The organism is Citrobacter sp. S-77, assembly GCF_963864895.1.
Classification (GTDB): Bacteria; Pseudomonadota; Gammaproteobacteria; order Enterobacterales; family Enterobacteriaceae; genus Citrobacter; species Citrobacter murliniae.
On sequence record NZ_CAWLWU010000002.1, the window covers coordinates 4,662,190 to 4,719,375 of the forward strand.

The window sequence follows — 57,186 nt, forward strand, 5'->3', positions numbered from 1 at the left end:
CAACAGGTAGCGAGCCGCTGCCAATCTGCGACAAGCAAGGCATCACGTTCAGTGCGAACGTGTCGCCGTAATGTTCTTCCAGCCGCGCCTGTAATCGTTGTGCCTGAGCGCGGATGACCTCTTCAGTACGGGTGAGCAAACGTAACGTCGGTAATTTCTCTGCCAGCACCTCCGGGTGCAGATAGAGCCGCAGCGTCGCTTCCAGTGCCGCCAGGGTCATTTTATCGGCCCGTAACGCGCGTTTCAGCGGATGGTGCTGTAATCGGGCAATCATCTCTTTCTTACCGACGATAATCCCCGCCTGTGGCCCGCCCAACAGCTTGTCGCCTGAGAAGCTGACCAGGCTTACGCCTGCGGCGATCAACTGCTGTGGCATTGGTTCCTTCGGCAAACCATACTGGCTGAGATCGACCAGCGAACCGCTGCCCAGATCCGCCACCACCGGAATATCCAGCTCCTGACCCATCACCGCCAGTTCCATCTCATCTACCGCTTTGGTAAAGCCTTCGATGCTGTAATTACTGGTATGCACTTTCATCAGCAGAGCTGTGTTTTCATTCACTGCCTGGCGATAATCACTGTCGTGGGTACGGTTGGTCGTGCCAACTTCACGCAACACACACCCAGCCTGGGACATGACATCCGGAATACGAAACGCACCGCCAATTTCCACCAGCTCACCGCGTGAAACCACCACCTCTTTGCCACTGGCGGTTGCGGCCAGCATTAACAGCACCGCTGCCGCGTTGTTATTTACGATACAAGCGTCTTCCGCCCCGGTAATGCGACATAGCAAATCCGCCAGGGCACGATCACGATGTCCGCGCCCTGCACCGTCCAGATCGTATTCCAGTGTGACCGGCGTACGCATAGCCTGCACAACAGCATCAATCGCTTCTTCCGCCTGCGATGCACGCCCAAGGTTGGTGTGCAGCACTGTCCCCGTCAAGTTGATAACCGGACGCAGCGCGCTTTGCGATTCCCGTTCCAGCCGGGTGCAGGCCTCTTGCGCCCAGTCGTTGCACCATGCCGGAAGCGCTTGTGCGTCGCGAATCGTTTCCCTGGCTTCGTCGAGCATATGGCGAAGCAGGTCAACCACCCGGGTGTGACCATGGGACTCACGCAAGGCTGAAAAGGCGCTATCGCGCAATAAACGATCGATAGCAGGAAGCTGGCTGTAAAGTGAACGCATGTCGGTTGTCATGAAAGGGCCTGGCTGTTGGTGGCCCTCTCCACCGTGGAGAGGGCTATCGATATAGGGAGGATTGTACCGTGACTTTACTCATGCGGACATACATACACAAAATCAATCAAGATGCGTCGAGGTGCCAAGAGAATGAATCCCCAGGGGCGAACGAACGTTGCCAACAAAGAGGCAGCTTGATGGATGAGATGTATATGCCTATCAAGCTTTCGGCGGCTCTGTGCGGGCAAAGCTTTCTCGCTGAAAGAGTGTTTCCACCAGTTTGACCAACCGCGGCCGGTCCACACACCAACCGGGGGCAATCCGACGAAAATTGAGATAGCCCACCGCGCAGGCAATGGCGATGGTTGCAAGGTTAACCGAGTCTGTTTTAAGCGTACCGTCTGCCAGATAACCTTCCAGCACATCCAGGCTGCGGGTAATTTTCTCGCGCTGGCGCAACAGTTCGGTTTCCGATTGCTGCGCACCAGGGCGGGCCTGTTCGCGAACAGAGACTAACCCAGCATCCATAACACCGTCAGCCAGTGCTTCAAGCTGACGAATCTTAAGTGCCGCCAGCGGTTCGCGCGGCAACATGGCGGGCGCAATATCCAGCAGCTCAATGTATTGCGCAATAATCGGGGAGTCGAACCAGAACTCTCCCTCATCGGTGACCAGCGCGGGTACTTTTCCTAACGGATTATATCGTGCTACGCCGTTTTCAGCGTTATAGGGGAGTTCGTTAACAAATTCGAAAGTGATGCCCTTTTCCAGCAACAGAATAGAAATTTTTCGCACAAAAGGGCTGGTGTAGCTGCCAATGAGTTTCATACCGTGTCCTTTTTGCCAACAAAAAAATAGACTGCGCCTCTGGTTGCCCATAAGCGAACAATTTGGGATACAGCCTAGTATGGCTCAGATGATTTCAAAAAGACGGCAAAGGAAGAGAAATCCCAATAACAGGCTACTTAATACGATTGAAAATGAGACATATAGCTTATTTTTACCGCGCTGATGTAACAGGATGATCGATGCGCAACTCATCAACAAAAAAGTCGCAATCGCATAAGGCCATTCACCAAAATGAAGCCATCCCCGCAGCGTTAATACGGCGGGTACCATCATTGAAAACGCGGTACGTCTCCAGGAAAGTGCCGTGCGTTCAGGCTGAAGTCCAGGATCGCGGTTGGCGCTTACCCCCACAGCATTATTCCCAGTAATACCGCCACAACAACAAGAAACAGAGACAACGCAAAGATAAAGCGGGTATAGCACAACTGGCTGTCCAGGCGCATAGCGTATTCATTATGCCGCCAGCGCCGCCACGCCAGACCACCAAGCAGGGCTCCGCCCATGACAAGAAATAATGCAAGGGAGTGGCGTAAACCAGGAGAGGAGAGCTGCGGAGAAAATTGATCAACGCCTACCGCACCCGCCATTAATGCCAGAGCGGTGCGGATCCAGGCAAGAAAAGTACGTTCATTGGCAAGTGTAAAACGATAATCGGGTTTTTTACCCGCCAGCCACCATTTACCAACAGGTTTTGGAGCAAAATCATTATCCTGAGGACTCACGTTTAATCCTTTCTTTTATCAACAACTCTTTAATCGACAATCCGGTCACTCCGCTATCCCGCAGGTTGTGACGCGTAATTTCGGTACATAAAAACTCGATAATAAACAACTGCGAAATACGCGTAGAAATTGAATCCCCTTGCATCGGCCCTGCTTCACCACTTGTCAGCCAGAATGTATTCGCCAGCTCGTTCAGCGGTGAGTGATGACTATGTGTTATCGCCAGGGTGTAAGCGCCCCTTTTTTGAGCCAGACGAAACGCATTGACTACTTCTGGCGTCTCTCCTGAATGGGAAAATGCGACCACCAGGTCGTCAGCCTTCAGATTGGCCAGCTTAAGGGTCATCGTGAAGCGATCGGTAAACGCTTCAGAGTCAATTCCCAGACGATTCATCTTGTCGCGCGCCTCCAGCGCTGCCAGTCCAGATGCGCCAAATCCAACGAACATCACGCGCCGGGCCGCTAAAAAGCGCTCAACAACGGGCTTCACCACTTTCATATCCAGCAGGTCAATCGTCTCCCGACTTGAAGTCTCAATCATCAAGGCGATTTTTTGTGCTACTTCGTTGCGCGAATCATCCAGAAAAATATCCGGTGAAGATGGCAATGACAGATCGCTTTCCGTCAGTAGTTCCCGCTTGAGATCAGCCTTCAGGTTCAGCAACCCGTCATAGCCCACTTTCTTACAAAAACGCACGATAGTCGCTTCACTGACGCCAATTTCCAGCGCCAGTTTCTTTACTGGTAGCTGCACGACCAGGCCCGGGTTTTGCAAAATATAACCGGCAATTTTTCCATCAGTATCCCCAAGGCTACCGAGGATATTCGCAAGATAAACGCGCACGTTTTTTTTATTCACACTCATTACGGGCTCTCCTGACCGCGAGATAAGTCAGGTAGTTTATCCCGCTTACCGTCCGCTGTCTGCCGGGAACCTGACCGAGAGCCAATGGCTATGCTGCTCTCCTGCATTCAGCCATTGAATGCCTCTCTTATGCGCTATTTGTCCGTCAAAACAGGGATCGTCCGTGGTGCCAGATAAGGGTTCCACGCACAATAAATTCGCGCCAGGTATGCCCCACAGGGCCAGCCATTGCTGGTTTCCAGCAAAGACTATCTGTTCAACGCCATCCGGCGAGCAAACCGCCCAATGGTTATCATCACTCTGCGAAAAATAGACGGCACCATGGTTAAAGCTCTCCGGCAGAAGCGGAAATGTCGCGATACCGGGGGCATTATCGCTAATCTGCAATGTCCTCTTCTGCGTAGCAAACGGCCCCGTGCACACTGAATTGAATCGCACCGTCCAACCTGGTTCACTCGCTACAGGCAGTGCAAATCCTGGATGCCAGCCAGAGGAATAGCCCCACGTTTCATCACTTGTATTGAATACCGACCATGTCACACGTATACCGTCGGATTCTAGATACCATCCAATACGAACCTGCCAGGAAAATGGCCACACCTCGCGTGTGCTGGCCGTATCATGAGCTTCAATCACCAGGTGAGTTGCATCCTGCTCCACGCAGTCAAATATCTGATAACGCAGAAAACCGTGTGCGGAGAGCGGAAAAAAGCGCTCTCCCTGCCATAGCCCGTTATGGATAAGCTGGCCTACAACGGGGAAAAGCTGCGTCGCCGAGTTATTCCACACGTCTGGCTGCGGTTGCCATATCCAGTTGCGTTGGCCTTTGTTATCCCACAGCAAGCTAAGCTCCGCGCCGGTTGCCTGCACGGTCATACGAAAGCGGGCATTTTCTAAATTCCATTCCACTTTCCCGTTCCTATGCCGTACGCAGTAATAAGCGCGTCTGGTAGACCATGGCGCGATGTTTATCACCGGTAAATAACTTATCGATTAATGCGAAAATATCAGCTTCATCAACACTGCACCCCACGGTCAGTTCCAATGCGTCTTCGCTGCTGTTGCGGATCAAAAACGCCAATGCCTCTGCAACGCCAGGATGCGCACAGGCATACCCTGCGATCTGTTCATGTTGTCGTTGGATAAATTGCGCATCGCGCTCAGGCGTGAGTGGATCGAGTTCGAAGCGCGTATACAGTTCTGGCGGCGCATCATGCTGTTGCATCATGGGGATCAACGCGGCGGCATAGCGTTGAGATAAGGTTCCATCATTAAGTGGCTGAAACTGTCCCGGATCGTTTTTAACATCGAACAGCTTATCGCCAAAGCGCCATGGATTAAGATAACCAAAGGTGGCGGGGATCTGCATCACCTGTACACCCTGGGTAAAATCGAAGCCCGGATGAATACGAATATCCTTTAGCTCATCAATTTTAAAAGGGCTATCAATACGCGTAGGCATCAACGTATATTCATACAGATTCGTTTTATTCTGCTCGCGCGGGCAGCGCATATAAACATATTCACCATCGGTGATATTGATATGGCCACCAAAATAACCAAACAGCGCATAATCACGGATCGACTCATCACGTTCAATGGCCGGGCGCAGCGGTTTTCCTGTCATGGTTGCCGGGCGGGGAATATCAAAATATTCCAGTAACGTCGCCGGAATATCTATTGTCTGCGCCAGTGCGCTACGTCTGACACCCTGCGTTTTACTGCGCGGATCGCGGATAAAGAACGGCGTATTAGCGATTTCGTTATACACCGGCATGATATTTTTACCCCACCATTGGTGCTCCCCCAGCAGGAACCCATGGTCGGTACAGACGATAAACAGAGTGTCATCCCACAGATCCAGCGCCTTAAGTTTATCCATCACCTGACCAAGATAATCATCACACATGGTGATTAGCGCCTGATAAAACTTACGGACTTTCTGATCTTCTGACCCGCCAGGCGCTCCACAGTAATAGGGTACCCAGCCGTCGAATTCACCGGGTTTACAGCCATACTGCGCCAGGTACTTTTCAGGAACGAAGAACGGTTCGTGCGGATCAAAACACTCGATTTGTAAAAACCAGTTATCCTGGTGTTGGTTAGTTTCGAGAAACTCTATACCCGCGCTAATCGTGCGGTGGGTAAAATGTTCCTGCTGGGTAGGCATAGCAGCACGATTGATTAAATCCTGGGTCATACGTCCGGCACGACGACGAAGCGTCTCTTCATCCTCGTTGCCCTGCCAGTGGATTAGTGGCTTTTCAACCTGTCCTTTCCAGCAATCCCCCTCTTGCCCGCGAATAAACTCAAATGTGGAATAACGCGTATGATACGTCGCGCCACCGTCGCGCCAGTAGTGCTTATGGTCAGTAACCATATGTGTATGCACACCATTCTGACGCAACGATTGCATCGCCGAGAAATCAAAAGGTTCCAGCGGTCCCCAGCTACGATGCAGAAAATTATAGCGCCCGGTATGTAGCTCACGTCGTGCGGGCATGCAAGGCATGCTCCCTACGTAAAAGTTATCGAACTGGGCGGACTCCTGCGCCAGACGCGTAAAATTCGGCGTTATCGCATCACCGCCATAGGGCGCAAGGTGATTACGGGTTAGGGTGTCGAACATCAACATAACTGCTTTCATAAGACCGCTCTCTTTATGAACCGATAAATTCTTCAATTTCGTTTTTAATCAGCGTGACATGAGGTCCATAAACAACCTGTACGCCCTGACCGCGAATGAATGCGCCTTTACTGCCAAGCTGTTTGAAGTCATCCAGCCTCACCTTTTCCGGCTCATTTACAGTGATACGCAAACGAGTTGCACAGCAGTCCACATCGACAATATTGCTCCGACCGCCTAACGCCTCAACGATCCCGGCAGCACGTGCATCCGTTGCCACGTTCACGACCGGCGTTTCTTCGCTTTCATCTTCACGACCCGGCGTTTTCAATTGCCGCCATTGAATGATGAAACGGAAGGTAAAGTAATAGACGCTGAACATCACAACACCCAGCGGCAGCATGTAAACCCAATTGGTTTTGGCGTTCCCCTGCAACACCCCAAAAAGCAGGAAGTCCACCAGCCCACCGGAGAATGTCTGACCGACCGTAATCTCCAGGATATGCGTCAGCATGAATGCCACACCGGTTAAGACGATATGCACGGCGTAAAGCAGCGGTGCGCAGAACATAAATGCGAACTCGAGTGGTTCGGTAATCCCGGTCACGAATGCGGTCAATGCGGCAGAAAGCATCAAGCTGGCGACTTTCTTTTTGTTTTCCGGTTTTGCGCAGTGATAGATCGCCAACGCAGCACCCGGCAGACCAAACATGAAATCGGCAAAGCGTCCGGCCATAAAGCGTGAAACACCAATGTAGTACTGCGTTACCGAAGGATCGGCCAGTTGAGCGAAAAAGATATTCTGTGTGCCTTCGACGACATGGCCATTAACAACGGCTTCACCACCGACGCTCGTTAACCAAAATGGCATGTAGAAAAGATGATGTAACCCCAGAGGGATCAGGCATTTGAGGATCATGCCGTAAATTAACGTACCAAGATAACCGGTCTTTTCAACAAGAATGCCAAGGTGAGAAATCCCTGCCTGCACGTGCGGCCAGACCCAGAAAAGCGCAACGCCAAGAAAGATGGCAAAGAACGACGTCATTATGGGGACAAAGCGCGAACCGCTAAAAAATGCCAGCATATTAGGTAGCTGAGTTTTTCCATACCGGCTATGTGTCCAGGAGGTTAGCAACCCACACATCACCCCACCAAGCACACCGGTTTGCAGCGTCGTGATCCCCAGAACACTCGCCTGCCCGGCAGCGGCGAGATTTTCTGTCGCCAATGTGCCCGTCAGCAACAACAGCGCATTGATTGCTTTATTCATCACCAGAAAGCAAAGGACTGCTGCCAGACCCGCAGTGCCTTTGTCACTGCGCGCCAGTCCCACGGCAATACCGACGGAAAATAGCAGTGATAAGTTATCAAACACGACACTACCGCAAAGTCGCATAACGGTAAAAATAGCCTGCACAATCTCATTGTTGAGGAAAGGGTAGGTCGAAATGGTCACTGGGTTGGTAAATACGCCGCCAAATCCCAGTAACAACCCCGCAGCGGGGAGAATGGCAATTGGCAACATAAACGACTTACCCAGATTCTGTGCTCCAGAAAATAATCTGCTCATACGAATCCCTGATACTGGCGAATGAAGTTTTAATTTCACGATTAACATGCTTTAATGAAATTATTGTTCCGATCATTCGTTCACTTTGTCAACATAAGACGTTGGAATAGTGACCTTGATCACCAAAAACTTTCTAACGCCTTGAGGGAGAACGCCATGAAACGTCCATTTCATTTAATGGCAAAACCTGTTAGTTATCAGTGCAATATTGCTTGCGACTACTGTTTTTATCTGGGGAAGGAACACGGGACATTGAAACCTGCTCACCAGCAGCGCCATATGGATGAGAAGACGCTGGAGCAGTACATCAAACAGTACATCAATGCTCATCCGGGTAACGAAATTGAGTTTACCTGGCAAGGAGGGGAGCCCACTCTGGCAGGGCTACCCTTTTATCAGCGTGTCGTTGAACTTCAGCAGAAACACGCCTGCGGCAAGACCATCCGCAATAGTATCCAGACAAACGGTGTACTCATTAATGAAGTATGGGCTAACTTTCTGGCCCAAAACCGTTTTCTTGTTGGGTTGTCTATCGATGGACCCGCGTACTTACATGATCGCTACCGCAAAACACGCAGCCAGGACTCAGTATTTGAGAAGGTGATTAACGCTATGCGTGTGCTGACTCAATATGGCGTGGAAGTGAATGTACTGTGCGTAGTCAACAACGTCACAGCTGAACATCCTGTTGAAATCTATAGTTTTTTGAGCCGCGATTTAGGGGCGACTTTTATTCAATTCATTCCGGCAGTAGAACAGTTACCCCTTGCACAACGCTACGGTGAACTACTGTATCCACAATCAATGGCTCAGCGTGCTGTCACTTCGTGGTCCGTTTCAGGCGAGCAATGGGGACGATTTATTATCCAGGTTTTCGATACCTGGGTACGAAGAGATGTCGGACGCGTCTTTATCCAGTTATTTGACAGCGCACTGGCCGCCTGGCTGGGTGAAAAACCTTCATTGTGCGTGATGCAATCGACCTGCGGATTCGGTCTGGTCGTGGAGCAAAATGGTGATGTCTACAGTTGCGATCACTACGTTTACCCTGAACACCGACTGGGCAATCTGCGACGCGATAATTTAGAAAAAATGGTGAACAGTAAGCAACAGCACAAATTTGGAATGGCAAAAGCACAAGTTGCTGCCCAATGTGAACGCTGTGAATGGCGTTTTGCCTGCCATGGGGGTTGCCCAAAACATCGGATTCATCCTTCAGGTAAACGCTGGCATAACCATTTGTGTGAGGGCTATCAAGCCATGTTCAGCCATATGGACCCGTATATGCAGTTTATGGCGGCGCAAATACGACGCCAGCAACCACCTGCAGCGGTAATGGATATAGCTGCAACTCTCAGCAACAAGACAACGTAATCACTCAATGATCCAAATAGAGGTAATGCATCCAGCTGGTCATGCGTAGCAAAACTTTACGCATCACGGAGACATGCGCGAAGTGGTCGGAATAGACCGCCACCTGGGCATAAATACCATCCGGTAAAGCGTCTACTTCAGCATTTGGCTCCAGCTCAATTGTCGCCAGTACGCCATCGGTGCCCGGCACAACCGTTAAAGACTGTAACGCGCCTTGTGCCTGATAAGAGCCACCAGGAACAACCGGCAAAATGCTGGTTAGCTTGCCAGAGAATACCTGGCCAGGCAGAGCATTAAACACCACCTCCGCCTCATCGCCCGGTTCAAGACGTAGCAGTGAGTTTTGGCGGAATTGCGCCACTATTTGCCGTTTTTGTTCGGGAATAAACACCATTACCGGTCGCAGCGGCAGCGCGGCAGCATAGGTGCCAGGTCGGATAAGCACCTGCGTCACGTAACCATTACTGGGCGCACGAATAACGGTCTGATCCAGATTGTATTTCGCTTCTGTCAGTTGAGCCCGCAGGCTAACAATCTGCGACTGCTCACCGTTGACCATACTGTCTAACTGACTTTGAATTTGTGCCTGTTCAGCGACAGAGCCTTTGACTAAGGCATCCTGAGCCAGAAAGTTTTGCCGGGCGTTGTCGATATCGCTTTCAGAGAACGGATTCACTCGCGCCTGGCTACCTTTCAGATAACGTTGGTAATCTTTGTACAGACGGTCACGTTCTGCAGAAACCTGGGTGGTATTGGCCTGCGCTTCGGCTAATTGCGCTTTCAAAGTCTCAATATTATGCGTTGCCGTCACCAGGTCAGCCTGTAATCTGTCGACGCGTGCCTGATAACGGACAGGATCGAGCTTAAAGAGCACCTCGCCTTTTTTAATCAACTGGTTATTTTTGTCTGTTACCTCGCTAACAATCCCAGTGACCTGCGGCGTAATGGGAATTGAGATAACGGCTTTCTGCGCGGTAAATGTGTACGGGTGGTTATAGTTCATTAATAAGATAAGTCCCGCGACAATAAACACCCCACCCAATGCTGCGGTAGCTAATGTCCACTGATTGACCGGAATTCGAAATATCTTAAATATCGCCCACGCGAACGCGACGTAGGTCAAAACAATCAACAGATCCATGATCAAATCTCCGGAAAGGTGGAGTCATCGGTTTTATTCGCCTCTGCCAGCTTTTTTTCCAGCAGAGTGATGCGCGCTGACAATGCGGCAATCTCAGGATCTGGCTCCTTTCCGGCCGGCGTGATGTGTGACTGCATTCCCCAACCCCGTTCAGGCTGGTAGAGCGTGGCCCATATCCACAGGAATGGCCAGATGACATGCAGCGTAAACAGACTCACCCACCCTGCGGTATGAATAGCGTCGGCATGTGGATGATTGCGCTTTTTCGCCATGTTATAGGGGATATCGTGGATAGCGATGATTCCGTAGAACAGAACCAGAAAAACGAAGATCAGCACGCCCAATGCAAAATAGTTTAGAAACATAGCTGCCTCGGATTCACGCTAATTAGAATTTTGTATGTGCTGGCAGCCGTACGCACCCTGGCTGATATTTTGAACATAACTGCAGATAGGCATTTCCGCCATATCACAAATAAAATATTTTTTCTGGTGAGAAATTGCTCTATTTTGCGGAAAAACAGGCCAGAGAAGAATCAGCTATAGATCACATTTGGATTTATTCAAATGAAAATATCTTGAGATCCAGATCACAAAAACTCAACAAACAGAGAAGTGAAAAACGTGAACTAATTCACATTTAACCGCCTTTTTTAGCGAATTCTTGCGCATCGATGTTTTTATGTACTGGTATTTTGTGATCATAGTCACATTAACTAATACCACACACCCTATATTTACGTGACGCGAATCACATAAAAGCCCGTCGACTGGACAGTTGAACGATTCAGTGCCAGATTTCGCAGTATCTACAGGGTCCGGCTACCTCCTGCCGCTACATTAACAAACCTCGGGCTTTCAGCCTGCGCGATAGCAAACATAAGAAGGGGTGTTTTTATGTCATCCGATTTTAAGATCAAAGTGCAAAGCTTTGGTCGATTCCTCAGCAACATGGTGATGCCAAATATCGGCGCGTTTATCGCGTGGGGTATTATCACCGCATTATTCATTCCGACAGGGTGGTTGCCGAACGAAACGCTGGCGAAGCTCGTCGGTCCAATGATCACCTATCTCCTGCCGCTGCTGATTGGTTACACCGGCGGTAAACTGGTTGGCGGCGATCGTGGCGGCGTGGTCGGTGCTATCACCACTATGGGTGTTATCGTCGGTGCGGATATGCCGATGTTCCTCGGTGCAATGATCGCGGGCCCGTTGGGCGGCTGGGCAATCAAACACTTCGACGGCTGGGTAGACGGTAAGATCAAGTCCGGTTTTGAGATGCTGGTGAATAACTTCTCCGCTGGCATCATCGGTATGATCCTCGCCATTCTGGCATTCCTCGGCATTGGTCCATTGGTTGAAGCACTGTCCAAAATTCTGGCGGCAGGCGTTAACTTCATGGTTGTCCATGACATGCTGCCACTGGCGTCTATTTTTGTTGAACCGGCGAAAATCCTGTTCCTGAACAACGCCATCAACCACGGTATTTTCTCACCGCTGGGTATTCAGCAGTCCCATGAGATGGGCAAATCCATCTTCTTCCTGATTGAAGCAAACCCGGGTCCGGGTATGGGCGTCCTGCTGGCGTACATGTTCTTTGGTCGTGGCAGCGCTAAACAGTCTGCTGGCGGTGCGGCTATCATCCACTTCCTGGGCGGTATCCACGAAATTTACTTCCCGTACGTACTGATGAACCCGCGTCTGATTCTGGCTGTTATCCTCGGCGGTATGACTGGCGTCTTTACCCTGACTATCCTGGGTGGCGGTCTGGTTTCTCCGGCATCTCCTGGTTCTATCCTGGCCGTGCTGGCAATGACGCCGAAGGGCGCATACTTTGCCAACATCGCTGCAATCTGTGCGGCAATGGCGGTCTCCTTTGTGGTCTCAGCTATTCTGCTGAAAACCAGCAAAGTGAAAGAAGATGACGACATTGATGCAGCAACTCGCCGCATGCAGGACATGAAAGCGGAATCTAAAGGCACATCTCCGCTGTCTGCTGGCGATGTCACCAACGACCTGAGCCACGTGCGTAAAATCATCGTAGCCTGTGATGCCGGTATGGGGTCCAGCGCGATGGGTGCCGGCGTACTGCGTAAGAAAGTACAGGATGCGGGTCTGTCGCAGATTTCCGTCACCAACAGTGCGATTAACAACCTGCCGCCGGATGTGGATCTGGTCATTACCCACCGTGACCTGACCGAACGCGCTATGCGCCAGGTTCCGCAGGCGCAGCATATTTCGCTGACCAACTTCCTCGACAGCGGTCTGTACAGCAGCCTGACCGAGCGTCTGGTGGCGGCACAGCGCCACAACGTCAACGAAGAGAAAGTACGTGGTCATCTGAAAGACAGCTTTGACGAGGGTGATAACAACCTGTTCAAACTGGGTGCGGAGAATATCTTCCTTGGCCGTAAAGCCACCAACAAAGAAGAAGCGATTCGCTTTGCCGGTGAGCAACTGGTAAAAGGCGGCTACGTTGAACCTGAGTATGTTGAAGCGATGCTGGACCGCGAAAAACTGACCCCAACCTACCTGGGTGAGTCCATCGCTGTACCGCACGGTACGGTTGAAGCTAAAGACCGCGTCCTGAAAACCGGGGTGGTGTTCTGCCAGTATCCGGAAGGCGTCCGCTTCGGTGAAGAAGAAGACGACATTGCCCGTCTGGTGATTGGTATCGCCGCACGTAACAACGAGCATATTCAGGTCATTACCAGCCTGACCAACGCGCTGGATGATGAATCCGTGATCGAACGTCTGGCGCATACCACCAGCGTGGATGAAGTTCTGGCACTGCTGGCTGGTCGTAAGTAAGTCCCATGGCCCGATGGCGCTAGCGCTTATCGGGCCTGCGTCCCACTCTCTCCGATGGCGGGAGAAGGTTGGGGTGAGGGGGAACGTATCGCTGTCCCTCACCCCAGCCCTCTTGGGTAAAAACATTAATGAAGGTTAATACTATGAAAGCATTACATTTTGGCGCAGGTAATATCGGTCGTGGCTTTATCGGCAAACTGCTGGCTGACGCGGGGATACAACTGACGTTTGCGGATGTAAATCAGGTGGTCCTCGATGCCCTGAATGCCCGTCATAGCTATCAGGTTCATGTCGTCGGTGAAAACGAGCAGGTCGATACTGTTTCCGGCGTCAACGCCGTTAGCAGCATCGGCGATGATGTCGTGGAACTGATTGCCCACGTTGATTTAGTGACTACCGCCGTGGGTCCGGTGGTACTTGAGCGTATCGCTCCGGCCATCGCCAAAGGCCTGGTCAAACGTAAAGCCCAGGGTATTACCACCCCGCTGAATATCATTGCCTGCGAAAACATGGTGCGCGGAACCACGCAGTTGAAAGGTCATGTGATGAATGCGCTGGCAGATGCCGATAAAGCCTGGGTTGAAGAGCACGTCGGCTTTGTCGATTCCGCCGTAGACCGTATTGTTCCGCCTTCCGCTTCCGCAACCAACGATCCGCTGGAAGTCACCGTGGAAACCTTCAGTGAGTGGATTGTCGACAAAACGCAGTTCAAAGGCGAACTGCCTAATATCCCGGGAATGGAATTAACTGATAACCTGATGGCATTTGTCGAACGTAAACTCTTCACGCTGAACACCGGGCATGCTATAACCGCGTACCTCGGAAAATTGACCGGCCATCAGACCATTCGTGACGCGATTCTCGACGAGAAAATCCGCGCAGTGGTAAAAGGTGCGATGGAAGAGAGCGGCGCGGTGCTGATCAAACGCTATGGCTTTGATGCAGCAAAACATGCGGCATACATTCAGAAAATCCTCGGTCGTTTTGAAAACCCGTATCTGAAAGATGACGTTGAACGTGTTGGCCGTCAGCCACTGCGTAAACTGAGCGCTGGCGATCGTCTGATTAAGCCGCTGCTGGGCACAATGGAGTACGCTCTGCCGCACGTTAATCTGGTCAAGGGTATTGCTGCGGCGATGCACTATCGCAGTGAAGAGGACCCACAGGCGCAGGAACTGGCGACATTAATTGACGAAAAAGGGCCACAGGCCGCACTGGCGCAAGTGTCCGGGCTGGATGCCAACAGTGATGTGGTGGCGGAGGCGGTTAACGCATACATCGCGACCAAATGATAGAGAATCTGGCGCAGCTCAGCCTGCGCCCGAATAACAGATTGTCAGATATGCAGGCAATAATGGAACAAACGCAGGCCTTTGAAAATCGTGTGCTTGAGCGTCTGAATGCTGGCAAAACCGTACGCAGCTTCCTCATCACCGCCGTAGAATTACTCACCGAGGCGGTGAATATTCTGGTGCTCCAGGTATTTCGCAAAGACGACTATGCGGTGAAATACGCAGTAGAACCGTTACTCGACGGCGACGGTCCGCTGGGCGATCTTTCCGTCAGGTTGAAGCTTATCTACGGCCTGGGCGTACTCAGCCGCCCGGAGTATGAGGATGCAGAACTGCTCATGGCTCTACGTGAAGAGTTGAATCACGACGGCAATGAATATGCATTCACCGATGACGAAATCCTCGGACCGTTTGGTGAACTTCACTGCGTAACAGCACTTCCTCCACCGCCACAGTTTGATACCTCAGACTCGGGTTTGTACGCAATGCAAATCCAGCGCTACCAGCAGATGGTACGCTCAACCATGGTACTTTCCCTGACCGAGCTGATTTCTAAAATCAGCTTAAAAAAAGCTTTTCAGAAATAAGCGATGTCGATTTACTTTTCATCCTGCTGTGGCCGGTACAGCTGGCGATAGTACTCCAGACGCTGCAAATACAGCTGCACATTTTCCTGCGGGACTTCAGAGGGAACAACATTGCGCGGCGGTGTTTTATTCAGATACTCGCGAAAAGCCTGGCTTGACGCCATAAAATCGATGGTCTTATCAATAAGAATTGAAACGTTCTCGCCTAGTTTCGCCATAATGACCAATCCTCCATGTATTATCCGCATCCAGCCTGTGTGGCCGATGATTTAAGTTTAGGATCAGAGAAAAGATTGTATTGAGGAAAACGTGCTTCGCGATAAACCCGCCAACAAAAGCGCCATCATTGATCTTATTACTTAAAATCCATTACCAATCAAACAACTAGTATTATTGTTAGCGCTAAAATACTTGCGGCATTTGATTATTTATCTTCGATTAGTTGAGAATAATCCCGCTCTGCGCGCATACTATAGGATATTCATCCTATTTTTATCAGAAGCTATCCTATGAAAGAAGTCGAAAAAAACGAAATTAAACGTCTGAGCGATCGCCTGGATGCCATCCGCCACCAGCAGGCTGATCTCTCGCTGGTTGAAGCCGCCGACAAATACGCCGAGCTGGAAAAAGAGAAAGAAACGCTGGAAGCCGAGATCGCACGTCTGCGTGAAGTGCACGGTCAGAAGCTGAGCAAAGAAGCGCAAAAGCTGACGAAATTCCCGTTTCGCCGTGCTATCACCAAAAAAGAACAGGCAGACATGGGCAAGCTGAAGAAAAGCGTGCGCGGTCTGATCGTCGTACACCCGATGACAGAACTGGGCCGTGAAATGGGCCTGAAAGAGATGACAGGCTTTTCAAAGACCGAGTTTTGATAACAAACCGGGCAACATCCGCTTGCCCGGCCTTCCTTTCCTGCAAATTGGCCCTACCAATTCCAGCCAGTTCCGAAAACCACCTCACATTTCATTAAAATTAGCCTACAATACCGTTGCCAATAAATAACATTTGATTAACCATTCATTGTCATTATCCCTACACAACAATATTGGCAGGGCCACTTTTACACATAATGTGACCAGCAGATGAGCACAGACTCATCCCATTATGTCGGAGGCCCTCAGGAGACCTGCAATGAATCTCTGGCAACAGAACTACGACCCAGCCGGTAACATCTGGCTCTCAAGCTTGATCGCATCACTCCCGATCCTTTTCTTTTTCTTCGCGCTGATTAAGCTCAAGCTGAAAGGTTATGTCGCTGCATCGTGGACGGTGGTGATTGCCCTGTCGGTTGCCCTGCTGTTCTACAAAATGCCAGTCGATCACGCCCTGGCTTCGGTGGTGTACGGCTTCTTTTATGGCCTGTGGCCGATAGCCTGGATAATCATCGCGGCGGTATTTGTCTATAAAATCTCGGTCAAGACCGGGCAGTTCGACATCATCCGCTCCTCAATACTGTCGATTACACCTGACCAGCGCCTGCAAATGCTGATTGTCGGTTTCTCATTTGGTGCATTCCTCGAAGGAGCCGCAGGATTTGGCGCTCCGGTCGCAATAACCGCCGCGCTACTGGTAGGTCTGGGCTTTAACCCTTTGTATGCAGCAGGTTTATGCCTGATTGTGAACACGGCACCAGTCGCTTTTGGTGCGATGGGCATTCCGATTCTGGTCGCGGGTCAGGTTACCGGACTGGACAGTTTTGAGATCGGCCAGATGGTAGGCCGTCAGCTGCCATTCCTGACAATTATCGTACTGTTCTGGATTATGGCGATTATGGATGGATGGCGCGGGGTGAAAGAAACCTGGCCTGCAGTCATGGTCGCGGGCGGTTCCTTTGCCATCGCTCAGTACCTCAGCTCTAACTTCATCGGGCCGGAACTGCCGGATATCATCTCCTCTCTGGTATCGCTGGTCTGTCTGACGCTGTTCCTGAAACGCTGGCAACCGGTGCGCATCTTCCGCTTTGGCGATATGGGTGCTTCACAGGTCGATCAGACGCTGGCCCGCACCAACTACACTGCCGGACAAGTTGTCCGCGCCTGGTCGCCGTTCCTGTTCCTGACGGCAACAGTAACCCTCTGGAGCGTACCGCCGTTTAAAGCATTATTTGCACCAGGCGGCGCAATGTACCACTGGGTAGTCAATATTCCGGTTCCGTTCCTCGACAAGCTGGTTGCCCGCATGCCGCCCGTGGTGCATGAAGCAACGGCCTATGCGGCGGTGTACAAGTTTGACTGGTTCTCGGCAACCGGCACCGCCATTCTGTTTGCCGCCTTGTTGTCTATCGTCTGGCTGAAAATGAAGCCGTCCGCCGCTCTCCAGACCTTTGGCAGTACGCTGAAAGATCTGGCGCTGCCAATCTACTCCATCGGTATGGTGCTGGCATTTGCGTTTATCTCTAACTACTCCGGGCTTTCTTCAACGCTGGCATTAGCGCTGGCGCACACAGGCAGCGCTTTCACCTTCTTCTCACCGTTCCTTGGCTGGCTGGGGGTATTCCTGACAGGTTCGGATACATCGTCAAACGCGCTGTTCGCGGCCCTGCAGGCAACAGCAGCCCAGCAAATTGGTGTCTCAGATGTTCTGATGGTGGCAGCAAATACCACCGGCGGCGTAACCGGAAAAATGATTTCTCCGCAATCTATCGCCATTGCCTGTGCGGCTGTGGGACTGGTGGGGAAAGAGTCTGACCTGTTCCGCTTTACCGTGAAACACAGCCTGATTTTCACCTGTATGGTGGGTGTTATTACCACCCTTCAGGCTTATGTCTTAACCTGGATGATTCCATGATTGTGATGCCCAGACGCTTGTCAGACGAGGTTGCTTCTCGTGTGCGGGCGCTGATTGAAGAGCAAAGACTGGAAGCGGGCATGAAATTGCCCGCCGAGCGCCAACTGGCCGTACAGCTGGGTGTGTCGCGCAACTCACTGCGCGAAGCACTGGCAAAACTGGTGAGCGAAGGCGTACTGCTCAGCCGTCGTGGCGGCGGGACGTTTGTCCGCTGGCAGCATGAAGCCTGGTCTGAGCAAAATATTGTTCAGCCACTGAAAAGTCTGATGGCGGACGATCCCGATTACAGTTTCGATATTCTGGAAGCCCGTCACGCCATCGAGGCCAGCACCGCCTGGCACGCCGCAATGCGTGCCACGGTCGCTGATAAAGAGAAAATCCGGCTCTGTTTTGAAGCAACGCAAAGTGAAGATCCGGATCTCGCTTCACAGGCAGACGTTCGCTTTCATCTCGCCATTGCTGAAGCCTCGCACAACGTGGTGCTGTTACAAACCATGCGCGGTTTCTTCGACGTCCTACAGTCTTCGGTGAAACAGAGTCGTCAGCGTATGTACCTCGTCCCCCCCGTATTTTCAAAACTTACGGAACAACATCTGGCGGTACTGGATGCCATTGTCGCCGGGGATGCCGACGGGGCACGCAAAGCGATGATGGCGCACCTCAGTTTTGTCCACACCACGATTAAACGATTTGATGAAGATCAGGCCCGCCAGGCGCGTATCACACGCCTGCCCGGTGACCATAATGAGATTAGCAGGGAGAACAACACATGATTATTTCAGCAGCCAGCGATTATCGCGCCGCAGCCCAACGCATTCTGCCCCCTTTCTTGTTCCACTACATTGACGGTGGTGCGTATGCGGAGCATACCCTGCGTCGTAACGTGGCAGATTTATCAGAGGTGGCGCTCCGCCAGCGCGTGCTGAAGAACATGGCAGACCTCAGTCTGGAAACTACCCTGTTCAACGAAAAACTGTCGATGCCGGTCGCTTTAGCGCCGGTTGGTTTGTGTGGCATGTATGCACGCCGGGGTGAAGTTCAGGCCGCCGCCGCTGCTGATGCCAAGGGTATTCCGTTTACCCTTTCGACGGTTTCCGTTTGCCCAATTGAAGAAGTCGCCCCGACCATTAAGCGTCCAATGTGGTTCCAGCTGTACGTCCTGCGCGACCGCGGTTTTATGCGTAACGCCCTGGAGCGCGCCAAAGCAGCGGGCTGCTCCACGTTGGTCTTTACCGTTGATATGCCTACGCCCGGTGCACGTTATCGTGATGCCCATTCTGGTATGAGCGGCCCGAATGCAGCAATGCGCCGCTACTGGCAGGCAGTAACTCATCCACAGTGGGCGTGGGATGTCGGCCTGAACGGCCGTCCGCACGATTTAGGCAATATCTCAGCCTATTTAGGTAAACCAACTGGCCTTGAAGATTATATCGGCTGGCTGGCGAATAACTTCGACCCTTCCATTTCCTGGAAAGACCTGGAGTGGATCCGTGAATTCTGGGATGGCCCGATGGTGATCAAAGGGATCCTCGATGCGGAGGACGCCCGCGACGCCGTGCGCTTTGGCGCGGATGGCATCGTCGTCTCTAACCACGGCGGCCGCCAGCTTGATGGCGTGCTGTCTTCTGCACGCGCGCTGCCCGCCATTGCCGACGCAGTAAAAGGCGATATCGCGATTCTGGCAGATAGCGGCATTCGTAACGGTCTGGACGTCGTGCGTATGATCGCACTGGGGGCCGACAGCGTTTTGCTGGGTCGCGCGTATCTGTACGCTCTGGCAACCCATGGCCAGGCGGGTGTGGCGAATCTGCTGAATCTGATTGAGAAAGAGATGAAGGTGGCGATGACGTTGACCGGCGCGAAGTCGATCGGTGAAATCAGCAAGGACTCACTGGTACAAGAGCTTAGTAAACTTCCGATGGCGCTGGCACCGCTTGCCCATGGGGACGCGGCGTAGTGAAAATGCTATGCTGCCCCCCGCAATTAAGGGGGCAGCATGCTTAACATCGTTTTATTCGAACCAGAAATTCCGCCGAATACCGGCAATATCATCCGCCTGTGCGCTAACACCGGGTTTCGTCTGCATATCATTGAGCCGATGGGTTTTACGTGGGACGATAAACGCCTGCGCCGCGCAGGGCTGGATTATCATGAGTTTACGGCGGTGGTTCGCCATCACGATTACGCCGCGTTTATCGAAGCCGAAAAACCGCAGCGCATGTTCGCCCTCACCACCAAAGGCACCCCAGCACATAGTGCTGTGAGCTATCAGGATGGTGATTATCTGATGTTTGGCCCGGAAACACGCGGCCTGCCAGCGACAATTCTGGACGCCCTGCCAGCCGAACAAAAAATCCGTATTCCAATGATGCCGGACAGTCGCAGTATGAACCTGTCAAATGCGGTATCGGTGGTGGTGTATGAGGCCTGGCGCCAGTTGGGCTATCCTGGAGCAATATTGCGAAGTTGATTTTGAAGGATGGCGGCTGGCGCCTTATCCGACACGAATTTGCCATTTATTTTTCGAGCGTTATCGGCGCAGTCAGGTTGGACACGGACTGCGCGCAGCCACCGGAGCGTACACGCAGTACGTGAGGATGGCGAGCACAGCCCGGGTTCAAGATGAGCTCGAAATCAGATGCCGTCGCCGTACTCGAACGTATGGTGTATGCCATTGAAATGCTGATCCATATCCATAGATGGCTTATCACTGTCGGGTTTGCCGACAATCCGTGCTGGAACGCCTGCGGCGGTGGTGTGTGGCGGTACAGGCTGTAAGACGACAGAGCCTGCGCCAATCTTCGCACCGCGTCCAACCTCTATGTTGCCGAGAATTTTCGCTCCCGCGCCAATCATAACGCCTTCACGAATTTTCGGATGGCGATCGCCCCCCGCTTTACCCGTCCCGCCAAGCGTCACGGATTGCAGGATGGAAACATCGTTTTCAATTACCGCAGTTTCACCGACTACAATACCGGTAGCGTGATCGAGCATAATCCCGCGGCCAATTTTTGCCGCCGGGTGAATATCGACCTGGAAAGTGACTGACACCTGATTTTGCAGGAAGATCGCCAGCGCCTGTCGCCCCTGATGCCACAACCAGTGACCGATGCGGTAGGCCTGCAACGCATGAAAGCCCTTCAGGTACAGAAGTGGGGTTGAGTATTTATCAACGGCCGGGTCACGAGTGCGCACAGCCTGAATATCGCAGGCCGCTGAAGCAATCATTTCTGGATCAGCCGCGTAAGCTTCTTCCACGACTTCGCGGATAGCAATCGCAGGCATTATTGGAGAAGCAAGTTTGTTCGCCAGCATATAACTCAGCGCACTGCCGAGGTTTTCATGCTTGAGCAGCGTTGCGTGGTAAAAACTGGCCAGCATTGGCTCACAGTCAGCCAGTGCCCGGGCTTCCGCTTTAATATTTTTCCAGACAATATCCAGTTCTTCACACGGCATTGCATACTCCAGAAGGTAGCAAAACGACCGACCCGTTCTATGCGGGTCGGGTCGTTATAGTAAAACAGATCCTGATAGCTAGTGGTTACTACGCTCGTCCTTGCGTGCACGACCTAATAACGTCAATGCTGCCTCGCGCGCGTTTTTTCCGCAATACAATACTTGATAAATTTCCTCGGTTATTGGCATTTCGACACCAAAACGGTGCGCCAATTCACGAACTTCTTTCGTATTACGGTAACCTTCAACCACCTGGCCAATCTTGTCCTGCGCGCCCTGCACATCCATACCCTGACCAAGCATCATGCCGAAACGACGGTTACGTGACTGGTTATCGGTACAGGTCAGCACCAGATCGCCTAAACCTGCCATTCCCATGAAGGTGGCAGGATCGGCCCCCAGCGCCACGCCAAGGCGCGACATCTCGGTGAGACCACGGGTAATCAATGCCGTACGCGCATTGGCACCAAAACCGATGCCATCAGACATCCCCGCGCCAATCGCAATCACGTTTTTCACCGCGCCGCCAAGCTGGACACCAATGAAGTCCGGGTTGCTGTAGACACGGAAACTTTTGCCACAGTGCAGCAATTGCTGCAGATCGTCAGCAAAGGTATCGTCCGTCGAAGCCAGAGAAATCGCGGTAGGCATACCCGCCGCCAGCTCTTTAGCAAACGTTGGGCCGGAAATGACCGCCAGCGGGATAGCATCCCCCAGCGCTTCACGCGCGACGTCCTGTAACAGGCGTCCCGTTTCCGCTTCCAGACCTTTTGTCGCCCAAACCAGGCGCGCATCAGAGCGCATCAGCGGTTTGATCTGTCGCAGCACTTCGCCAAAGACATGGCTCGGCACCACTACAAGAATATTACGGCTGGCTGCCAGCGCCGTGGCTAAATCACTTTCCAGGCGCAGCGTTTCAGGAAAAGGCACATCAGGGAGGAACGCGACGTTGCAACGATCGTGCTCAAGAGTCGCGATATGTTTGGGATCATGGCCCCACAGAACAACCTGATGGCCATTTCTTGCCAGGGTGATGGCAAGAGCGGTGCCGTACGAGCCGGCACCAATCACAGTCATTGAAGCATTACTTTGGTTCATCAGGCATCCTGATGTTCTTCAGTACCTTCACCAGCCTGCTGCTGTAAATAGTTCATGAACAGCGCATCGAAGTTGACCGGCGCAAGGTTCAGTTGCGGGAACGTACCGCGTGAAACCAGGCTGGTGATGCATTCGCGGGCATATGGGAACAGAATGTTCGGGCAGTATGCACCCAAGCAATGCGCCATCTGAGTCCCTTCAATACCACTGATGGAGAAGATACCGCCCTGCTGAACTTCGCACAGGAACGCAGTTTCTTCACCCAGAGAAGCCGTTACGGTGACACGCAGCACAACTTCATACACATCATCTGCCAGTTGGGTAGATGCAGTATCAAGATCAAGTTTAACCTCTGGCTGCCAATCTTTCTGGAAAACATGCGGTGCATTTGGCGCTTCGAAAGATACATCCTTGGTATAAATACGTTGGATCTGGAAAGCCATTTCAGTGTTGTTTTGTTCTGACATGTTTAGAAAACCCTTTAGTGTTGTCCTTTAAATACTTTCTGTACGCCTTAACGCAGCAGGGGATCCAGTCCACCACGCGCATCCAACGCATACAAGTCGTCACAACCGCCAATGTGCTGTGCATCAATAAAAATCTGCGGAACCGTCGTACGGCCACTGCGCTTGATCATCTCTTCACGCTTCACGGCATCACCGTCAATCGGAAGTTCCTGGAAACTCACACCCTTGCTGTTCAACAGCGCTTTTGCGCGGTGGCAAAACGGGCAGGTTGCTTTGGTATAGATCTCGATATTGGCCATGACTTCTCTCCGATATTACCTTACGGTGCTATTTGCCGCGAACCAGTGGCAGGTTTTCACCACTCCAGCCTGCTACGCCGTCTTTCAGTACAGATACCTGCTCAAAACCAGCTTTGATCAGTGCGGTTGCAGATTCCTGACACTGCATGCCGGAGCCATCAACCACAATGACCGGTTTGGCCTTGTGTTTTTCAAGCTCACCAAAATTGTTGGCTTTGATTTCGCTTGGCAGCAGGTTCGTGGAGCCTGCGATATGACCTTTGCGGAAGTCATCGCGCTGACGTAAGTCCACAATAACCGCATCTTCTTTATTGATAAGACGCGTAGCTTCACCACGTGTGATTACCTTCACTTTCGAGGTCAGGCTTTTAAACGTAGTAAATAATACAGCCGCCAGTAACGCAATCCAGGCGATACTCAATACAGGGTGGCGACTAACAAATTGCATAATTTCTTGCATGGGGGGTAACAACTCCCGACTTAGTGATTAAAAAACAGGGAAAGAGTATACCTGCGCGTTGGCGCAAATACAGCCAGAGCGTGCATTGGATTGCATTTTTGCGGAGCGCTACCGAAAAAAAAACGTAAATCAGAGCACTCCCCGGACCGCTCTACCCCATTATTTGATCTTCTGGGGCTATTTTATCGATTCAGCTGTAGTAAAATTACGCAATTACTTTTGTCTATTGAGTGTGAGGTTGTCGCAATGTCGGTTTCTAAAAAACCTATGGTACTGGTGATTCTGGATGGCTATGGCTATCGTGAAGACAGCCAGGATAATGCCATCTTTAATGCCAAAACCCCGGTGATGGATGCTCTGTGGGCAAAACGTCCGCATACCCTGATTGATGCGTCTGGTCTGGAAGTCGGGCTGCCTGACCGCCAGATGGGCAACTCCGAAGTGGGCCACGTCAACCTGGGCGCGGGCCGTATCGTGTATCAGGACCTGACTCGTCTGGATGTTGAAATCAAAGAACGTACCTTCTTCGCTAACCCGGTGCTGACCGACGCGGTTGACCAGGCAAAAAATAGCGGAAAAGCAGTACACATCATGGGTCTGCTGTCTGCTGGTGGCGTACACAGCCACGAAGATCACATCATGGCGATGGTTGAACTGGCTGCAGAACGCGGCGCAGAAAAAATCTATCTGCACGCCTTCCTCGATGGCCGCGATACCCCACCGCGCAGCGCTGAAAAATCCCTGCAAAAATTCGAAGAGAAATTTGCTGCACTGGGCAAAGGCCGCGTAGCGTCCATCATTGGTCGTTACTACGCAATGGACCGCGACAACCGTTGGGATCGCGTTGAACAAGCGTATGACCTGATGACGCTGGCACAGGGTGAATTCCAGGCTGATACTGCGGTAGCTGGCCTGCAAGCTGCTTATGCCCGCGATGAAAACGACGAATTCGTGAAAGCGACCGTGATCCGTGCTGAAGGCCAGGCTGATGCCGCAATGGAAGACGGCGATACGCTGATTTTCATGAACTTCCGTGCTGACCGTGCGCGTGAAATTACCCGTGCGTTTGTTAACACTGACTTCGATGGTTTCGCACGTAAGAAAGTCGTTAACCTCAACTTTGTGATGCTGACTGAATACGCGGCTGACATCAAAACTGCCGTTGCCTATCCACCAGCATCTCTGGCTAACACTCTTGGCGAGTGGATGGCGAAACACGACAAAACGCAGCTGCGTATTTCCGAAACCGAAAAATATGCACACGTCACCTTCTTCTTCAACGGCGGCGTAGAAGAGCCGTTCAAAGGCGAAGAACGCATCCTGATCAACTCCCCGAAAGTTGCTACCTACGATCTGCAGCCAGAAATGAGTTCCGCAGAACTGACCGAGAAGCTGGTTGCCGCGATTGAGAGCGGTAAATACGACACCATCATCTGTAACTACCCGAACGGCGATATGGTCGGCCACACCGGGGTGATGGAAGCGGCAGTTAAAGCAGTGGAAGCGCTGGATCACTGCGTTGAGCAGGTAGCCAAAGCGGTTGAATCCGTTGGCGGCCAGTTGCTGATCACCGCAGACCACGGTAACGCTGAGCAAATGCGCGATCCGTCTACCGGTCAAGCACATACCGCACATACCAACCTGCCAGTTCCGCTGATTTATGTGGGCGACAAAAACGTCAAAGCAGTCGAAGGCGGTAAACTTTCCGATATCGCCCCGACCATGCTGACGCTGATGGGTATGGAAATCCCGCAAGAGATGACTGGTAAGCCGCTGTTCATCGTGGAATAATCCCTCCCCATGAGGGGAAAGGCGATTAATACCATCACATGGGCCGTGAAATTGCGAAAGTTTTCAGTCAGGCCCTTGTTCTACGCCAGCGCGCTTAGCGCTGGCGTATTGTTGTGCGCCTTTTCCGCCCACGCGGACGAACGCGATCAACTCAAATCTATTCAGGCCGATATCGCGGCAAAAGAACGCGCGGTACGCCAACAGCAGCAGCAGCGCTCCACCCTCCTCGCCCAGCTTAAAGTCCAGGAACAGGCTATCGCCGTTGCCGCGCGTCAATTGCGCGAAACGCAAAATTCGCTGGTGCAGTTGAATGCACAAATCGCTGAGATGAATGCCTCAATAGCAAAACTGGAAAAACAACGCGCAGCGCAGGAGCGCAGCCTCGCGGCCCAACTGGATGCCGCGTTTCGTCAGGGTGAGCATACCGGTATCCAGTTAATCCTCAGCGGTGAAGAGAGCCAGCGTGGACAACGTCTACAGGCCTATTTTGGTTATCTGAACCAGGCGCGGCAGGAAACAATCGCCCAGTTGAAGCAAACTCGCGAAGAAGTCGATGCGCAGAAAGCCGAACTGGAAGATAAGCAGAGTGAACAACAGACGCTGCTGTACGAACAGCGCGCTCAGCAGGCTAAGCTGGAACAGGCCCGTAATGAGCGCAAAAAAACGCTCGCAGGGCTGGAGTCATCCATCCAGCAGGGTCAACAGCAGTTAAGCGAGTTGCGTGCCAACGAATCCCGTCTGCGCAACAGTCTTGCCCGGGCTGAAGCCGCCGCCAAAGCACGCGCTGAACGTGAAGCTCGTGAGGCGCAGGCTGTACGCGATAAGCAGCAGGAGGCGTCACGCAAAGGCTCTACGTACAAGCCGACCGAAAGTGAAAAATCACTGATGTCTCGTACCGGCGGTTTGGGTTCACCACGCGGTCAGGCATTCTGGCCTGTACGCGGACCGACTTTGCATCGCTATGGCGAACAACTGCAAGGTGAGCTACGTTGGAAAGGGATGGTTATCGGCGCTTCCGAAGGTACCGAAGTAAAAGCCATTGCTGATGGCCGCGTTATTCTGGCGGACTGGCTACAAGGCTACGGTCTCGTCGTCGTGGTTGAACATGGTAAAGGCGATATGAGCCTGTACGGTTATAACCAAAGCGCACTGGTCAGCGTGGGTACGCAGGTTCGCGCCGGGCAGCCGATTGCCCTGGTGGGTAGCAGTGGTGGTCAGGGCAGACCTGCACTCTATTTCGAAATTCGTCGCCAGGGTCAGGCGGTCAATCCACAGCCGTGGTTGGGAAGATAAGTTTTGCCTCAGTTTCATCGCATATTGTTCTCACTCGCCAGCCTGCTGGCATTCGCAACCCCTGTTTTTGCTGGCAAACTCGCTATCGTCATTGATGATTTCGGTTATCGCCCGCACACTGAAAACCAGGTACTGGCGATGCCGTCAGCGATCTCCGTCGCCGTATTACCTAACGCCCCACATGCACGTGAGATGGCGACCAAAGCGCATAACAGTGGCCACGAAGTCTTGATCCACCTGCCAATGGCGCCGCTGAGCAAGCAGCCGCTGGAAAAAGATACTTTGCGTCCGGAGATGAGCAGCGACGAGATTGAGCGGATAATTCGCGACGCGGTGAACAAAGTGCCGTATGCCGTCGGACTCAACAACCATATGGGCAGCGCGATGACTTCCAGCCTGTTTGGGATGCAGAAAGTAATGCAGGCGCTGGAGCGCTACGATCTCTACTTCCTGGACAGCATGACCATCGGCAATAGCCAGGCCATGCGTGCGGCTGCGGGAACGGGTGTGAAGGTCATCAAACGCAAAGTCTTCCTCGACGACACACAAAACGAGGCGGACATTCGCCGTCAGTTTAATCGCGCAGTCGATCTTGCCCGCCGCAACGGTTCCGCTATTGCCATTGGGCACCCTCACCCTTCTACAGTACGTGTCCTGCAGCAGATAGTTTATAGCCTGCCAGCTGATATTACGCTGGTGCGCCCGAGCAGCCTGCTCAATGAACCGCAGGTGGACACCTCCACGCCAAATCTGACGACACCGAAAAACGGCGCGCCTGATGCACCGCGAAATCCTTTCCGCGGAGTAAAACTGTGCAAGCCGAAAAAACCGTTAGAGCCGGTTTACGCCAGCCATTTCTTTAACGTGCTTGGAGAAAGCATCACCCAAAGCACGCTGGTGCAGTATATGCGACTGCAGTGGCAGGGCTGGCAGTAATCAGTCTTTCAGATTGAGCGTTAAATGGGCCAGTCGGCGCGGAGTCAGTGATGTATCGCGCCACTTGCTAAACCGGATGGCCCACAGAAGCACCTGATAACCCAGTTTGACGCTGCAAATATTACTCACCATGCGCTTAAACATACCAGAGGCAAAAACCTCGGCAATCATGCGCTGACGAATCTTTTCGTCAGGCTCTTTACGTATGCAATGACAAACACGCAGCGCTTCGTAAATCACCTGCTGTTTGAACTCTGGATAAATCGGGATCCGTCCGGCGTAATCATGATTCATCTTATCCAACAGACGGGTAATTTTTATGTAATGACGCTGATAGGCCAGGTTTTTCAATCCCGTACGTTTCAAACGGCTAACAGAAGCGCCGTGCAGGAAGTATTTATACAGCGGAACTTCCGTGTAGCGCGCACGTTTAGCGTTAAACATAAACTCCGTAGTCCAGATAATATCCTGATGGTGGAGGCCGGAAAGAAAAGTCAGCCCAGCGTCACGGATGGTTTGATGGCGGTAAACGCCCATCCAGACCACATGTCGCCAGCGGCGACTGGCTAACGCTTTTCGCAACCAATCCGGCCCGGTCATCACCTCGGTAGAGCGAATACGATCGGTTGGAATAGATGCCCAGGTATGGCCTGTTTCCGCAATACACCAGTCCGCGTTGCACTGCGCAACATCCAGATTGTCCTTCAGCGCCATAGTCATCAGCGTTTCGTACATTTCCGGATAGGCAATATCATCGCCGTCAACGTAAGCGATGTATTCACCTTTCGCAATCTTCATGCCGGTATTTCGCGCCGCCGAAACGCCCCCATTACGCTGGTGTAACAGATGAACGTGCGGATAACGATCCGCATAAGTCTGAGCGAGCTCCGCCGAGTTATCCGTAGAGCCATCATTAACAATAATGATTTCCAGATTTTTCCAGGTTTGCGCAATCAGCGAATCCATACACGCAATGAACGGTTCACCCGTGTTGTAAAGCGGCATAATGACGCTCAGGAGACCAGGGGTATAGGTCATATAAAATCCTGTCAGACAGTATAATTAACGGCAATTTTAAACATATTAAGCGGCAAATGATCAGAGATAATGAGTCATATCTTTGACGGAAAATGCGCCGGACATGTGGGATCGTGCAAACAAAAAAATCCCCGGAGATTTAACGATAATAAATATCCGGGGACAACACACAGAATCCATTGAATGGATATGGTTAATCCCAGCTCAGGATCACTTTCCCTGACTGACCTGAACGCATTGCGTCAAAGCCCTGCTGGAACTCATCGATAGAGAATCGATGCGTGATGATTGGCGACAAGTCCAGGCCAGACTGGATCAGGGCCGCCATTTTGTACCAGGTTTCAAACATTTCGCGACCGTAGATACCTTTAATAAACAGTCCCTTAAAGATAACCTTTGTCCAGTCGACTGACATGTCTGACGGTGGGATCCCCAGCATGGCAATACGGCCACCATGGTTCATGGTGTCTAGCATGGCGCGAAACGCTGGCGGCGCACCGGACATCTCCAGACCCACATCAAACCCTTCAGTCATCCCCAGTTCGGCCATCACATCGGTCAGATTTTCTTTCGATACATTGACCGCGCGAGTGATACCCATTTTGCGCGCCAGATCCAGGCGATACTCATTAACATCCGTAATCACCACGTGGCGTGCGCCAACATGTTTCGCTACCGCTGCGGCCATAATACCGATAGGGCCAGCACCAGAGACCAGCACGTCTTCACCCACCAGATCGAATGACAGAGCCGTATGCACGGCATTGCCGAACGGATCGAAGATAGATGCTAAATCATCGGAAATATTATCCGGGATTTTAAACGCGTTAAACGCCGGGATCACCAGATATTCTGCAAAGCAACCAGGACGGTTCACGCCGACACCAGTCGTATTCCGGCACAGGTGAGTACGCCCACCGCGACAGTTACGACAATGTCCACAGGTAATGTGACCTTCACCGGAAACACGATCGCCGATTTTAAAACCTTTAACTTCCTGGCCGATACCGACAACTTCGCCGACATATTCATGCCCTACTACCATCGGAACCGGGATGGTTTTTTGCGACCATTCATCCCAGTTATAAATGTGAACGTCAGTCCCGCAGATGGCTGTTTTACGGATTTTAATCAGCAAATCGTTATGACCGACTTCCGGTTCAGGAACGTCAGTCATCCAAATGCCCTCTTCCGCTTTCAGTTTGGATAACGCTTTCATTTCACATCCTCAGGCAATAACGCCCAGTTGTTTACCAATGCGTGTAAACGCGTCGACAGCACGCGTAATCTGCTCAGGAGTATGCGCCGCAGACATCTGGGTACGGATACGCGCCTGACCTTTCGGAACCACCGGATAGAAGAATCCAGTAACGTAAATCCCCTCTTTTTGCAGCTCGCGGGCAAAGTCCTGTGCTACCACAGCATCACCCAGCATTACCGGGATAATGGCGTGATCGGCACCAGCCAGCGTAAAGCCAGCAGCTGACATTTGTTCACGGAACTGACGTGCGTTCGCCCACAGACGACCACGCAGTTCGCTACCTGCCTCGACCATCTCCAGCACTTTGATGGAAGCAGCAACAATTGCCGGGGCCAGAGAGTTAGAGAACAGATACGGGCGCGAACGCTGACGCAGCCACTCCACCACTTCTTTACGTGCCGCAGTATAACCACCAGATGCGCCACCCAGTGCTTTACCCAGCGTCCCGGTGATGATGTCCACACGCCCCATCACGTCACAATACTCATGAGAACCGCGACCGTTTTCGCCGACAAAGCCAACCGCGTGGGAATCATCAACCATCACCAGCGCATCGTATTTGTCTGCCAGATCGCAGACGCCTTTCAGGTTTGCAATCACGCCATCCATGGAGAAGACGCCGTCGGTGGCGATTAGCACATGGCGAGCCCCCGCTTCACGAGCTTCTTTCAGGCGAGCTTCCAGCTCCTGCATATCGTTATTGGCGTAACGGAAACGCTTCGCTTTACACAGACGAACGCCGTCGATGATTGATGCGTGGTTCAGGGCATCGGAGATAATCGCATCTTCTGCACCCAGCAGCGTTTCGAACAGGCCGCCGTTGGCGTCGAAACAGGAAGAGTAAAGAATGGCGTCTTCCATCCCCAGGAATGTAGCCAGTTTTTGCTCCAGTTGCTTATGGCTGTCCTGGGTTCCACAAATAAAGCGCACCGACGCCATACCAAAGCCGTGAGAATCCATACCCGCTTTTGCTGCCGCAATCAGTTCCGGGTGGTTAGCCAGTCCCAGGTAATTGTTCGCACAAAAGTTAATAACGTGGCTTCCGTCTGCCACGGTGATATCCGCCTGCTGGGCAGACGTAATAATGCGCTCTTCTTTAAACAATCCTTCCGCACGTGCGGTTTCCAGATCGTTCGTTAACTGCTTGTAAAAATTCCCACGCATTGCAATTCTCCAGACTGGGCAAATTTCAGCACATATTACCCAAAGCTATACGTTGATACGAGATGACGCATCATCACTTCTTTAAAATGAAGCATAAATCACGTGTACCCGCACAGCTTATCTGTGAATGGCTGAAGCCAGAGCCATGTAGTGATATGATTAGAGACATTCGTGTCTGAGATTGTCTCTGACTCCATAATTCGAAGGTTACAGTTATGATCATCGTTACCGGCGGCGCGGGCTTTATCGGCAGCAACATCGTTAAGTCCCTGAATGATAAAGGCATCACCGATATTCTGGTGGTGGACAACCTGAAAGACGGCACCAAGTTTGTGAACCTGGTGGATCTGAATATTGCTGACTACATGGACAAGGAAGACTTCCTGATCCAGATTATGGCCGGAGAAGATTTCGGCGATATTGAGGCGATTTTCCACGAAGGCGCATGCTCCTCCACCACCGAGTGGGACGGCAAGTACATGATGGACAATAACTATCAATACTCTAAAGAGCTGCTGCACTACTGCCTGGAACGCGAAATTCCGTTCCTGTACGCCTCTTCTGCCGCCACCTACGGCGGTCGTACTTCTGACTTCATCGAATCCCGCGAATATGAGAAACCGCTGAACGTCTACGGCTACTCAAAATTCCTGTTCGACGAATATGTGCGTCAGATCCTGCCTGAAGCAAACTCCCAGATCGTTGGCTTCCGTTATTTCAATGTCTACGGACCGCGTGAAGGCCATAAAGGCAGCATGGCAAGTGTGGCTTTCCATCTCAACACCCAGCTCAACAATGGCGAAACACCAAAGCTGTTTGAAGGCAGTGAAAACTTCAAACGTGATTTCGTCTATGTCGGCGATGTTGCAGCGGTAAACCTGTGGTTCCTGGAAAATGGCGTTTCCGGAATCTTCAACCTCGGTACTGGTCGGGCAGAATCTTTCCAGGCCGTCGCGGACGCTACGCTGGCGTACCACAAAAAAGGCAGTATTGAGTACATTCCGTTCCCGGAAAAACTGAAAGGCCGTTACCAGGCATTTACCCAGGCGGATCTGACTAACCTGCGTGCTGCGGGCTATGACAAACCGTTTAAGACCGTTGCCGAAGGCGTAACGGAATATATGGCCTGGCTGAACCGCGACGCGTAAGTATGAAAATTTTGGTGATAGGCCCGTCATGGGTGGGCGACATGATGATGTCGCAAAGTCTCTATCGCACGCTCAAGGCGCGCTATCCCCAGGCGATAATCGACGTGATGGCACCTGCATGGTGCCGTCCGCTGCTGTCGCGTATGCCTGAAGTCAACGAAGCCATCGCCATGCCGCTGGGACACGGTGCGCTGGAGATCGGCGAACGCCGTAAACTCGGTCACAGTATGCGTGAGAAACGCTATGACCGTGCTTACGTGCTACCAAACTCTTTTAAATCCGCTCTGGTGCCGTTCTTTGCAGGCATTCCCCATCGTACCGGCTGGCGTGGCGAGATGCGCTACGGCTTACTCAACGATGCGCGCGTGCTGGATAAAGAGGCCTGGCCGCTGATGGTCGAACGCTATGTGGCGCTGGCCTACGATAAAGGCGTGATGCTTTCCGCCAAAGATTTACCGCAACCGCTGTTATGGCCACAACTGCAAGTCAGTGAAGGCGAAAAATCACTGACCTGTAACCAGTTCTCCCTCTCTGCTGAACGCCCAATCATCGGCTTTTGCCCTGGCGCAGAATTTGGTCCGGCGAAACGCTGGCCTCACTATCACTATGCTGAACTGGCGAAGCAACTGATCGACGAAGGCCATCAGATTGTGCTGTTTGGCTCGGCCAAAGATCATGAGGCCGGCAATGAGATTCTGGCAACGCTGAACACCGAACAGCAGGCGTGGTGTCGTAACCTGGCTGGCGAAACGCAGCTGGAACAGGCCGTTATTCTGCTTGCCGCCTGTAAAGCTGTTGTCACCAATGACTCCGGCTTAATGCACGTTGCCGCGGCGTTGAACCGACCTCTGGTAGCATTGTATGGCCCAAGTAGTCCTGACTTTACCCCGCCGTTGTCTCACAAAGCGCGGGTCATTCGTCTGATTACGGGTTATCACAAGGTTCGTAAAGGGGATGCAGCAGAAGGTTATCACCAGAGCCTGATTGACATCACTCCCCAGCGTGTACTGGAAGAACTCAATGACCTGTTGTTACAAGAGGAAGTCTGACGGATGCGGGTTCTGATCGTTAAAACATCGTCAATGGGCGATGTACTGCATACGTTGCCCGCATTAACGGATGCGCAGCAGGCCATTCCGGATATTCAATTTGATTGGGTAGTGGAAGAAGGGTTCGCCCAAATCCCCGCCTGGCATTCGGCCGTTGACCGCGTAATTCCGGTGGCGATTCGCCGCTGGCGCAAGGCCTGGTTTTCCGCACCGATTAAAGCGGAGCGTAAAGCCTTTCGCGATGCAGTTCGTTTGCAGCAGTATGACGTGATAATTGATGCACAAGGCCTGGTAAAAAGCGCCGCGCTGGTCACGCGTCTGGCGCGTGGCATCAAGCATGGTATGGACTGGAGCACGGCACGCGAGCCCCTGGCGAGTCTTTTTTATAACCGCAAACATCATATTGCCAAACAGCAGCATGCCGTTGAACGAACCCGAGAACTGTTCGCAAAAAGTCTGGGATATGCCAAACCACAGTCACAAGGTGATTACGCTATCGCGCAGCATTTTCTGAATGAACTTAATGCCGATGCGGGACAGTATGCGGTCTTCTTGCATGCCACTACGCGTGATGATAAGCACTGGCCAGAAGCTAACTGGCGGGAGCTGATTGGCCTTTTAAATAATGCAGGCATACGCATTAAGCTCCCCTGGGGTGCTCCTCATGAAGAAGCGCGGGCCAGGAGACTGGCTGAGGGATTTGATTACGTAGAGGTTCTACCGCGAATGAGCCTGGAGGATGTGGCCCGGGTATTAGCAGGCGCTAAATTTGTCGTCTCAGTTGATACCGGATTAAGCCATTTAACTGCCGCACTGGATCGACCGAATATTACGCTGTATGGCCCGACGGACCCTGGGTTGATTGGGGGATATGGGAAGAATCAATACGCGCAGAAGAGCCATTCCGGAAAGTTACAGGATCTGGATGCCAGCGCTATCAAAGTATTGCTACTTGATATTAATTTGCTTTAATTTTAAGAGACGAATCATGCTTCGCCAACACATGTTTTCTCGCCTTATCTGCAGCATAAGAAATAATCCATATGATTTTATATACGTACTATTTTATGCTGGGATCCTTGCAACCCTTGCGATGGTATTGGTCAACCCAGATGAAGCGCTAAAGGTATTTATTGTCTGTGCGATCCTGTCTCTACCATTGATTGGTAAAAATATTAAGCATGTGCTTAGCCACAAACAAAATCTATTTTTACCATTTATGTTGCTGCTCTTCGGTTTAGTCCAAATCATTTGGGTGGAAATCTTTAAGCAACCCGGTTCTGCTTTTACCGGCGCTTATCGTTCATACCAGAACGGCGGCAAGGTCATGATTTTTGCCGCACTGGTTATTGCCGCATTGACATCACAACCATCACGCGCAATAAAAAACCACATTGTCAGCATCTGGGTGATTATTACAGCGATTGGCCTGTATTTTTACGCTGGCTATCAGCTTGCCGGTGCCCCCGATCTTTCGACCTACCGTGTTGCACTCGGTTTTGAGCACCCAACCGGAGCGGCCTACGGCCTGACGTTTATCGCGTTATTAGCATCACAGGCGATTCTCAACCTGCGTTTAAAACATACCGTCTCACTTTACCTGCTACATTTCTTAATATCATTGGCCGTTATCATCACCACACAAACCCGGGCAGCTATTCTGATCTATCCGCTCCTGAGTATCGGTCTTTTTTTCATACACTATCGCCATAACCGCACTATATTATTAAGAGCGCTGCTGGCCTTCGCGGTATTAGTCGGGCTGGCAGCGATCCCCCTGAAATCGGTTATTGAAAATCGCTACCAGAATATGATGGTTGATCTGCATTCTTATAGCCAGAGTAATAGTAATACTTCCATTGGCGCGCGATTTGCGATGCAACGAGTAGGAATTGATGCCGGCAAAGCACACTATTTGGGACAATCACTTGAACAACGTGATGCTGAAATCAAAGTATCCGCTTTACAAAATGTCTCACTGCAAGGGGCACTCGCGTATGTTGACATCCATCTGCATAATGAAGTCATTGATACGTTTTCACTTAAAGGCATCCCAGGGGTTGTTGTGCTAATCTTGCTGTATAGTGCTATGTTTTTAATAGGTTACACGCAACGTAGTCCTTTACTATTCGCCATATCAGGCGCTATAGCTATCTATGGCTTAAGTGATTTATTATTATACGCTAAAGGCGAAGCCTTGAGCAGCGTTCTGACGTTATGCGTAGCGGTAATGCTGGTACCGGGTCCAACGAGAGAAAGATGCCATGATTAACGCTTCAGGTTATTTACTAAGCATTATTATACCTGTATACAATAATGCTGAATTTATTACAGCTACGCTGACGTCTATACATCAGAGTATTACTGAAGATGTTGAGTTAATAATTATTAATGATGGCTCTACAGATTTGACTGATGAACGTATCAATGCGTTTTATCGCGAAAAAAACTGCAATAACATTAAATACATCAATAAGGAAAATCAAGGTGTTGCGATTACTCGCAACGTTGGGCTTGCGCATGCTACAGGGAAATATATTGGCTTTGTAGACAGCGATGATATCATCAGCCCAAATTATTTTTCTGTTCTTCTCCCTAAATTACGAGAAGAAAAATATGATATTGTCGAATTCAATTTAACTCGTGATATCAATAAGTTGTATCAGGCTCCATCAGATAGTGAGAGCACTATAGCCCAGCATGAAATTATTTTAACTGACGACAACTACGCGCCCCTGTTACCAACATTCCGTGCCGGGCAATGGCATCTCATGACAAAGATCTTTCATCGCGACATTATCGGCGAAGATCGATTTGAAGAACATCGCCGCTACGAAGATGTTATTTTCTGCCCTTTTCAGTATTTCAAATGTCATCGTATTTTAAAAATTGATAGCAAGTTATACTATTACCGGGTAAATGATAAAAGTATCACCGAGAATATTATCGATAGTGATGCTGATAATATCTTCTTTGCCATGAAAAAAATGAGCAACTACATAAGTAAAAATGATGAAAAGCGAGCTGTTGCTTCATTAATGATTATTAATTGTTTTTTAGAAGGGCGCAAAATTTTACGCAAGAAGAGAGGGTATTATCGCTATGACGAGGATATGATTAATGATATTCAGAATGCACTGGCTAACTGTGACACCAGGGTCGTTAAGAAAAAAATTATTTATAAAATGAAGTATCCACATATTGATCGTTCCATTTCTGAAGTGAGATATAAAATAATAACAGCTTGCAAAAATTTGTTTTTTGGAAAGGGAGCTAAAAATGTTTGATAAAGTAGAAAGAGTTCTCATTTGCAAGCTAAAATTTTATGGTGATGTACTGTTAATCACACCTTTAATTAACAGTATTCAGACTCGGTATCCGCACGCTAAAATTGATCTTCTTCTTTATAAAGATACTAAATCAATCTTAGCCGCTAATGAAGGTATCAACGATTTCTATCTCATTGAGAAAAAGAAAGGTCCACTGACAAGCGTAAAAAATTACATATCAATACGTCAGCAACTAAAAAAGAACCAGTACGATCTTATCATTAATTTAACCGAACAATGGCCGATTGGTGTACTTATCGCTTCGTTACACCGTCCATCTGTTGCGTTTGAACGCGACAAGAAACAATGGAACAGACTATTTTCACGAGTTACACCACTGACTGGCACACATATTGTCGAACAAAATTTATCAATCCTCAAAGGCATTGGCTTTAGCGAAACAGAACTAAAGAAAAAAATGAGTCTTCGCTATCGTCAGGATGACTATCAATATTTGGTATCTCAACTCCCGGCATTACCTACGCAAAAATATGTTGTTATTCAACCGACTGCAAGACAAGAGTTTAAATGCTGGGATGATGATAAATTTGCACACGTTATAGATCATCTGCATCAACTTGGCCTGCATGTTTATCTTACCTGCGGACCAGCATTAAGTGAGCAACATCAGGTCCAACGCATTGCTGCGCTGTGTAAATTATCTCCTGACCTGACACTGGCTGGTCACACCACTTTCCTGCAGTTAGCCGCATTAATCGACCATGCCATTCTCTATATTGGTGTCGATTCGGCACCCATGCATATGGCAGCGGCATTAGGAACACCACAGGTATGTTTATTTGGTGCGACCAAATATCAACAATGGAAGCCATGGTCAGATAAAGCGATTGTGATTTGGGCTGGTGATTATCACCCTATGCCTTCCAGAGAGGAGCTCGACAGGTCAAAAAAATATTTAACATGGATACCAGAACAAGCTGTGATTGACGCTATCGATACGGTACTTCATGATAGTGATACTGACAAAGGTAATGAGAAAGAATAAATGGATAACAAAAATAACGTCATTAATATTGCTTACTGTACAGATGCTAATTATCTGGAATATGTAGCAGTGTCCATTATGTCGGTCATAATGAACAATCCAGGACAATCTCTTTCATTTTTCGTCTTTGTCTATGATGTCAATGATGAGGATATTGATAAATTACGTTCAACCAGCGAAAAAATTCAGGTTGTAAAGATCGATAAAGAAGAAATTGAAAAATATAATAACGACTTTGCAATCAAACATCTTAACCGCTCGACTTATATGCGTTTGGCCGTGCCGCGCTTACTAAAAGATAAGGTAGAGCATTTTATCTATTTAGATGCCGATACTTTGTGCTTTGATAAGCTCAATGAGATTAATAACATTGATATTAGTGATGTCATCTGTGCTGTTAGCCATGACTCGCTCGATATTCATGATAATAAAAATGCAAAACGTTTAGGTTTGCGCACTGATCACTATTTTAATGCCGGGTTCCTGTACATTAATGTAGCCAATTGGATCAAATATGATATTGAGCATAAAGCAAATACTGTCCTATTTGAACAAGGGAAATCATTACCTTATTTCGACCAGGATGCATTAAACATTGCTATGGATGGCAACGTTGCGTTTATTGATAACCGATGGAATTTTTTATTCAATTGGTTCAACGATGAACAAAGGGAGTCTTTTTTCTACAACTCAGAGTTCCTCCCTCGAATTGTCCATTTTACCGGCGGAAGAAAACCATGGTATAAGGAACATACAGGGCTTTCACAGCAACTCTATCTTTTCTATCATCATTTCACGCCATGGCGAAATACAGAATTGCGCTCATATGCACCACGTATGAGACCTACTGATTATAGGGTTTACTCTCGCCAGGAAGCCAAAAAAGGGAATTATTTCACCGCAATAAAATGGTATATGAAATATCTCAAAACTAAATTGCAATAAAAAAACTCCCTCACGGGAGTTTTTTTTATTTTTGCTTTAATTTTTGTATTAAATAACCTGCATAACTTATCAGCGAGGCGAAAAATTTACCCTGTAATCGCTCATGCCGAGATTTCTTTTTATATTGTTTTGGCGTTCTGGCTGGTAACAGGGGAACATCAGCCCATGGTGATGCCTTCCATGCCTCAACAAAATACTGTGCAGAGGGGTAGTTAGCCCAAGAATTCCATGGTTTAGTTACGCCAACATAATGAATAAGGATTGTATCATCCGTAATATATTTTTTATATCGAGAAAGATCTTTGCTTTTCAATTCTTGTTTAATACCATAAATGGCGTTAAATTTTCTCGGTAAAAAAATAACTTTATTTAAAAAAATAATATTTAAAACATCCTGGTCAGGGAAAGATAGTTTATTTCTTTTATCTAACAGAATATCAAAAGCAGCATTAATAAAATTCTGTTCTTTCCACTTTTTAAGATTTGCGTAGATAACTCCAGAATTAAAATATTCACTGTTTTCTGTAACATCTCTGGCGGGACTATCATCCACATCGGTAACTACAGCGGCAACATGCTGATTAATATCAATTTGACTAAGTTCAATGAGCGAACCTTTACACATCACATCGGCATCGATATATAACAGAGAATCTATTTTTTCGCCCAAATATTCGAATGCAACAAATCTAAAGTACATTGCATGGGACCAGGCATGGCCGCTCGGCAATACTTTTAATCCTTCGGCATCCATAACATAAATTGAGATATTTGTGGAAAATTGTTTTGCTAGTTTTATAATTCTTTGTTGATAATCGTCGTCCAGATAATCTGTAAAGAGATGGAAATGTATATTTAAACCTCTATTATGTAACAGTACTGATGTCATCGAGATCGCAGCACCAAACATAAAATTTTTATCAACACCCCAGGCAATGTTAAATTCTGTTTTTTGTTCAGTGGGTGCCTGATTAAATTCAAGTATCTTTTTTATGGATCGATGACAATCAAAGTTCATTCGCTACACCTATTTAATCTTATTATCAATAAATTACAGTTAGTGTTTTCAGTGCACTTTAGGACTATGTAACTTAGTCTTTATATACATCACATGACTAAGAACTGATCGGATATATTTTCGCTGTACTCTCTCATGCCGCGATTTACGTTTATACAGTTTTGCTGTATTTGCGTTAAGTAAAGACTTTTCCGCCCATGCCGATTTTTCATAAGCTTCAATGAAGTATTTAGCTACTGGGTATTTAGCCCATTTATGCCATGGTTTAGTAACACCAACATAATGAATCAACACCGTATCATCAGTAATATAATCTTGATAGATTTCATCATTTTTATTCTGCAGTTCCTGATCCACGCCGTAGATACAGTTAAAATCTCTTCTCAGAAAAATGACATTATCCACGAACAATATATTCAGAACATCCTGATCAAAATAAAGGAGTTCCTTCTGGCGCTCCTCTAAAATAGAAAACGCCTTAGTCAGGAGCTGTTGTTCTCGCCAAACATCTAAATTCGCATATACAACACCAGAATTAAAATAACCATTACTCAGCGCTGGTATACCGAGCCGGTTACCTGATTTGATACGCACTTCATCGATATCATTGATAACAGCAGCATATTCCCCACAGAAATTAACCTCAGTAAACTCTCGCAAAGAACCTTTGCATATAACATCAGCATCAAGATACAGTACGGAGCTTAATTCTGCGCTTAAATATTCAAAGGCAAAATAACGATAGTACATTGCATAAGTCCAGGCTTTCGTGCTCGGTAGCTTACGAAATGCAGCGTTATCGAAAACAAGAATCGTCACCGTCGTACTATACATTTGGGTCAGTCGATTTATGCTTTCCAGATAGTCATTATCAATATAGTCTGTTGCTATATAAAAATTGATATCGATATCAGGATTATTAACTAATACTGATGTCATTGAAATCCCGGATCCAAATAAAAAATTGCGATCGACGCCATACGCAATATTTAATTTCTTATCTTTATCGTGCGTAGAGCTGTCAATAACATGCTTTTGAATAATTACTTTTTGAAAATCAATGTTCATAATAAAATGGCCTCAAACTTTTTATGCATTTTATAGCGCTTTTCTTATTGTTCTTTGTCTTATTTTTTGCGCTTTTGTGACAGCTTGTTGAAACAATCTGGCTTCGTGGCGGAGAATTTCACGCAATGGCATTGCGAAATATACACGTAAGAAACGATAGATATCCCTGGATGTCAATCCGATCTCCAGTGAGGAGAAATAGAGCCCAATTAAATCCTTGTCACGCCAACGGCGCGGTACATGCTGACGTATTTGTGCACGATGCAGGTCAATTACAGAAAGTTTAATATCCGCGATTTCTGTTGGCATCGGCTGTTGAAGCAGAAAGTGACAGATATAACAGTCCCGATGGTTCACCCCACCACGATGCATTTTTCCGACCATCTCTGCTACACGGGTAATAATGGCCTGTTTTAAGACAAAATCAGGGCGCTCGACACCCCATCTGGCGCAAAAATCTTCAAGGCTGATTGCAGGAGACAGGTCTTCAGTGATGATAAATGACGTTCGCTCTAACGGGTTAAGTCCTTTCTGACCAAATGCAACACCGTTCATTGTATCAACATTCAGCTCTTTCAAACGGTGAATAGCTAACCATTCTCGATCTGCGCCAAGAACAGGCATGCGGAGAGAAATGAGGTTCTTCACCACTTCTTTTAGCGTGGTTCCGTGATGATATTTAAGAAAATACCCCTTACCCATCATCTCAAAACGCAGGGTACGCCGTGTTTCCAGAGCGCGGAAGACTTCACCATCCAGCTTAGACACTTCCGCGAACGGATCTTTTCCTTGCCATTGCGTGGCAAACGGTTCTTTTAGTTCAATCATTCTCAATGACCTAAAATGATATCTGCAGCCCTGTCCGCCAGGCTGTAGAGATCCTCTGTATCAGCAAAATGCCGGGCATGGCCTGCCCAGCTATTTCTCTTCTCATTATTTTGCAGCGCATCGAAAAGTGCTGTATTCAGATTTGTCTGCTCGAACGGTTCAGAAATTACCACTCCACATTGGGCGGCATTGATGTAATCGGCATATCCGCATACTTCCGTGGTTAATACAGGCAAACCTGCAACCACAGCCTCTAACAATACAATACCAGCGGCTTCCTGAACGGCAGGATGGAGCAATAAATCAGCAGCGGACATCAATTCAGCAATATCATCTCGCCCCGAGAAAAATTGTACGAGCTCTTCAATACCCAATTGGCGGGCCTGAGCACGGTAGCGATCGGCTTTATCCTGGCCTACTACCATCAATCGCGTCCGCTGGCGTATTGACTCTGGTAAAGACGCCAACGCCTGCAATGTTCTCGATACACCTTTGCGCTTAAAATCTGATCCCACTTGCAGGAGAAAAAACTGATCGCGTTGTATACCATTTTTATTCCTGACATTCTGCCTGCTGTTTTCAGGTTGCTGGCTATATTTCCGATCAGGGTAAATCCCAGGGGGAAGAATATGAAAACGCTGGTTCTCTGTTCGATAATGATGTTTGAAATCGCCAATTTGCTTGTTGGTTAACATCAATAACGCGGTGCGGGATCCTTGCTGAAATACGGCTTTTTCAAATGAAGAATAATGCCGATATCGCTGCGTCAGCTTGTAAAAAAAACCTTTTTCCCGGGCAACTTTTTCGGCATAACAGACGTCAGCTGCATAATAAACATCCAACCCCGGCATTTTATTAAACCCTACGATCCGATCAACTGGGTGCTGGCTTAAATATTGCTGAACCCACTGATAATATTGCTCATTTTTTCCATGGTTAGTTCTGGATGTTACTGGGACGAGTATAATTTCAAGCCCCTCAGGACGCTCCCCCTGCCAGCTCTGGGTAAAAACCTGAACACGGTGGCCACGTGCAGCAACCGTAAGCGCAACCCGCAGGAAATCACGTTGTAACCCGCCATAGGGAAAATACTTGTACAAACAAAAAGCAATGATCATCCATTAATATCCGCATCGCGTCGCCAGCCACACCAAACCTGATGCATAAGAGTACTGTAATCTCTGCTTGCGCTATCCAAAGATTGCCTCCCATGGCTCCGAAGCGTTGATGGCTGCTAGCTACCTGAAATTATGCAGCAGTATACCATTTATTATCACTCAATCCGAAATGAATATTTTTTAACCATATAAAAAATTTATCAATTAAAAACAATCAGATAATAAGAAACGCAATTCACCAAAAAAGTCGTACCGCACAAGACGCTAAGCCTTACAAATGGGAATATGTGCCTTTTTGATACAGTCGCAGCTAAAACAAGGCATTGCCAATTCAATCCTTTTGATACAACCTGGATAAAAATGATGGTAAAGCCATAGTTAAATACATAGAATCCCCAGCACATTCATAAGTCAGCTACTATTATGCTCGAATTGCTTTACACCGCCCTTTTCTACCTTATTCAGCCCCTGATCTGGATACGGCTTTGGGTGCGCGGACGTAAGGCTCCGGCCTATCGTAAACGCTGGGGTGAACGCTATGGATTTTATCGCCGCCCACTGAAACCTGGCGGCATCATGCTTCATTCCGTTTCTGTAGGCGAAACGCTGGCGGCGATCCCTTTAGTTCGCGCTCTGCGACATCGTTATCCCGATCTACCGATCACGGTAACGACCATGACGCCAACAGGTTCCGAGCGCGTACAGTCTGCTTTCGGTACTGACGTTCAACACGTCTATCTCCCTTACGATTTACCAGACGCACTGAACCGCTTCCTGAACAAAGTTGACCCCAAGCTGGTGTTAATAATGGAGACTGAGCTATGGCCAAATCTGATTGCTGCACTGCATAAGCGTCATATTCCTCTGGTCATTGCCAACGCACGTCTTTCTGCCCGCTCAGCTGCCGGCTATGCGAAACTGGGTAAATTTGTTAGCAGGCTACTACGTCGCATTACGCTGATTGCTGCACAAAATGAAGAGGATGGCGCACGCTTTATTACCCTTGGCGCAAGAAACAATCAGGTAACGGTTACTGGCAGTCTTAAGTTTGATATTTCCGTCACTCCGCAACTGGCTGCCAAAGCGATTACATTGCGCCGCCAGTGGGCACCACATCGCCCGGTATGGATTGCAACCAGCACGCACGATGGTGAAGAAAGCATCATCATTGCTGCTCATCAGGCGCTATTAAATCAGTTTCCGAACCTTTTACTGATTCTGGTTCCCAGACATCCAGAACGATTCCCGGATGCTATTAACCTCGTACGCCAGGCTGGGCTAAGCTATACCACACGGTCCTCGGGTGAAGTCCCGTCTTCAGCTACCCAGGTCGTTATCGGCGACACTATGGGCGAGCTGATGCTTCTGTACGGCATTGCCGACCTTGCTTTTGTCGGTGGCTCACTGGTGGAACGTGGAGGTCACAACCCATTAGAGGCCGCAGCGCATGCCATTCCGGTATTGATGGGGCCACATACCTTTAATTTTAAAGATATTTGCTCGCGACTGGAGCAGGCAAGCGGATTGATCACTGTTACCGACGCCACCACGCTGGTTAAAGAGATCTCTTCTTTACTGACAGATGCAGATTATCGTAGTTTTTATGGTCGTCATGCGGTTGAAGTTCTGTATCAAAACCAGGGCGCGCTACAACGTCTGCTGCAGCTGCTGGAACCTTACCTGCCACCCAAAACGCATTGAGGGTTGTCATGCAAAAACGGGCGATTTATCCAGGAACCTTTGATCCAATAACTAATGGCCACATTGATATCGTGACGCGCGCAACGCACATGTTTGATCACGTTATCCTGGCGATTGCCGCAAGCCCCAGTAAAAAGCCGATGTTTACGCTTGAAGAGCGCGTTGAACTGGCACAACAGGCAACGGCACATCTTGGCAATGTGGAAGTTCTGGGATTTAGCGATCTGATGGCAAACTTCGCCCGCGATAATCAGGCTAACATTCTGATACGCGGTCTGCGTGCGGTCGCGGATTTCGAATATGAAATGCAGTTGGCGCACATGAACCGCCATCTGATGCCCCAGCTGGAGAGCGTCTTTTTGATGCCTTCCAAAGAGTGGTCATTTATCTCATCATCGCTGGTTAAAGAGGTCGCCCGCCATCAGGGTGACGTGACCCACTTTTTACCAGAGAACGTTCATCAGGCGTTAATGGACAAGCTAAAGTAAAATGCGTTATTCAGCCTGCTGATTAACTTTATTTCTGACAGCGGCGACAATAGAACGTCGTCCGCTGGGCATGTTTAGTGGCGACAACGGGTGCACCACATGCGCGGCAGGGCTCACCTTCACGCCCATAGACTTGCAATTCTTGTGCAAAATAGCCCGGCTTACCGTCGCTTTGCAGGAAATCCTTCAGCGTCGTCCCGCCCTGCTCGATAGAGCGCAGTAAAACCGCTTTGATAACGCGCACCAGCAATTCACACTCGGCTTTTGACAGTGACGATGCCAGACGGTCAGGATGGATGCCAGCCGCAAAGAGCGACTCACTGGCATAGATATTACCCACGCCCACCACCAATTTGTTATCCATCAGCCAGGGTTTAATCGCCGTTTTCTTCTTCGCACATCTGTGCTGGAGATAATCGGCGTTGAAATCATCGCTCAGAGGCTCGGGACCAAGATGTGCGAGAACATTGTGTCCTTCCAGCTCTTTTGTCCACAGCCAGGCACCAAAACGACGAGGATCGGTGTAACGCAGGACTTTGCCATTACTCATCACTAAATCGACATGGTCATGTTTTTCTGCCGGAAGCTCTTCAGGGAGGATACGCAGGCTGCCTGACATGCCCAGATGAATGATAATCCAGCCATCCGGTAGCTCCAGCAACAGATATTTCGCACGGCGCTGTACGCTAACGACGGGTTTATCACTAAGACGATAAATTTCCTCTGATACCGGCCAGCGCAAACGACCATTCCGAACATTGGCATGCAGAATCGTTGCCCCTACCAGATGAGGTTCAATACCACGGCGACTGGTTTCGACTTCAGGTAATTCAGGCATAGCATCTCCGGCTGTATATCAGGTTTTATTAATATGGGGACGGCCAGAAAACAAAAAACCCCGCCGAGGCGAGGTTTTTCGTGACATCGAAACTAAAATTATTTGATTTTAGCTTCTTTGTACAGAACGTGCTGACGGACAACTGGATCGAATTTTTTCAGTTCCAGTTTTTCCGGCTTAGTACGTTTGTTCTTCGTAGTGGTATAGAAGTGACCAGTACCAGCAGAAGAAACCAGCTTGATTTTCTCACGAATACCTTTAGCCATGATTTATTTCCTCTTAGTACTTAGTACTTTTCGCCACGGGCACGCAGTTCAGACAGAACTGTTTCGATGCCTTTCTTATCAATTACACGCATACCTTTAGCAGATACACGCAGGGTGACAAAACGCTTCTCGCTCTCAACCCAAAAACGGTGAGAGTGCAGGTTAGGCAGGAAACGGCGTTTAGTCGCGTTCAGTGCGTGGGAACGGTTGTTACCGGTCACCGGACGCTTGCCAGTAACTTGGCAGACTCGGGACATGTCTATTCTCCAAAAATCAAATTAGCTCGAGCTTCGTATGGGGTATTGGCGCCTCGTCAGGCTTCTCAGCCCGGTTATCGCAGTTCAATACACTTAATCGTTCATACTGCATCATCATTGGACGCCGAATGAATGATCTCATGTATTCGCGAACTCTCGATTGCCAGGCCCAAATGCCAAACCCGAGATTCTCAAAGGTGGCGTAGTATACGCTGAGTCAGCGATGTGCTCAAGTCCCGAACAGACAAAGATCCCGATGGATCGCGTAAAGTGCGCTAAATCCAACCACGTTCCGCAAAAGAAACGTACTCTCCACGCCCAATTACAAGATGATCAATCACCCGGATATCCATGAACTGACAGCATTTCACCACACGCTCGGTGATGAGTTTATCTGCTTTGCTCGGCTCTGCACACCCCGAAGGGTGATTATGTGCAAGGATCACCGCTGACGCATTCATTTTTATCGCCTCACGGACAATCTCTCGCGGATGCACCTCTACGTGGCTAAGCGTACCGGAAAAAAGTTTGCTGTGTTTAATTACGCGATGCTGAGCATCCATAAAGATCACCAGAAAGATCTCCCGCTCCTCTTCCGCAAGCTGACTTTGCAGAAATTCTCTCGTCATTTCCGGGCTAAGTAGCGCCCTTTCCTCAATCACACGCACGTTGTAGTAGCGTCTCGCCAGTTCGGCAATCCCCTTGAGTTGCGCATACTTCGCCACGCCAATACCCTGAACGTGACTAAATTCCATGTAATCTGCAGACAAAAGGCCATAAAGCGAATCAAAATGCTGAAGCATTTCTTTCGCCAGCGTGAGTACATCAGTACCGCGTAATCCGGTGCGTAAAAAGAGCGCCAGTAGCTCAACATCCGTAAGAGAACGGACTCCCAGCTTCATCATCTTTTCCCGGGGCATCAAACATCCTGTATTTTTCATGCCTCCCTCCTTTGGAGTCTGCATGGTGGCATAACCCCAACAACGAATCGACGCTCAGTTCTCACTTCTTCGTAGCGCCTCGCAAAGTGGATCGCGGTCAAAAGCACGACAAATGGTGGATTGTGATAAAATATCCGCCTTCTGGTGTAACCCAACAGGAAAGATCATGATGAGCCTGGCCGGTAAAAAAATCGTACTTGGCGTCAGTGGCGGCATTGCTGCATACAAAACCCCTGAGCTGGTGCGTCGTTTACGGGAGCGTGGCGCAGACGTCCGCGTGGCAATGACCGAGGCGGCAAAAGCGTTTATTACTCCCCTGAGCTTACAGGCGGTTTCGGGCTATCCCGTTTCCGATAGCCTGCTTGACCCCGCAGCAGAAGCCGCGATGGGCCATATTGAACTGGGAAAATGGGCTGATTTGGTTATTCTTGCCCCCGCTACGGCAGATCTGATTGCACGCGTCGCCGCAGGCATGGCTAACGATCTGGTTTCAACGATCTGTCTGGCAACGCCAGCGCCTGTTGCCGTTCTGCCCGCCATGAACCAACAGATGTACCGTGCCGCTGCTACGCAACACAATCTGGGGATTCTCGCCTCACGTGGATTACTCATCTGGGGGCCAGACAGCGGCAGCCAAGCATGTGGCGATGTCGGCCCTGGGCGCATGCTGGATCCGTTAACGATTGTCGATATGGCTGCTGAACATTTTTCATCTGTCAACGATCTGCAACATCTCAACATCATGATTACGGCTGGCCCGACACGTGAACCACTTGATCCTGTACGTTATATTTCCAACCACAGTTCAGGGAAAATGGGATTTGCCATCGCAGCAGCAGCGGCAAAGCGTGGTGCAAACGTCACGCTGGTATCGGGTCCCGTTACGCTATCAACCCCCCCCTTTGTACAGCGCATAGATGTGATGACAGCGCTGGAAATGGAGGCCGCCGTACAATCTACGGCACAACAGCAGCATATTTTTATCGGCTGCGCCGCAGTTGCTGATTACCGGGCAGAAACCGTCGCCAGTGAAAAAATTAAAAAGCAGGCCACGCAGGGTGATGAATTAACAGTAAAAATGGTCAAAAACCCGGATATTATCGCTGGCGTTGCCGCACTGGATGCTAATCGTCCTTTTGTCGTTGGATTTGCCGCAGAAACGAATAATGTGGAAGAATACGCCCGGCAAAAACGTATTCGTAAAAACCTTGATATGATCTGTGCAAACGATGTTTCACTGTCTACTCAAGGGTTTAACAGCGACAGCAATGCATTACACCTTTTCTGGCAGGATGGAGATAAAGTCTTACCGCTTGAGCGCAAAGAACTCCTGGGCCAATTATTACTCGACGAGATCGTGACCCGTTATGATGAAAAAAATCGACGTTAAGATTCTGGACCCGCGCGTAGGGCAACAATTCCCACTCCCGACGTACGCAACTTCTGGTTCTGCTGGACTTGACCTGCGCGCCTGTCTGGATGACGCCGTAGAGCTGGCACCTGGTGCAACGACACTGGTACCGACCGGATTAGCCATTCATATCGCCGATCCCTCGCTGGCGGCAGTGATGTTACCGCGCTCCGGACTGGGTCATAAGCACGGCATTGTGCTGGGCAATCTGGTCGGTCTGATTGACTCCGACTACCAGGGACAACTGATGGTGTCCATCTGGAACCGTGGCCAGGATAGCTTCACTATTGAGCCTGGTGAACGCATTGCACAAATGATCTTTGTACCAGTCGTGCAGGCTGAATTTAATCTGGTGGAAGAGTTTGAAGCCACCGATCGTGGCGAAGGTGGCTTCGGCCATTCCGGGCGCAAGTAACCCGTAGAGAAGTATCCCACAGCGCAATAACGCAATAACAAACCGCAAACAGCAGTTTGCGGTCGCTGTGTGGATGCCTGCCTGGCAAGTGCTTATTTTCAGGGGTATTTTGTAACATGGTAGAAAAGCAAACTGCGAAAAGGAATCGTCGCGAAGAAATACTTCAGTCTCTGGCGCTGATGCTTGAATCCAGCGATGGAAGCCAACGCATCACGACAGCAAAACTGGCGGCCTCTGTTGGCGTTTCCGAAGCGGCATTGTATCGCCATTTTCCCAGCAAGACCCGCATGTTCGATAGCCTGATTGAGTTTATCGAAGATAGTCTGATTACCCGTATCAATTTGATTTTAAAAGATGAAAAAGACACAAGCGCACGTCTGCGTCTGATCGTACTGCTGATTTTAGGTTTTGGTGAACGAAATCCCGGCCTGACGCGTATTCTGACCGGACACGCGCTCATGTTTGAGCAAGACCGCCTGCAAGGTCGTATTAACCAGCTTTTTGAGCGCATTGAGGCGCAATTGCGCCAGGTTCTGCGAGAAAAAAGAATGCGTGAGGGCGAAGGTTACGCTGTGGATGAAACGCTGCTGGCCAGCCAGTTACTGGCTTTCTGCGAAGGTATGCTGTCTCGCTTCGTGCGTAGCGAATTTAAATACCGTCCAACGGACGATTTTGACACCCGCTGGCCGCTACTGGTTGCTCAACTGCAATAACGTCTTAGCCAGACTGCGGCGTTGCCTTATCCGGCCTACTGCTTTGTAGGCCAGGTAAGCGCAGCGCCGCCGGCGATTAAACCCCAAACTCTTCGCGATACGCCCGCACAGCGGCCAGGTGTTCCGCCATTTCAGGCTTCTCTTCCAGATACGCAATCAGGTCTTTCAGGGTAATTATTGAAATCACCTTGCAGCCATAGTCACGTTCTACTTCCTGGATTGCAGAAATCTCACCACGACCACGTTCCTGGCGATCAAGAGAAATCAGTACCCCAGCCAGCGTCGCACCATTGGCCTGGATTATCTCCATCGACTCGCGAATCGCTGTACCGGCGGTGATCACATCATCCACCAACATCACTCGGCCCTGTAGTGCACTGCCTACCAGGTTTCCACCTTCGCCATGGGTTTTCGCCTCTTTACGGTTAAAGCAGTACGGCAAATCTTTATCGTGGTGTTCCGCCAGCGCAACGGCCGTGGTAGTGGCAATAGGAATCCCTTTATATGCGGGGCCAAACAGCAGATCAAAATCAATACCGGAATCCACAAGCGCTTCAGCATAAAAACGACCTAACAGTGCCAGATCGCGCCCGGTATTAAACAGCCCGGCGTTGAAGAAATAGGGGCTCTTGCGCCCGGATTTCAGCGTAAACTCGCCAAACTTTAGTACCTGCTTGCCAAGCGCAAACTCAATAAACTGGCGCTGATATGGTTTCATGGATTCGCTCCTCTTTTCACTTTCATCATTTACGAAATCTGCAGACAAAAAAAAGGGCGACTACGTCGCCCTTAAAATCAATTTTCTAACGCCGCCTTCTGCGTCGCTACAATGGATTCGATCCCCCCTCTGGCCAACGCCAGTAGGGTGAGTAGTTCTTCATGGCTGAACGGTTCACCTTCTGCAGTACCCTGCACTTCGATAATGCGACCATCTTCAGTCATCACCACGTTCATATCGGTTTCTGCCGCAGAGTCTTCAACATACTCCAGGTCACAGAGCGCTTCGCCATTAACAATACCTACTGAGACCGCAGCGACCATCCCTTTCATTGGGTTGGTTTTCAGTTTACCGCTCGCCACCAGCTTGTTTAGCGCGTCAGCCAGCGCAACACAAGCACCTGTAATCGATGCGGTTCGCGTGCCACCATCTGCCTGAATAACATCGCAATCCAGGGTAATAGTAAATTCGCCGAGAGTCTTCAGGTCAACGGCTGCACGCAGCGCACGTGCAATCAGACGCTGTATTTCCATGGTACGGCCACCTTGTTTACCCTTCGCCGCTTCACGTGCGTTACGGGTATGAGTGGCGCGAGGCAGCATGCCGTATTCGGCGGTGATCCAGCCCTGTCCCTGGCCTTTCAGAAAACGTGGAACGCCTTCATCAATAGAGGCAGTGCACAGCACTTTAGTATCACCAAATTCGACCAGTACGGAGCCTTCAGCGTGTTTTGTATAATTACGGGTCAGGGTGACAGGACGCACCTGATTGGCACTACGACCGGCTGGACGCATGATAAAATCTCCGACTTGAAACGAATGTGGCTGCGCATTATACGGACTTCCGACGGTTATTCCTATCCTGACAAGACGTGGATGGCTATAATCCTCCCATCTCATCTTTAAAAACAGGAACGTCTATGATCCGCAGCATGACCGCCTACGCCCGGCGTGAAATCAAGGGTGAATGGGGTAGCGCCACCTGGGAAATGCGCTCGGTAAACCAGCGTTATCTGGAAACCTATTTTCGCCTGCCGGAGCAGTTCCGTAGCCTTGAACCTGTTGTACGCGAACGTATCCGCTCACGTCTGACGCGCGGTAAAATCGAATGCACACTGCGTTTTGAGCCTGACGCCAGCGCGCAAGGTGAGCTGATTCTGAATGAGAAGCTCGCTAAACAGCTCGTTACCGCCGCAAACTGGGTCAAAATGCAGAGCGATGAAGGTGAAATTAATCCGGTTGATATCCTGCGTTGGCCGGGTGTAATGGCTGCCCAGGAGCAAGATCTGGACGCTATTGCCGCCGAAATCCTTGCCGCACTTGACGGTACGCTGGATGACTTTATTGTCGCGCGTGAAACCGAAGGCCAGGCGCTGAAAACACTGATCGAACAGCGTCTGGAAGGCGTCAGCACCGAAGTGGCGAAGGTCCGCGCGCACATGCCGGAAATTCTGCAATGGCAGCGCGATCGTCTGGTTGCCAAGCTGGAAGATGCACAGGTGCAGCTGGAAAATAACCGCCTTGAACAAGAGTTAGTGCTGATGGCACAGCGTATTGATGTGGCAGAAGAATTGGATCGTCTCGAAGCCCACGTTAAAGAAACCTACAACATCCTGAAGAAAAAAGAAGCGGTCGGCCGCCGTCTGGACTTCATGATGCAGGAATTTAACCGTGAGTCGAACACTCTGGCATCTAAATCCATCAATGCTGAAGTCACTAACTCCGCGATTGAACTGAAAGTATTGATCGAGCAAATGCGCGAACAGATTCAGAATATCGAGTAAGTTCCCTTACACGTAGCGTGTCGATAAACGGTGGCGCTACGTGTAATTCTCTTTTGTCAGCTATTCTTTGCTCTAATTGGATTATATTTTCTCATCAATTATTATCCTAATTAACGATCAAAAGTCCGTTATCTCTGGCATTCCCAATAAATTCGCATTAGCTATTTTTATTAAAATCACTTCGCCTTAGAAAATCTCAATCGTGACATTGCGCACAAATCGTTAACCTTAGCCCCAGCAAATCAGGGGGGAAGGCATGCTGCTACACGTTTTATATTTAATTGGTATTACTGCTGAAGCTATGACAGGTGCGCTTGCGGCAGGCCGTCGTCGTATGGATACATTTGGCGTAATTATCATTGCCACCGCGACTGCCATTGGCGGCGGGTCCGTACGCGATATTCTTCTCGGTCACTATCCGCTCGGCTGGGTCAAACACCCTGAGTACGTCATTATCGTGGCAACCGCCGCTGTACTGACCACGATTATTGCTCCCGTCATGCCCTACCTGCGCAAAATATTCCTGGTGCTGGATGCTCTGGGTCTCGTAGTTTTCTCTATTATTGGCGCTCAGGTAGCGCTCGATATGGGGCACGGACCGATTATTGCCGTTGTCGCCGCCGTCACCACCGGTGTCTTTGGTGGCGTCCTACGAGACATGTTCTGCAAACGCATTCCGTTAGTGTTCCAGAAAGAGCTGTATGCCGGTGTGTCATTTGCCGCCGCCGTACTTTACATTGTGCTGCAACATTATGTCTCCAGCCACGATGTAGTGGTTATCTCTACCCTGCTATTTGGTTTTACCGCCCGATTATTGGCGCTGCGCCTGAAGTTAGGGCTGCCAGTATTTTATTATCGCCATGAAGGTCATTAAAGCGTAAAGCCCGTAATACGCTGAGCTGCTAACCAGTTGCTCAGCGCTTTTACTTTCTGATTCCCCAGCCACTGAATTAACTGTCGGGTACGGCGCTCCCCCATCGACGGAAGCTGCCGCCAGCTTTTTTCATCGCGTTCCTGTAGTTGCCGCCATGATCGGTCACGACTGGCATCCAGTGTCACCTGTGTTAACGGTATTCCCATAGCAACTATCCAGCGAGTAAAAGGATGCTGACGCGACAGGTTAAACTGATGCCACAACTTCTCGCCTTTACGGACTCCAAGCGTGGACTGTAGCTGTTCCTGGGTTAAGGCGAGCCAGGAAAAGATATGTTCAAAGCGATGTGCATGATGGAGTTCCCGCCACCCTGCCTCACCGATACCGTCAAAATTCAACGCCTCTTTTGCACTCAGCCAGACCAGCCTGGCAACAAATTGTTGCTGGCATTCCGGCGTTGCATAAAAACAGGTTAATGAATTGAAATGACCTTTTGGAGGAGCGGGTTTAGTCCGCTGGGTACTGCGCCAGACCACATCGTCTATGCGGGGAATCCCCTGTCCGGCCAGACTGACAAGGAGATGATCGCCAGGTGCGATATCCCATTCATTCCACCGGCGAACAGAGCCAATATTGACGCGCTGCACTCGTTTATCATCCAGCATAACCGGAGCCAACAAGGCGACTACGGCAATTTGCCCACTCTTGCCGACAGAGAATTGAATCCCCGTCACCTCGGATACCCGGGCAACCGGAGGATATTTCCAGGCCACCAGCCAGTCTCCCTGGCCAGGTAACCAGTTTCGTGCTTCTGGCTCCTTTCCCGTTCGTACCACAACACCATCGGTCACAAAAGGCAATCCCGAGGTCCACCAGTGTGTACGGGCACGCTCAACCTCATCGGCATTTTTAACAGGCTGGGTAAATTGCCGGGTCAGACTGAACCCTGCATCAGCAAGCTGTCGCAGTCTGTCCGGCATGTTCACCGGACCATCGGGCCAGGCCCAGATAAAAATGGCTAAAGATCGCAACAACTCTGGATTATCCTTGCGCATCATCATCCCAGCCACCTTAGAGCGGGCATTCATTCCGCCACTCTTTTGCTGGATATGACCGTCCTGCGGCAAAAAAATCTCACCCTGCAACGTACTGTTAGCCAGTTGGCCTTTGGCCATTTTTGGCACGGAAGGGATCTGGCGAACCTTGTTCGTCCAGTCTTCTCCTTTCAGCCCGTTACCGCGACTAATTGCCCTGACCAGATTACCATCCCGATAGACCAGCGTAACTGCCACTCCGTCCACCTTCGGCTGTACCCAGAGATCGCCACGAGTACGCATCCATTGTTGTACAGATCGCTTATCTGCAAGCTTACGTACCCCCGTGTGGGGAACTGGGTGCGATATCGTTCCACTAATCGGAGGAACTGGCTGGTCTGCATGTGAATCATCGCTAAAACAGCGGTGCCATTGGGCCAATTGCGCATCAAGCTGGTCATAGACACTATCATCTACAGCACTGATGCCTTGTTTCCAGTAGCTGTCATTCCATTGATCCATTTGCTGCTGTAGCCGTGATATTTCCGCGTTTGCCCGGGCAGGCAACCAGACAGGACATAATGTCCATGCCGGAAAATGCCATACCAGTAAAACCAGCGCTACGCATTTCCATAACCTCATCACCACCTCCGCTAAACATTACGTTGCCCGGCAGGTATAGCGCGAAGCGTCAGCGAAACAGAGTGGCAAAAGATCATCCTGCGAACCGCTTTCCAGACATTTTTGTTTATTGCAGCAAATCCCCGGTAAAACAGGAAAAAGGTATACAAAACGCAATAATCATGCGCAAAAAGTGTGACAAGGGCTACGTCGTATAGCGGCTACGTGTATAATAAGCCCGTATGTAGGCTCTCTTTCGACAATCACATACATAAGATACTCATGGCTCAAGGCACGCTTTATATTGTTTCTGCCCCCAGTGGCGCGGGTAAATCCAGCCTGATTCAGGCTTTATTAAAGACCCAACCGTTGTATGACACCCAGGTTTCTGTTTCGCACACTACCCGCGCACCGCGTCCCGGGGAGGTGCATGGTGAACACTATTACTTCGTAAACCATGATGAATTCAGAAGCATGATTGGCAGAGATGCGTTCCTGGAACACGCTGAGGTATTTGGCAATTATTATGGCACCTCGCGTGAGGCAATTGAGCAAGTGCTGGCATCGGGTGTAGATGTCTTTTTAGATATCGACTGGCAAGGTGCGCAGCAAATTCGTGAAAAAATGCCGCATGCGCGCAGTATTTTTATTTTGCCGCCCTCTAAGATCGAACTGGACCGCCGCCTGCGCGGTCGTGGTCAGGATAGCGAAGAAGTCATCGTAAAACGTATGGCGCAAGCTGTTGCAGAAATGAGCCATTACGCCGAATATGATTATCTTATTGTGAATGATGATTTCGATACTGCCCTGGGCGATTTGAAAACTATCATTCGCGCCGAACGTCTGCGCATGAGCCGCCAAAAGCAGCGTCATGACGCTTTAATCAGCAAACTGTTGGCAGACTGAACTCACATTCAGTATCATGCCCAGTCATTTCTTCACCTGTGGAGCATTTTAAGTATGGCACGCGTAACTGTTCAGGACGCTGTAGAGAAAATTGGTAACCGTTTTGACCTGGTACTGGTCGCCGCGCGTCGCGCTCGTCAGATGCAGGTAGGCGGAAAGGATCCGCTCGTACCGGAAGAAAACGATAAAACTACTGTAATCGCGCTGCGCGAAATCGAAGAAGGTCTGATCAACAACCAGATCCTTGACGTGCGTGAGCGCCAGGAACAGCAAGAGCAGGAAGCCGCTGAATTACAAGCCGTTACCGCTATTGCTGAAGGTCGTCGTTAATCACAAAGCGGGTCGCCCTTGTATCTGTTTGAAAGCCTGAATCAACTGATTCAAAACTACCTGCCGGAAGACCAGATTAAGCGTCTTCGGCAGGCGTATCTCGTTGCACGTGACGCTCACGAGGGCCAGACACGTTCAAGCGGTGAACCCTATATCACGCACCCGGTAGCGGTGGCCTGCATTCTGGCCGAGATGAAACTCGACTATGAAACGCTAATGGCCGCGCTGCTACATGACGTGATTGAAGATACTCCTGCCACCTACCAGGACATGGAACAGCTTTTTGGTAAAAGCGTTGCTGAGCTGGTAGAAGGGGTATCAAAGCTTGATAAGCTTAAGTTTCGCGATAAGAAAGAGGCGCAGGCCGAAAACTTTCGCAAGATGATTATGGCGATGGTGCAGGATATCCGCGTCATTCTCATCAAACTTGCCGACCGTACCCACAATATGCGCACGCTGGGCTCATTACGCCCGGATAAGCGTCGCCGCATCGCCCGTGAAACCCTCGAAATCTACAGTCCGCTGGCACACCGTTTAGGTATTCATCACATTAAAACCGAGCTGGAAGAGCTGGGTTTTGAAGCGCTATACCCGAACCGCTACCGCGTGATTAAAGAAGTGGTTAAAGCCGCTCGCGGCAACCGCAAAGAGATGATTCAAAAAATCCTCTCTGAAATCGAAGGACGTTTACAGGAGGCAGGCATTCCGTGCCGCGTAAGTGGTCGCGAGAAACACCTGTACTCTATCTACTGCAAGATGGTACTCAAAGAGCAGCGTTTTCACTCAATCATGGATATCTACGCATTCCGCGTTATCGTCCATGACTCTGATACCTGCTATCGCGTACTCGGGCAGATGCACAGCCTGTATAAACCTCGTCCTGGCCGAGTAAAAGATTATATTGCGATTCCGAAAGCGAACGGATATCAGTCTTTACACACCTCAATGATCGGCCCGCACGGTGTTCCAGTCGAAGTACAAATTCGTACTGAAGACATGGACCAAATGGCGGAGATGGGGGTTGCTGCACACTGGGCGTACAAAGAGCACGGCGAAACCAGCACAACGGCACAAATCCGCGCCCAGCGCTGGATGCAGAGCCTGTTGGAACTGCAGCAGAGCGTCGGTAGCTCATTTGAATTTATTGAAAGCGTCAAATCTGATCTCTTCCCGGATGAGATTTATGTTTTCACACCGGAAGGGCGCATTGTTGAACTGCCTGCCGGTGCAACGCCTGTCGACTTCGCTTACGCGGTACACACCGATATCGGCCATGCCTGCGTCGGCGCGCGCGTCGACAGGCAGC

59 protein-coding genes (1 of these 59 only partly in view) are annotated in these 57,186 nt (G+C 49.9%); 29 read left to right on the top strand and 30 right to left on the bottom strand.

The window, feature by feature from the left end; all coding sequences use genetic code 11:
* The 8 genes from selA to AACS05_RS22850 all read right to left on the bottom strand — a co-directional run.
* The coding region (gene selA / locus AACS05_RS22815; RefSeq protein ID WP_045448753.1) for an L-seryl-tRNA(Sec) selenium transferase at positions 1-1,204 on the bottom strand (1,204 nt) is incomplete at its 3' end.
* A gap of 201 nt (positions 1,205-1,405) precedes the next feature.
* Entirely contained in the window at positions 1,406-2,014 is a 609-nt protein-coding gene (locus AACS05_RS22820) for a glutathione S-transferase (RefSeq protein ID WP_045448754.1), read from the bottom strand.
* A gap of 84 nt (positions 2,015-2,098) precedes the next feature.
* Complete coding sequence (locus AACS05_RS22825; RefSeq protein WP_052369295.1) at positions 2,099-2,386, bottom strand: DUF202 domain-containing protein; 288 nt, start codon at positions 2,384-2,386, stop codon at positions 2,099-2,101.
* Positions 2,377-2,757, bottom strand: a complete 381-nt coding sequence (locus AACS05_RS22830) for a YidH family protein (RefSeq protein WP_045448756.1) — start codon at positions 2,755-2,757, stop codon at positions 2,377-2,379. Before AACS05_RS22830 ends, AACS05_RS22825 begins: the two co-directional genes overlap by 10 nt.
* Positions 2,741-3,622, bottom strand: coding sequence for a MurR/RpiR family transcriptional regulator (locus tag AACS05_RS22835; protein ID WP_045448758.1), 882 nt, complete (start codon positions 3,620-3,622; stop codon positions 2,741-2,743). Before AACS05_RS22835 ends, AACS05_RS22830 begins: the two co-directional genes overlap by 17 nt.
* Positions 3,623-3,667: 45 nt before the next feature.
* Entirely contained in the window at positions 3,668-4,531 is an 864-nt protein-coding gene (locus AACS05_RS22840; RefSeq protein ID WP_071829055.1) for an aldose epimerase family protein, read from the bottom strand.
* A 10-nt stretch (positions 4,532-4,541) separates the two neighbouring features.
* Positions 4,542-6,269: a sulfatase gene (locus tag AACS05_RS22845; protein WP_045448762.1), complete on the bottom strand. Its 1,728-nt coding sequence runs from the start codon at positions 6,267-6,269 to the stop codon at positions 4,542-4,544.
* A gap of 13 nt (positions 6,270-6,282) precedes the next feature.
* Positions 6,283-7,821, bottom strand: a complete 1,539-nt coding sequence (locus tag AACS05_RS22850) for a PTS transporter subunit EIIC (protein WP_045448763.1) — start codon at positions 7,819-7,821, stop codon at positions 6,283-6,285.
* A 156-nt stretch (positions 7,822-7,977) separates the two neighbouring features.
* Here AACS05_RS22850 and AACS05_RS22855 point away from each other — a divergent pair, with 156 nt between their 5' ends.
* Positions 7,978-9,195, top strand: a complete 1,218-nt coding sequence (locus tag AACS05_RS22855) for an anaerobic sulfatase maturase (RefSeq protein WP_045448765.1) — start codon at positions 7,978-7,980, stop codon at positions 9,193-9,195.
* 4 nt (positions 9,196-9,199) lie between these two features.
* Here the strand turns inward: AACS05_RS22855 and AACS05_RS22860 are convergent, their stop codons facing one another.
* Both AACS05_RS22860 and AACS05_RS22865 read right to left on the bottom strand, forming a co-directional pair.
* Positions 9,200-10,336 carry an HlyD family secretion protein gene (locus AACS05_RS22860; RefSeq protein WP_045448766.1) on the bottom strand — a complete coding sequence of 379 codons (1,137 nt, stop codon included), beginning with the start codon at positions 10,334-10,336 and terminating at the stop codon, positions 9,200-9,202.
* Between the two features lie 2 nt (positions 10,337-10,338).
* Complete coding sequence (locus AACS05_RS22865) at positions 10,339-10,701, bottom strand: DUF3302 domain-containing protein (protein WP_045448768.1); 363 nt, start codon at positions 10,699-10,701, stop codon at positions 10,339-10,341.
* 531 nt (positions 10,702-11,232) lie between these two features.
* Here AACS05_RS22865 and mtlA point away from each other — a divergent pair.
* The 3 genes from mtlA (at position 11,233) to mtlR (ending at position 15,025) form a co-directional block, all read left to right on the top strand.
* Complete coding sequence (gene mtlA / locus AACS05_RS22870; RefSeq protein WP_045448769.1) at positions 11,233-13,146, top strand: PTS mannitol transporter subunit IICBA; 1,914 nt, start codon at positions 11,233-11,235, stop codon at positions 13,144-13,146.
* Between the two features lie 143 nt (positions 13,147-13,289).
* The gene (gene mtlD / locus AACS05_RS22875; protein ID WP_045448771.1) at positions 13,290-14,438 is read left to right on the top strand and encodes a mannitol-1-phosphate 5-dehydrogenase; all 1,149 of its coding nucleotides are present in this window, start codon (positions 13,290-13,292) and stop codon (positions 14,436-14,438) included.
* Entirely contained in the window at positions 14,435-15,025 is a 591-nt protein-coding gene (gene mtlR / locus AACS05_RS22880; protein WP_045448772.1) for a mannitol operon repressor MtlR, read from the top strand. Before mtlD ends, mtlR begins: the two co-directional genes overlap by 4 nt.
* A gap of 11 nt (positions 15,026-15,036) precedes the next feature.
* On the opposite strand, the gene AACS05_RS22885 is transcribed toward mtlR, so the two are convergent.
* The gene (locus tag AACS05_RS22885; protein WP_045448774.1) at positions 15,037-15,243 is read right to left on the bottom strand and encodes a hypothetical protein; all 207 of its coding nucleotides are present in this window, start codon (positions 15,241-15,243) and stop codon (positions 15,037-15,039) included.
* 291 nt (positions 15,244-15,534) lie between these two features.
* On the opposite strand from AACS05_RS22885, the gene AACS05_RS22890 reads away from it, so the two are divergent.
* The 5 genes from AACS05_RS22890 to trmL all read left to right on the top strand — a co-directional run bounded on the left by AACS05_RS22890 (position 15,535) and on the right by trmL (position 20,282).
* Positions 15,535-15,897 carry a YibL family ribosome-associated protein gene (locus AACS05_RS22890; protein WP_045448776.1) on the top strand — a complete coding sequence of 121 codons (363 nt, stop codon included), beginning with the start codon at positions 15,535-15,537 and terminating at the stop codon, positions 15,895-15,897.
* A 259-nt stretch (positions 15,898-16,156) separates the two neighbouring features.
* Complete coding sequence (lldP, locus tag AACS05_RS22895; protein WP_045448778.1) at positions 16,157-17,812, top strand: L-lactate permease; 1,656 nt, start codon at positions 16,157-16,159, stop codon at positions 17,810-17,812.
* The gene (gene lldR, locus AACS05_RS22900) at positions 17,809-18,585 is read left to right on the top strand and encodes a transcriptional regulator LldR (protein ID WP_045448779.1); all 777 of its coding nucleotides are present in this window, start codon (positions 17,809-17,811) and stop codon (positions 18,583-18,585) included. The genes lldP and lldR overlap by 4 nt, the downstream gene beginning before the upstream one ends.
* Positions 18,582-19,769 (top strand): FMN-dependent L-lactate dehydrogenase LldD, encoded by a 1,188-nt coding sequence (lldD, locus tag AACS05_RS22905; protein ID WP_045448781.1) that lies wholly within the window; start codon positions 18,582-18,584, stop codon positions 19,767-19,769. The genes lldR and lldD overlap by 4 nt, the downstream gene beginning before the upstream one ends.
* A gap of 39 nt (positions 19,770-19,808) precedes the next feature.
* The gene (trmL, locus tag AACS05_RS22910) at positions 19,809-20,282 is read left to right on the top strand and encodes a tRNA (uridine(34)/cytosine(34)/5-carboxymethylaminomethyluridine(34)-2'-O)-methyltransferase TrmL (protein ID WP_045448782.1); all 474 of its coding nucleotides are present in this window, start codon (positions 19,809-19,811) and stop codon (positions 20,280-20,282) included.
* Positions 20,283-20,446: 164 nt separating this feature from the next.
* Here trmL and cysE read toward each other — a convergent pair whose 3' ends face one another.
* The 5 genes from cysE to AACS05_RS22935 all read right to left on the bottom strand — a co-directional run bounded on the left by cysE (position 20,447) and on the right by AACS05_RS22935 (position 23,592).
* On the bottom strand, positions 20,447-21,268 hold the full coding sequence (gene cysE / locus AACS05_RS22915; RefSeq protein ID WP_045448784.1) for a serine O-acetyltransferase: 822 nt from the start codon (positions 21,266-21,268) through the stop codon (positions 20,447-20,449).
* 78 nt (positions 21,269-21,346) lie between these two features.
* Entirely contained in the window at positions 21,347-22,366 is a 1,020-nt protein-coding gene (gene gpsA / locus AACS05_RS22920; RefSeq protein WP_045448786.1) for an NAD(P)H-dependent glycerol-3-phosphate dehydrogenase, read from the bottom strand.
* Entirely contained in the window at positions 22,366-22,833 is a 468-nt protein-coding gene (secB, locus tag AACS05_RS22925; RefSeq protein ID WP_003024155.1) for a protein-export chaperone SecB, read from the bottom strand. Before secB ends, gpsA begins: the two co-directional genes overlap by 1 nt.
* A gap of 47 nt (positions 22,834-22,880) precedes the next feature.
* Positions 22,881-23,132 (bottom strand): glutaredoxin 3, encoded by a 252-nt coding sequence (gene grxC / locus AACS05_RS22930; RefSeq protein WP_003024152.1) that lies wholly within the window; start codon positions 23,130-23,132, stop codon positions 22,881-22,883.
* Positions 23,133-23,160: 28 nt separating this feature from the next.
* Positions 23,161-23,592, bottom strand: coding sequence for a rhodanese-like domain-containing protein (locus tag AACS05_RS22935; RefSeq protein ID WP_045448788.1), 432 nt, complete (start codon positions 23,590-23,592; stop codon positions 23,161-23,163).
* A gap of 246 nt (positions 23,593-23,838) precedes the next feature.
* Between AACS05_RS22935 and gpmM the strand changes: the two genes are divergently transcribed.
* Genes gpmM through AACS05_RS22950 form a run of 3 tightly spaced genes read left to right on the top strand, consistent with a single transcriptional unit; the run spans position 23,839 to position 27,612 of the window.
* Positions 23,839-25,383, top strand: coding sequence for a 2,3-bisphosphoglycerate-independent phosphoglycerate mutase (gpmM, locus tag AACS05_RS22940; RefSeq protein WP_045448790.1), 1,545 nt, complete (start codon positions 23,839-23,841; stop codon positions 25,381-25,383).
* A gap of 33 nt (positions 25,384-25,416) precedes the next feature.
* Positions 25,417-26,676, top strand: a complete 1,260-nt coding sequence (gene envC, locus AACS05_RS22945; RefSeq protein ID WP_255351284.1) for a murein hydrolase activator EnvC — start codon at positions 25,417-25,419, stop codon at positions 26,674-26,676.
* A 3-nt stretch (positions 26,677-26,679) separates the two neighbouring features.
* Positions 26,680-27,612, top strand: coding sequence for a divergent polysaccharide deacetylase family protein (locus AACS05_RS22950; protein WP_045448794.1), 933 nt, complete (start codon positions 26,680-26,682; stop codon positions 27,610-27,612).
* Here AACS05_RS22950 and AACS05_RS22955 read toward each other — a convergent pair whose 3' ends face one another.
* The 3 genes from AACS05_RS22955 to kbl form a co-directional block, all read right to left on the bottom strand.
* Complete coding sequence (locus AACS05_RS22955; protein ID WP_045448796.1) at positions 27,613-28,650, bottom strand: glycosyltransferase; 1,038 nt, start codon at positions 28,648-28,650, stop codon at positions 27,613-27,615.
* 193 nt (positions 28,651-28,843) lie between these two features.
* Positions 28,844-29,869, bottom strand: a complete 1,026-nt coding sequence (gene tdh, locus AACS05_RS22960) for an L-threonine 3-dehydrogenase (protein ID WP_045448798.1) — start codon at positions 29,867-29,869, stop codon at positions 28,844-28,846.
* Between the two features lie 9 nt (positions 29,870-29,878).
* Positions 29,879-31,075 (bottom strand): glycine C-acetyltransferase, encoded by a 1,197-nt coding sequence (gene kbl, locus AACS05_RS22965; protein WP_045448800.1) that lies wholly within the window; start codon positions 31,073-31,075, stop codon positions 29,879-29,881.
* A gap of 215 nt (positions 31,076-31,290) precedes the next feature.
* On the opposite strand from kbl, the gene rfaD reads away from it, so the two are divergent.
* The 7 genes from rfaD to AACS05_RS23000 are packed head-to-tail and all read left to right on the top strand — an operon-like array spanning position 31,291 to position 38,552.
* Positions 31,291-32,223, top strand: coding sequence for an ADP-glyceromanno-heptose 6-epimerase (gene rfaD / locus AACS05_RS22970; RefSeq protein WP_003827312.1), 933 nt, complete (start codon positions 31,291-31,293; stop codon positions 32,221-32,223).
* Positions 32,224-32,225: 2 nt separating this feature from the next.
* Positions 32,226-33,272, top strand: a complete 1,047-nt coding sequence (gene rfaF, locus AACS05_RS22975; RefSeq protein WP_045448802.1) for an ADP-heptose--LPS heptosyltransferase RfaF — start codon at positions 32,226-32,228, stop codon at positions 33,270-33,272.
* A 3-nt stretch (positions 33,273-33,275) separates the two neighbouring features.
* Positions 33,276-34,244 carry a lipopolysaccharide heptosyltransferase RfaC gene (gene rfaC, locus AACS05_RS22980; RefSeq protein ID WP_045448804.1) on the top strand — a complete coding sequence of 323 codons (969 nt, stop codon included), beginning with the start codon at positions 33,276-33,278 and terminating at the stop codon, positions 34,242-34,244.
* Between the two features lie 16 nt (positions 34,245-34,260).
* The gene (locus AACS05_RS22985) at positions 34,261-35,544 is read left to right on the top strand and encodes an O-antigen ligase family protein (RefSeq protein ID WP_190284571.1); all 1,284 of its coding nucleotides are present in this window, start codon (positions 34,261-34,263) and stop codon (positions 35,542-35,544) included.
* Positions 35,537-36,559 (top strand): glycosyltransferase family 2 protein, encoded by a 1,023-nt coding sequence (locus AACS05_RS22990; RefSeq protein WP_045448807.1) that lies wholly within the window; start codon positions 35,537-35,539, stop codon positions 36,557-36,559. Before AACS05_RS22985 ends, AACS05_RS22990 begins: the two co-directional genes overlap by 8 nt.
* Positions 36,552-37,607 (top strand): lipopolysaccharide core heptosyltransferase RfaQ, encoded by a 1,056-nt coding sequence (gene rfaQ / locus AACS05_RS22995; protein ID WP_045448809.1) that lies wholly within the window; start codon positions 36,552-36,554, stop codon positions 37,605-37,607. The genes AACS05_RS22990 and rfaQ overlap by 8 nt, the downstream gene beginning before the upstream one ends.
* Positions 37,608-38,552, top strand: coding sequence for a glycosyltransferase family 8 protein (locus tag AACS05_RS23000; protein ID WP_045448810.1), 945 nt, complete (start codon positions 37,608-37,610; stop codon positions 38,550-38,552).
* A 25-nt stretch (positions 38,553-38,577) separates the two neighbouring features.
* Here the strand turns inward: AACS05_RS23000 and AACS05_RS23005 are convergent, their stop codons facing one another.
* The 4 genes from AACS05_RS23005 to AACS05_RS23020 are packed head-to-tail and all read right to left on the bottom strand — an operon-like array spanning position 38,578 to position 42,584.
* Positions 38,578-39,570, bottom strand: a complete 993-nt coding sequence (locus AACS05_RS23005; protein WP_045448812.1) for a glycosyltransferase family 8 protein — start codon at positions 39,568-39,570, stop codon at positions 38,578-38,580.
* Positions 39,571-39,618: 48 nt separating this feature from the next.
* Positions 39,619-40,638 carry a glycosyltransferase family 8 protein gene (locus tag AACS05_RS23010; protein ID WP_045448814.1) on the bottom strand — a complete coding sequence of 340 codons (1,020 nt, stop codon included), beginning with the start codon at positions 40,636-40,638 and terminating at the stop codon, positions 39,619-39,621.
* 30 nt (positions 40,639-40,668) lie between these two features.
* Positions 40,669-41,466 carry a lipopolysaccharide core heptose(I) kinase RfaP gene (gene rfaP / locus AACS05_RS23015; protein ID WP_045448815.1) on the bottom strand — a complete coding sequence of 266 codons (798 nt, stop codon included), beginning with the start codon at positions 41,464-41,466 and terminating at the stop codon, positions 40,669-40,671.
* Positions 41,467-41,468: 2 nt separating this feature from the next.
* Positions 41,469-42,584, bottom strand: a complete 1,116-nt coding sequence (locus tag AACS05_RS23020; RefSeq protein WP_045448817.1) for a glycosyltransferase family 4 protein — start codon at positions 42,582-42,584, stop codon at positions 41,469-41,471.
* A 423-nt stretch (positions 42,585-43,007) separates the two neighbouring features.
* On the opposite strand from AACS05_RS23020, the gene waaA reads away from it, so the two are divergent.
* Both waaA and coaD read left to right on the top strand, forming a co-directional pair.
* Positions 43,008-44,285: a lipid IV(A) 3-deoxy-D-manno-octulosonic acid transferase gene (gene waaA, locus AACS05_RS23025; protein ID WP_045448818.1), complete on the top strand. Its 1,278-nt coding sequence runs from the start codon at positions 43,008-43,010 to the stop codon at positions 44,283-44,285.
* A gap of 8 nt (positions 44,286-44,293) precedes the next feature.
* Complete coding sequence (gene coaD / locus AACS05_RS23030; protein WP_045448820.1) at positions 44,294-44,773, top strand: pantetheine-phosphate adenylyltransferase; 480 nt, start codon at positions 44,294-44,296, stop codon at positions 44,771-44,773.
* 28 nt (positions 44,774-44,801) lie between these two features.
* Here the strand turns inward: coaD and mutM are convergent, their stop codons facing one another.
* The 4 genes from mutM to radC all read right to left on the bottom strand — a co-directional run bounded on the left by mutM (position 44,802) and on the right by radC (position 47,075).
* Positions 44,802-45,611, bottom strand: a complete 810-nt coding sequence (mutM, locus tag AACS05_RS23035) for a bifunctional DNA-formamidopyrimidine glycosylase/DNA-(apurinic or apyrimidinic site) lyase (protein ID WP_045448821.1) — start codon at positions 45,609-45,611, stop codon at positions 44,802-44,804.
* A 98-nt stretch (positions 45,612-45,709) separates the two neighbouring features.
* The gene (gene rpmG, locus AACS05_RS23040; protein WP_003024094.1) at positions 45,710-45,877 is read right to left on the bottom strand and encodes a 50S ribosomal protein L33; all 168 of its coding nucleotides are present in this window, start codon (positions 45,875-45,877) and stop codon (positions 45,710-45,712) included.
* Between the two features lie 20 nt (positions 45,878-45,897).
* Positions 45,898-46,134 carry a 50S ribosomal protein L28 gene (rpmB, locus tag AACS05_RS23045; protein ID WP_003024071.1) on the bottom strand — a complete coding sequence of 79 codons (237 nt, stop codon included), beginning with the start codon at positions 46,132-46,134 and terminating at the stop codon, positions 45,898-45,900.
* Between the two features lie 275 nt (positions 46,135-46,409).
* Positions 46,410-47,075: a RadC family protein gene (gene radC / locus AACS05_RS23050; protein WP_045448824.1), complete on the bottom strand. Its 666-nt coding sequence runs from the start codon at positions 47,073-47,075 to the stop codon at positions 46,410-46,412.
* Between the two features lie 169 nt (positions 47,076-47,244).
* Between radC and coaBC the strand changes: the two genes are divergently transcribed.
* The 3 genes from coaBC (at position 47,245) to slmA (ending at position 49,614) form a co-directional block, all read left to right on the top strand.
* Positions 47,245-48,465, top strand: a complete 1,221-nt coding sequence (coaBC, locus tag AACS05_RS23055) for a bifunctional phosphopantothenoylcysteine decarboxylase/phosphopantothenate--cysteine ligase CoaBC (RefSeq protein WP_136345383.1) — start codon at positions 47,245-47,247, stop codon at positions 48,463-48,465.
* Positions 48,443-48,901 (top strand): dUTP diphosphatase, encoded by a 459-nt coding sequence (dut, locus tag AACS05_RS23060; RefSeq protein WP_045448827.1) that lies wholly within the window; start codon positions 48,443-48,445, stop codon positions 48,899-48,901. The genes coaBC and dut overlap by 23 nt, the downstream gene beginning before the upstream one ends.
* Before the next feature lie 116 nt (positions 48,902-49,017).
* Positions 49,018-49,614, top strand: coding sequence for a nucleoid occlusion factor SlmA (gene slmA, locus AACS05_RS23065; RefSeq protein WP_045448829.1), 597 nt, complete (start codon positions 49,018-49,020; stop codon positions 49,612-49,614).
* 76 nt (positions 49,615-49,690) lie between these two features.
* Here slmA and pyrE read toward each other — a convergent pair whose 3' ends face one another.
* Together pyrE and rph are read right to left on the bottom strand one after the other, a co-directional pair.
* Positions 49,691-50,332: an orotate phosphoribosyltransferase gene (pyrE, locus tag AACS05_RS23070; RefSeq protein WP_045448830.1), complete on the bottom strand. Its 642-nt coding sequence runs from the start codon at positions 50,330-50,332 to the stop codon at positions 49,691-49,693.
* Between the two features lie 77 nt (positions 50,333-50,409).
* A complete protein-coding gene (gene rph, locus AACS05_RS23075) occupies positions 50,410-51,126 on the bottom strand; it encodes a ribonuclease PH (protein ID WP_003024054.1) in 717 nt (238 codons plus the stop codon).
* Positions 51,127-51,251: 125 nt separating this feature from the next.
* Between rph and AACS05_RS23080 the strand changes: the two genes are divergently transcribed.
* Both AACS05_RS23080 and AACS05_RS23085 read left to right on the top strand, forming a co-directional pair.
* Positions 51,252-52,115: a YicC/YloC family endoribonuclease gene (locus tag AACS05_RS23080; protein ID WP_045448832.1), complete on the top strand. Its 864-nt coding sequence runs from the start codon at positions 51,252-51,254 to the stop codon at positions 52,113-52,115.
* 256 nt (positions 52,116-52,371) lie between these two features.
* Positions 52,372-52,989 (top strand): trimeric intracellular cation channel family protein, encoded by a 618-nt coding sequence (locus AACS05_RS23085; protein ID WP_003024049.1) that lies wholly within the window; start codon positions 52,372-52,374, stop codon positions 52,987-52,989.
* Here AACS05_RS23085 and ligB read toward each other — a convergent pair.
* The gene (gene ligB, locus AACS05_RS23090) at positions 52,986-54,665 is read right to left on the bottom strand and encodes an NAD-dependent DNA ligase LigB (protein ID WP_045448834.1); all 1,680 of its coding nucleotides are present in this window, start codon (positions 54,663-54,665) and stop codon (positions 52,986-52,988) included. The two genes, AACS05_RS23085 and ligB, sit on opposite strands and share 4 nt — an antisense overlap.
* 261 nt (positions 54,666-54,926) lie before the next feature.
* On the opposite strand from ligB, the gene gmk reads away from it, so the two are divergent.
* The 3 genes in view from gmk to spoT are tightly spaced (at most 54 nt apart) and all read left to right on the top strand, a layout consistent with a single transcriptional unit that may run on beyond the window.
* Entirely contained in the window at positions 54,927-55,550 is a 624-nt protein-coding gene (gene gmk, locus AACS05_RS23095; protein ID WP_045448835.1) for a guanylate kinase, read from the top strand.
* 54 nt (positions 55,551-55,604) lie between these two features.
* Positions 55,605-55,880 (top strand): DNA-directed RNA polymerase subunit omega, encoded by a 276-nt coding sequence (gene rpoZ, locus AACS05_RS23100; protein ID WP_000135058.1) that lies wholly within the window; start codon positions 55,605-55,607, stop codon positions 55,878-55,880.
* An 18-nt stretch (positions 55,881-55,898) separates the two neighbouring features.
* Positions 55,899-57,186, top strand: the 5' portion of a protein-coding gene (gene spoT / locus AACS05_RS23105) for a bifunctional GTP diphosphokinase/guanosine-3',5'-bis pyrophosphate 3'-pyrophosphohydrolase (protein WP_045448838.1). The gene runs 824 nt beyond the window's last position; 1,288 of the gene's 2,112 nt are visible here — the first part of the coding sequence; the start codon lies at positions 55,899-55,901; its stop codon lies beyond the right edge, outside the window.

Coding starts and splice junctions, on each gene's coding strand:
- AACS05_RS22820 (WP_045448754.1), bottom strand. CDS start 2,014: ATGAAACTCATTGGCAGCTACACCAGCCCTTTTGTGCGAAAAATTTCT.
- AACS05_RS22835 (WP_045448758.1), bottom strand. CDS start 3,622: ATGAGTGTGAATAAAAAAAACGTGCGCGTTTATCTTGCGAATATCCTC.
- AACS05_RS22845 (WP_045448762.1), bottom strand. CDS start 6,269: ATGAAAGCAGTTATGTTGATGTTCGACACCCTAACCCGTAATCACCTT.
- AACS05_RS22850 (WP_045448763.1), bottom strand. CDS start 7,821: ATGAGCAGATTATTTTCTGGAGCACAGAATCTGGGTAAGTCGTTTATG.
- AACS05_RS22855 (WP_045448765.1), top strand. CDS start 7,978: ATGAAACGTCCATTTCATTTAATGGCAAAACCTGTTAGTTATCAGTGC.
- AACS05_RS22860 (WP_045448766.1), bottom strand. CDS start 10,336: ATGGATCTGTTGATTGTTTTGACCTACGTCGCGTTCGCGTGGGCGATA.
- AACS05_RS22865 (WP_045448768.1), bottom strand. CDS start 10,701: ATGTTTCTAAACTATTTTGCATTGGGCGTGCTGATCTTCGTTTTTCTG.
- mtlA (WP_045448769.1), top strand. CDS start 11,233: ATGTCATCCGATTTTAAGATCAAAGTGCAAAGCTTTGGTCGATTCCTC.
- mtlD (WP_045448771.1), top strand. CDS start 13,290: ATGAAAGCATTACATTTTGGCGCAGGTAATATCGGTCGTGGCTTTATC.
- mtlR (WP_045448772.1), top strand. CDS start 14,435: ATGATAGAGAATCTGGCGCAGCTCAGCCTGCGCCCGAATAACAGATTG.
- AACS05_RS22885 (WP_045448774.1), bottom strand. CDS start 15,243: ATGGCGAAACTAGGCGAGAACGTTTCAATTCTTATTGATAAGACCATC.
- AACS05_RS22890 (WP_045448776.1), top strand. CDS start 15,535: ATGAAAGAAGTCGAAAAAAACGAAATTAAACGTCTGAGCGATCGCCTG.
- lldP (WP_045448778.1), top strand. CDS start 16,157: ATGAATCTCTGGCAACAGAACTACGACCCAGCCGGTAACATCTGGCTC.
- lldR (WP_045448779.1), top strand. CDS start 17,809: ATGATTGTGATGCCCAGACGCTTGTCAGACGAGGTTGCTTCTCGTGTG.
- lldD (WP_045448781.1), top strand. CDS start 18,582: ATGATTATTTCAGCAGCCAGCGATTATCGCGCCGCAGCCCAACGCATT.
- trmL (WP_045448782.1), top strand. CDS start 19,809: ATGCTTAACATCGTTTTATTCGAACCAGAAATTCCGCCGAATACCGGC.
- cysE (WP_045448784.1), bottom strand. CDS start 21,268: ATGCCGTGTGAAGAACTGGATATTGTCTGGAAAAATATTAAAGCGGAA.
- gpsA (WP_045448786.1), bottom strand. CDS start 22,366: ATGAACCAAAGTAATGCTTCAATGACTGTGATTGGTGCCGGCTCGTAC.
- secB (WP_003024155.1), bottom strand. CDS start 22,833: ATGTCAGAACAAAACAACACTGAAATGGCTTTCCAGATCCAACGTATT.
- grxC (WP_003024152.1), bottom strand. CDS start 23,132: ATGGCCAATATCGAGATCTATACCAAAGCAACCTGCCCGTTTTGCCAC.
- AACS05_RS22935 (WP_045448788.1), bottom strand. CDS start 23,592: ATGCAAGAAATTATGCAATTTGTTAGTCGCCACCCTGTATTGAGTATC.
- gpmM (WP_045448790.1), top strand. CDS start 23,839: ATGTCGGTTTCTAAAAAACCTATGGTACTGGTGATTCTGGATGGCTAT.
- AACS05_RS22955 (WP_045448796.1), bottom strand. CDS start 28,650: ATGACCTATACCCCTGGTCTCCTGAGCGTCATTATGCCGCTTTACAAC.
- tdh (WP_045448798.1), bottom strand. CDS start 29,869: ATGAAAGCGTTATCCAAACTGAAAGCGGAAGAGGGCATTTGGATGACT.
- kbl (WP_045448800.1), bottom strand. CDS start 31,075: ATGCGTGGGAATTTTTACAAGCAGTTAACGAACGATCTGGAAACCGCA.
- rfaD (WP_003827312.1), top strand. CDS start 31,291: ATGATCATCGTTACCGGCGGCGCGGGCTTTATCGGCAGCAACATCGTT.
- rfaF (WP_045448802.1), top strand. CDS start 32,226: ATGAAAATTTTGGTGATAGGCCCGTCATGGGTGGGCGACATGATGATG.
- rfaC (WP_045448804.1), top strand. CDS start 33,276: ATGCGGGTTCTGATCGTTAAAACATCGTCAATGGGCGATGTACTGCAT.
- AACS05_RS22985 (WP_190284571.1), top strand. CDS start 34,261: ATGCTTCGCCAACACATGTTTTCTCGCCTTATCTGCAGCATAAGAAAT.
- AACS05_RS22990 (WP_045448807.1), top strand. CDS start 35,537: ATGATTAACGCTTCAGGTTATTTACTAAGCATTATTATACCTGTATAC.
- rfaQ (WP_045448809.1), top strand. CDS start 36,552: ATGTTTGATAAAGTAGAAAGAGTTCTCATTTGCAAGCTAAAATTTTAT.
- AACS05_RS23000 (WP_045448810.1), top strand. CDS start 37,608: ATGGATAACAAAAATAACGTCATTAATATTGCTTACTGTACAGATGCT.
- AACS05_RS23005 (WP_045448812.1), bottom strand. CDS start 39,570: ATGAACTTTGATTGTCATCGATCCATAAAAAAGATACTTGAATTTAAT.
- AACS05_RS23010 (WP_045448814.1), bottom strand. CDS start 40,638: ATGAACATTGATTTTCAAAAAGTAATTATTCAAAAGCATGTTATTGAC.
- rfaP (WP_045448815.1), bottom strand. CDS start 41,466: ATGATTGAACTAAAAGAACCGTTTGCCACGCAATGGCAAGGAAAAGAT.
- AACS05_RS23020 (WP_045448817.1), bottom strand. CDS start 42,584: ATGATCATTGCTTTTTGTTTGTACAAGTATTTTCCCTATGGCGGGTTA.
- waaA (WP_045448818.1), top strand. CDS start 43,008: ATGCTCGAATTGCTTTACACCGCCCTTTTCTACCTTATTCAGCCCCTG.
- coaD (WP_045448820.1), top strand. CDS start 44,294: ATGCAAAAACGGGCGATTTATCCAGGAACCTTTGATCCAATAACTAAT.
- mutM (WP_045448821.1), bottom strand. CDS start 45,611: ATGCCTGAATTACCTGAAGTCGAAACCAGTCGCCGTGGTATTGAACCT.
- rpmG (WP_003024094.1), bottom strand. CDS start 45,877: ATGGCTAAAGGTATTCGTGAGAAAATCAAGCTGGTTTCTTCTGCTGGT.
- rpmB (WP_003024071.1), bottom strand. CDS start 46,134: ATGTCCCGAGTCTGCCAAGTTACTGGCAAGCGTCCGGTGACCGGTAAC.
- radC (WP_045448824.1), bottom strand. CDS start 47,075: ATGAAAAATACAGGATGTTTGATGCCCCGGGAAAAGATGATGAAGCTG.
- coaBC (WP_136345383.1), top strand. CDS start 47,245: ATGAGCCTGGCCGGTAAAAAAATCGTACTTGGCGTCAGTGGCGGCATT.
- dut (WP_045448827.1), top strand. CDS start 48,443: ATGATGAAAAAAATCGACGTTAAGATTCTGGACCCGCGCGTAGGGCAA.
- slmA (WP_045448829.1), top strand. CDS start 49,018: ATGGTAGAAAAGCAAACTGCGAAAAGGAATCGTCGCGAAGAAATACTT.
- pyrE (WP_045448830.1), bottom strand. CDS start 50,332: ATGAAACCATATCAGCGCCAGTTTATTGAGTTTGCGCTTGGCAAGCAG.
- rph (WP_003024054.1), bottom strand. CDS start 51,126: ATGCGTCCAGCCGGTCGTAGTGCCAATCAGGTGCGTCCTGTCACCCTG.
- AACS05_RS23080 (WP_045448832.1), top strand. CDS start 51,252: ATGATCCGCAGCATGACCGCCTACGCCCGGCGTGAAATCAAGGGTGAA.
- AACS05_RS23085 (WP_003024049.1), top strand. CDS start 52,372: ATGCTGCTACACGTTTTATATTTAATTGGTATTACTGCTGAAGCTATG.
- ligB (WP_045448834.1), bottom strand. CDS start 54,665: ATGAGGTTATGGAAATGCGTAGCGCTGGTTTTACTGGTATGGCATTTT.
- gmk (WP_045448835.1), top strand. CDS start 54,927: ATGGCTCAAGGCACGCTTTATATTGTTTCTGCCCCCAGTGGCGCGGGT.
- rpoZ (WP_000135058.1), top strand. CDS start 55,605: ATGGCACGCGTAACTGTTCAGGACGCTGTAGAGAAAATTGGTAACCGT.